Source organism: Mycobacterium sp. IDUB_19 (assembly GCF_055419445.1).
Genome location: NZ_JBVAXR010000006.1, coordinates 11,486 through 69,156, shown reverse-complemented (window position 1 = coordinate 69,156; position 57,671 = coordinate 11,486). Strand labels below are relative to the sequence as shown.

Sequence of the window (57,671 nt, the reverse complement as noted above, 5' to 3'; positions counted from 1 at the left end):
ACGACGGCTGCATCAGTGACTTCGTCAACCCGGCAGTGGTCAACTGCGTGTACGGCGACCTCGCCGCCACGCGCACCATCGCACTGGCCGGCGGGTCACACGCCGAACACTGGCTACCGGCGCTGGATCTGCTCGGCCACGCGCATCACTTCAAAGTTGTGACATATCTCAAAATGGGCTGCCCGTTGTCCACCGAGCAGGTCCCGCTGATCATGGGCAACAACGCGCCCTACCCGCAGTGCCGCGAGTGGGTGCAGCGAACGATGGACAAGCTGGTCGCCGACCGGCCCGATTACGTGTTCACCACAACGACGCGCCCATGGAACATCAAGTCCGGTGACGTGATGCCCGCGACCTACATCGGGATCTGGCAGACGTTGTCCGTGAACAACATTCCGATCCTCGGCATGCGCGACACCCCCTGGTTGGTCAAGGACGGGCAGCCGTTCGATCCCGCGGATTGCTTGGCCAAGAAGGGCCGCAACGCCACGTCGTGCGCGATCAAGCGTTCCGACGTACTGTCCGATCGCAACCAAACCCTGGACTTCGTCGAGCAATTCCCGCTGCTCAAGGTGCTTGATATGTCAGATGCCATCTGCCGCAGCGATGTTTGTCGTCCGGTCGAAGGAAATGTGCTGATCTACCACGGTGCTCATCACCTGACGCCCACTTACATGCGAACCATGGCCCATGAGCTGGGCCGCCAGATCGCGGCTGCCACCGGCTGGTGGTAGCCCGGACAGGAACGTCCGCCGCGGATAAGGTCGAGTGGTGCCGTCAACCAATCCGGCTTCCAACCCGGCCGCAGCTTCGGGTGCTGCAACACCGAACGAAGCCACACCCACGCTGCCCACCGTTTGGCCAGGGGGTGCCTATCCCCTCGGGGCCACCTATGACGGGGCGGGCACTAACTTTTCGCTGTTCTCCGAGATCGCCGAAAAGGTCGACTTGTGCCTGATCGACGAGCGCGGCAACGAATCGCGGATCCCGCTCGACGAGGTCGACGGCTATGTGTGGCACGCCTACCTGCCGAACATCACCCCCGGTCAACGGTATGGGTTTCGGGTGCACGGCCCCTTCGATCCGGCGGCCGGTCACCGGTGCGATCCGAGCAAGCTGCTGCTTGACCCGTACGGGAAGTCGTTCGACGGGGATTTCACCTTCGGCCAGGCGTTGTTCTCCTATGACCTGGACGCCATCGACCCGGACGGCGACACCGCGATCACCGGCACTCCCCCGATGATCGACTCACTGGGCCACACGATGACCAGCGTGGTGATCAACCCGTTCTTCGACTGGGCCTTCGATCGCGCACCGCTGACCCCGTACCACGAGACGGTGATCTACGAAGCCCACGTCAAGGGCCTGACCAAGACCCACCCCGGCATCCCCGAGGGACTGCGGGGCACGTATGCCGCGTTGGCCCATCCGGTGATCATCGATCACCTCAAGTCACTCAACGTCACCGCGCTGGAACTCATGCCGGTACACCAGTTCATGCACGACGAACGACTGCTCGACCTCGGGCTGCGAAACTACTGGGGCTACAACACATTCGGGTTCTTCGCCCCGCATTACCAATACGCAGCGAACCGGCAGGCGGGCGGCGCCGTCGCCGAATTCAAGATGATGGTGCGCAGCCTGCACGAAGCCGGCATCGAGGTCATCCTCGACGTCGTCTACAACCACACCGCCGAAGGCAACCACCTGGGGCCGACCATCAACTTCCGCGGCATCGACAACAGCGCCTACTACCGGCTGGTCGACGAGGACCTGCGGCTGTACAAGGACTACACCGGCACCGGCAACAGCCTGAACCCGCGCCACCCGCACGTCCTGCAGCTGATCATGGACTCGCTGCGCTACTGGGTGACCGAAATGCACGTCGACGGGTTCCGCTTCGATCTGGCCGCCACGCTGGCCCGCGAGCTGCACGACGTGGACCGACTGAGCGCGTTCTTCGATCTGGTCCAACAGGATCCGATCGTCAGCCAGGTCAAATTGATCGCCGAGCCGTGGGATGTCGGTGAGGGTGGTTACCAGGTCGGCAACTTCCCGGGTTTGTGGACCGAGTGGAACGGGAAGTATCGCGATACTGTGCGTGACTACTGGCGGGGTGAGCCCGCAACCCTGGGCGAGTTCGCTTCCCGGCTGACCGGGTCGTCGGACTTGTATGCGGCGAGCAGCCGACGGCCGAGCGCCAGCATCAACTTCGTCACCGCGCACGACGGGTTCACCCTCAACGACTTGGTCTCCTACAACGAGAAACACAACCAGGCCAACGGCGAGGACAACCGCGACGGGGAAAGCCACAACCGGTCGTGGAACTGTGGCGTCGAAGGTCCCACCGACGACCCCGAGATCGTCGAGCTGCGCTCCCGACAGATGCGCAACTTCTGGGCCACCCTGATGGTCAGCCAGGGCACGCCGATGATCACGCACGGCGACGAGGTCGGGCGCACCCAGCAGGGCAACAACAACGCCTACTGCCAGGACTCCGAATTGGCTTGGATCGACTGGTCTTTGGTGGACAAGAATGCCGACCTGCTGGCCTTCGCGCGCAAGGTGACCAAATTGCGCAGGAAACATCCGGTGTTTCGCCGGCGCAGATTCTTCGACGGCGAGCCTATCCGCAGCGGGGACGAAGTCCGCGACATCGCCTGGCTGACGTCGGCCGGCCGGGAGATGACGCACGACGACTGGAACCAGGGGCTGGACAAGTGCGTCGCGGTGTTCCTCAACGGAGAGGCCATCACCGCACCCAATGCCCGGGGCGAACGCGTGGTCGACGACTCGTTTCTGTTGTGCTTCAACGCCCACAAGCGTGCGGTGGAGTTCGTCACGCCGCACGACGACTATGCGCGCGAGTGGACCGTGGAGATCGATTCCAACCATCCCGCCGGGGACGCCGACCTCGTGGTGGCCGCCGAGGAGAAGTTGACCATGCCGGGCTGCTCGGTGCTGATTCTGCGAAAGACCGCCTGACATATGGCTTTTCCGGTGCTCGCCACCTACCGGTTACAAATGCGCGGTGCCTCCAGTGGCAGTGCGTTCACGTTCGCCGATGCGGAAAACCTGCTGGACTACCTCGACGCGCTCGGGGTGTCGCATCTGTACCTGTCCCCCATCCTGTCCGCGGTGCCCGGGTCGACTCATGGATACGACGTCACCGACCCGACGACGGTGTCGCCGGAGCTCGGCGGCGCCGAGGGTCTGGCGCGGTTGTCGGCGGCGGCCACGGCGCGCGGTATGGGGCTGATCGTCGACATCGTGCCCAACCACGTCGGGGTCGACCAGCCTGACCAGAACGCATGGTGGTGGGACGTCTTGCGGCATGGCCGATCATCTTCCTATGCAACGTTTTTCGACATCGACTGGGACCTCGACGAGCAAGGCCGCATCGTGCTGCCGGTGCTGGGTTCCGACGACGATGTCGCCGACCTGAAGGTGGACGGCGACCTGCTGCGGTTGGGTGACCTGGCGCTGCCCATCGCCCCCGGCACCGGCGACGGCACCGGCCCCCAGGTGCACGAACGCCAGCACTACCGGTTGGTGGGCTGGCGCAACGGGATCGTCGGCTATCGGCGGTTCTTCTCGATCACCTCGCTGGCCGGGCTGCGCCAGGAGGATCGCGCGGTATTCGACGCCAACCATGCCGAGATCGCCCGCTGGTTCCGCGAAGGGCTTGTCGACGGCGTGCGCATCGACCACCCCGACGGATTAACCGACCCGAGCGGCTATCTGGCGTGGCTGCGCGACCTGCTGGGGCCCGCGGCGTGGATAGTCATCGAGAAGATCCTGGCCGTCGACGAGGCCCTGGAGCCGACGCTGCCGATCGACGGCACCACCGGCTACGACGTATTGCGGGAAGTGGGCGGAGTTTTCGTCGACCCGGCCGGAGCGCCGGCGCTGACCGAGCTGGTCGAGTCGGCGGGTGTGGACTACCACGGCATCCCCCAGCTCTTGGCGGACCTCAAGGTGCAGGTGGCCACCGGGACCCTCGCCAGCGAGCTGGCCAGGCTGCGGCGAGCCATCGCGGCGACCGCCGGCACCGACCACCCGCTGCTGCCCGACGCGGTGGCCGCCCTGCTCAGCCACATCGATGTCTACCGCAGCGACTACCTCGGCCTGAGCGCTATCCTGCCCACCGCGCTTGCCGAAACCCAAGCCGCACGACCAGAACTCGGCCCGCCGCTGCAGGTGCTCGCCGCGGCGCTGGCCCACGGTGGCGAACCGGCGGCGCGACTGCAACAACTCTGTGGCGCGGTGACGGCCAAGGCCGTAGAGGACTGCCTGTTCTACCGCGACGCCCGGCTCGTCTCGCTCAACGAGGTGGGTGGCGAACCGCACCGGTTCGGCGTCGGCACCGCCGAGTTTCACCACAGCGCCGGCACCCGCGCCCGGCTGTGGCCGCAGGCGATGACCACGCTGTCCACCCACGACACCAAGCGCGGCGAGGATGTGCGCGCCCGCATCGGCGTGCTGTCGCAGGTGCCGTCACTCTGGACCGAGTTCCTCGCCCGCTGGGAACGCGAGGCGCCCTCCCCCGATGCCTCGACCGGACAGTTCCTGTGGCAGAACATCTTCGGGGTGTGGCCGCCTAACGGTGAGGTCACCGGCCAGTTGCGCGACCGGCTGCACGGATACGCCGAGAAGGCCATCCGGGAAGCAGCGGTGCACACCTCGTGGAACGACCCGGACACCGCGTTCGAAGATGCGACCCATCGCTGGCTGGATACCGTGCTGGACGGGCCGGTGGCCGGCCAGCTGACCGAGCTTGTCGCCCAGCTCAATCCGCACGCCGCCGGTGACGCGCTGGGCCAGAAGCTGCTCGCGCTCACCGTGCCCGGCATTCCAGACGTCTACCAGGGCACCGAGCTGTGGGACGACAGCCTGGTCGACCCCGACAACCGCAGGCCCGTCGATTACGCCGCTCGCAGAGCCGCTCTCGCCGACTTACAACACCCGAAGCTGCGGGTCGTCACGACGGCGTTGCGGCTACGCCGCTCCCGCCCGGACAGCTTCCGGCACGGCGACTACGTTCCGGTGCTGGCCGGCGGCGACGCCAGTGATCATGTCGTGGCGTTTCGGCGCGGCGACGACGTCCTGGTCGCGGTCACCCGCTGGACGGTGCGACTGGCCGAAACAGGTTGGGGCAACACCGTACTGCCGCTACCCGAGGGCTCCTGGACCGACACCCTCACCGGCGCGATGGCCAGCGGGCCGACGTCGACCGAAGAATTGTTCGCCAACCTGCCCGTCGTGCTCTTGGAGCGAAACAATGGCTGAATTTCGGGTCTGGGCTCCCACACCCGCGCTGGTACGCCTCGACGTCGACGGAGCGGTGCATGCGATGACCCGCGCGCAAGACGGCTGGTGGCACGCCGTTGTCGACGCACCGGAAGGCGCCCGCTACGGGTTCCTGCTCGACGACGACCCCAAAGTGCTGCCCGACCCGCGATCACCCCGTCAACCCGACGGGGTGCATGCCCGCTCACAGTTGTGGGAGCCCAGCCACACCTGGACGGATGGCGAGTGGGCCGGCCGGACGGTCGAGGGCGCGGTGATCTACGAGCTGCACGTCGGAACCTTCACCACCGCGGGGACTTTCGATGCCGCGATCGAGAAACTGGACTATCTGGTCGATCTCGGGATCGACTTCGTCGAGCTGATGCCGGTCAATTCCTTCGCCGGAACCCATGGCTGGGGATATGACGGCGTGCTGTGGTACAGCGTGCACGAGGCCTACGGCGGCCCGGACGGCCTGGTCCGGTTCGTCGACGCCTGCCACGCGCGTGGGTTGGGCGTCCTGATCGACGCGGTGTTCAACCATTTCGGGCCGTCCGGAAATTACCTGCCGCGGTTCGGCCCGTACCTGTCGTCGGGCAGTAACCCGTGGGGGGAAGGCGTCAACATCGCCGACGCCGACTCCGATGAGGTACGCCGTTACATCATCGGCTGCGCGCTGCGCTGGATGCGCGACTTCCACGCCGACGGGCTGCGACTGGACGCCGTGCATGCGCTGGTGGACACCACGGCCGTGCATATCCTCGAAGAGATGGCGACCGAAACTGATTGGCTGTCACAACAAGTGGGCCGGCCGCTGTCGCTGGTCGCCGAAAGCGACCTCAACGACCCGCGGCTGATCACCCCGCGTGATCACTTCGGCCACGGCATCACCGCGCAGTGGGATGACGATATCCATCACGCCATCCACACCGCGGTGTCCGGCGAACGCCAGGGCTACTACGCGGACTTCGGTTCGCTGGCCACGCTGGCGGAAACGCTTCGCGGTGGCTTCTTCCACGCCGGCACCTATTCGTCGTTCCGCCGGCGCCGGCACGGCCGCCCACTGGACATCAAAGCCATCCCGGCCAGCCGGTTACTCGCCTACACCTGCACACACGACCAGGTCGGCAACCGCGCGCTCGGGGACCGGCCGTCGCAGCGCCTGACCGGCGGACAGCTGGCGATCAAGGCCGCCCTGGTTCTGGGGTCGCCCTACACCGCAATGCTTTTCATGGGCGAGGAGTGGGGGGCGTCGACGCCATTCCAGTTCTTCAGTTCGCACCCCGAACCGGAGCTGGCCCGGGCCACCGCCCAGGGGCGTAAGGCCGAGTTCGCCGAGCACGGCTGGGATGCCGATGACATACCCGACCCGCAGGATCCCCAGACATTTGCGCGCTCCAAGCTGAACTGGGGCGAGGTCGAATCCGGGGAGCATGCGCGGCTGCTTGGTTTCTACCGCGACCTGATCACCTTGCGGCGCAACGACCCCGACATGGCCGACCCCTGGCTCGAACACCTCACCGTCGACTACGACGAGGAACTGCACTGGATCACCTTGTCCCGCGGACAGTTACGCATCGTGTGCAACCTCGGCACCGAACCGGTGACGGTACCGGTCGCGGGAGACCTCGTCCTCGCGTGGGGTGAAGCGACCGGCAGCGGTGACGGCACGGCGCTGGAAGGCCATTCGGTCGCGATACTGCGGCACGGATAGCCGTAAACTCGCCACATGGCCGAGCCACCTGCGCGCTAGCGCTACCATCACCGCACCGACAACTGCGACGGAGCAGAACATGGCGCAACAGGTCCAGATCCCGCTCATCGGGGGCGATGTCGACGAGGGCTACGGCAAGGTCGCCGACGCCTTCCGTCGCAACCTGAGCAGCGGCCAGGAGATCGGCGCCGCGATCGCGGTCTATCGGGACGGCCGCAAGGTTGTCGACTTGTGGGGCGGCTATCGCAACGGGAACACCCGGGCGCCGTGGCAGCAGGACACCCTCGTCAACGTCTTCTCGACCACCAAAGGCATTGCCTCCCTTGCTGTTGCGGTAGCCGCATCCAGGGGTTACCTCTCGTATGACGCCAAAGTCACCGACTACTGGCCGGAATTCGCCCAGGCCGGCAAAGACGCGGTCACCGTGCGGCAGCTGCTGGCGCATCAGGCCGGGTTGCCCGTCGTCAAACCACCACTGACCCTGCAGGAATTGGCCGACCCACCAAAGATGTCGGCGAAGCTCGCCGCGCAGGTGCCGGCATGGACGCCCGGGACGCGACACGGCTACCACGGCATCACGCTTGGCTGGTACGAAGGCGAACTGATCCGCCGAACCGACTCCGCCGGGCGTTCGTTGGGGCGGTTCTTCGCCGAGGAGATCGCCGGACCGCTGGCGCTGGATCTGTACATCGGCCTGCCGGACTCGGTTGACCGCGATCGCGTCGCCCACTTGGATGCCTGGTCCTTTCCGGAACTGCTGCTGCATCTCAACACGATGCCGACGCGTTTTGTGCTGGCGTTGTTCAACCCGTTCGACCTGGCGGCGCCGTCACTGCTTTTCGCCGAGGGAATTAAAACGCCCGAGGCGTTCAACCGCGACGAGCTGCGCGTGGTGGAGATGCCCGCGGTCAACGGCACCGCCACGGCGCGGTCGATCGCCAAGCTGTACGGCAGCGCGGCCACCGGCGGTGCCGAGCTCGGCTTGACCGCCGGCACCCTGGAGGCGCTGCACAAGCCCGCGCTGCCACCGACTAAAGGATTGCGCGACAAGGTGTTACATGTCGACACAACGTTCTCCCTGGGCTTCAACAAGCCCATCCCGCTGTGCATGTTCGGTTCATCGGACAATGCGTTCGGAACGCCGGGAGCGGGTGGCTCGTTCGGATTCGCGGACCCGGACACCGGCATCGGATACGGCTACGTGATGAACAAGCTGGGCTTCCACCTGGTCAGCGATCCCAGAGAACTCGCCCTTCGCACGGCGCTATTCCAGGATGCCCTGGGCACCAGGCCCCAAGCCTGACCTACACGCTGGAACGGCCGGCGGTGCGCATCGCCTCGGCGATCGAATCAGCGAGCGGATCGATCTCGCCGTCGGCCAAATCCGCGATGGTGACCCGGATTCCCGGCGGCGTGCCGATCCGGAACCGGGTCCCGGGCGCCGCGGCCCAACCCGAGTTGATCAGCCGGGTGATCGCGACCGTCTCGTCGGGCACCGGGATCCAGACGTTGAGCCCGGAGCGACCGTAGGCGGTGATACCGCGGTCGGCCAACGCGGCGCGCAGCCGCGTCCGGTTGGCGGTGTAGCGCTGCTCGGCCTCGCGGATCAGACGCGACGCGGCGTCGTCGGACCATAGGCTCACCGCCAGGTCTTGCAGCAGATGGCTCACCCACCCCGGCCCCAGGCGCAGTCGCCCATGCACCCGCTCGACGGTGCGCTGATCGCCGGCGAGCACGGCCACCCGCAGGTCGGGACCGTAGGCCTTCGATGCCGACCGCACGAACGCCCAGTGGGTGGTCGATCCGGCCAGCGAATGCAAGGGCACACCGGAAATGCCGGCGCAGTGATCGTCCTCGACGAGCAGCAGGTCGTCGTCGCGGCTCCCCAACAAGTCCCGCAGCTCGCCGGCGCGTTGCGCGGACAACGCCGCACCGGTCGGGTTCTGCGCGCGGGTGGTGACGATCAGCGCGCGCACCCCGCGGCCCAGCGCCCGCGCGACGTCGGCAACCAGCGGCCCATCGTCGTCCACGCGCACCGGCTCGGCCGAAAGCCCCAGCGCGGCAAGCAGATCCAGTAAGTTGGCCCAGCCCGGATCCTCGACAGCCACCCGGTCGCCGGGACGCAGGTGGGCGGTGAGCGCCCGCTCGATACCGTCCAGCGCCCCGCTCGTCACCGCCAGGTGATCGGCCGGAACACCGTCGGCGCCCAGCGCCGCACGGGCGTAGTCGACCAACTCCGGCGACGTGGCCGGCTCCCCGTACAGCACCGGGCGTCGATTCGGATGATGTTGCGGTACAGCAGCAATGGGAAGTAGCGCGGGATCCGGGTTGCCGGTGGACAGATCGCGGACGCCCGCGGGGATGTCCAGGCCGAGCAGCGAGCGCGGCGTGGTCGCGGGGCGGTGACGCACCCGGGTGCCGCGCCTCCCCGAGGTCTCGACGGCCCCGCGATCGCGCAGTATGCGGTAGGCCGCGGCGGCGGTGTTGGCATTCACCCCGAGTCGCGTCGCCAGCTCCCGCACCGGGGGTAAGGCGTCACCGGGCGCCAGCGCGCCCGCCGAAATTCCTTCTTCGATGTTGGCGGCTATCGACTCCGCGCCCGTTCCCGCTATGCTGTATTGCACTGGCACATTAATCATTATGTACTATTACAAATGTAAGGGCAATCCGATGGAAACCGCGTACCGCCCCACGTCCCGAACGACGCCCACCCGCTACTCCGAACGTGCCCGCTACGACCGCGACACCGTCCATCGGATCCTGGATGAGGCCCTGATCTGCCATTTGGGCTACCTGCGCGATGGCCGGCCGGTGGTCTTGCCGACCACGCACGCGCGCCTCGGTGAAACCCTCTACCTGCACGGTTCCACCGGCAGCCGGCCCATGCGCAGCGCCAAGGAGGACCTGCCGGTCTGTGTCACCGCCACCCTGGTCGACGGGCTGGTGCTGGCCCGCTCGGCGCTGCATCATTCGCTGGTCTATCGATCGGTGGTCGTGGTCGGCGACGCGCGCTTGGTCGACGACCCGGCGGAGAAGTCGCGCGCGCTGGGCGGGCTGCTCGACCACATCGCACCCGGGCGCTCCGCCGACTGCAGGGCGCCGAACGCGCGGGAGCTCGCCGCGACCGCGGTGCTCGCCCTGGACCTGGTCGAGGTTTCGGCCAAAGTCCGCGCCGGCGGGCCCGTCGATGAGCCGGAGGATCACCCGCTGCCGCACTGGGCCGGCGTGGTTCCGCTGAGCCTGACGGCCGGTGCACCGATACCGGCCGACGACCTGGATCCCGCTATTGGGGTGCCGGACTATCTGACGCGCTACGCGCGGTGACGGGCTAGTGCAGCAGATAGCGGTAGGCCGGCGAGCCCGGGTGCAGCGTCTCGAAGTGAATCTCGGTCTCGCGCATCCGGGCCAGTAGCTCGTCCAGGTCCGCCGACGACCCCAGCTGAATACCGACCAGCGCCTCGCCGGTCTCCCGGTTGTTGCGCTTGACGTACTCGAACAGGGTGATGTCGTCGTTCGGCCCGAGCACGTGGTCGAGGAACCGGCGCAACGAACCGGGCTCCTGCGGGAAATCCACCAGGAAGTAGTGCTTGAGGCCGAGGTGGACCAGTGAGCGCTCGAGCACCTCGCCGTAGCGCGACACGTCGTTGTTACCGCCCGAAATGAGGCACACGACGGTGGACCCAGGCTCGACGGCGGCTTCCAGCAGTCCGGCGACGGACAGCGCGCCCGCCGGCTCGGCGATGATGCCCTCGTTCTGGTAGAGGTCCAGCATCGCGGTGCACACCGCGCCCTCGTCGACCGCCGTGATCGACACCATGTCGCCCGCGGCGGCCAGCGCGGCATGCGTCAGCGTTCCCGCCCGCTTCACCGCTGCGCCGTCGACGAACTGGTCGACATGGTCCAGCGTCACCGGCTCGCCGGCGGCCAGCGCGGCCATCATCGCCGCGGCACCGGCCGGCTCGATACCCAGCACCGCCGTGTTCGACGTCCGCTCGGCCAGATAGGTCGTGATCCCCGCGATGCAGCCACCCCCGCCCACCGGGACCACCACCAGGTCGGGCTCCCCGACACCAAGCTTGTCGAGCTGGTCTAGCACCTCGACGGCGATGGTGCCCTGGCCGGCCATCGTGCGCGGGTCGTCGTAGGGCGGGACCAGCGTCGCACCGGTGCGCCCGACGTCCTCGAGCGCCGCCTCGGCGGCCAGGTCATAGGTCGATCCCCCCACGATCAGCTCGATGGAGCTGCCCCCGTGGTAGCGGATCCGGTCACGCTTCTGTTTAGGCGTTTTGGCCGGCACATAGACGCGGCCATGCACACCCAGGGTCCGGCAGGCGTAGGCGAACCCCTGCGCGTGGTTGCCCGCCGACGAGCAGACCACGCCGGCACCGATCTCCTCGTCGGACAGTTGCACGAGCAGGTTGTAGGCGCCGCGCAGCTTGTAGGAACGCACGATCTGCAGGTCTTCGCGCTTGAGGTAGACCTGCGCGCCGGTGATCGCCGAAAGCCGATCGCTGTATTGCAGCGGGGTCGGCGTGACTACCGCGGCGATCCGCTTCGCCGCGGCATCAACGTCGGCCGCGGACAGCGGTGACATGCTCAGGCTCGGGCTCGGTTCAGCGGACACCGACTAATGGTGCCACGCACCCCCCGCCACCTGCCTAATCGGCTCAGCTCACCGGGGTCAGTACGAACACCGGAATCTGGCGTTCGGTCTTCGTCTGGTACTCGGCGTAGTCCGGCCAGGCCGCCACGGCACGCTCCCACCAGACGGCCTTCTCGTCGCCGAACACCTCGCGGGCGTCGTAGTCGCGGGTGACCGAGCCGTCCTGCAGCTCGACCCGCGGGTTCTTTTCGATGTTGTAGTACCAGACCGGGTTCTGCGGAGCGCCACCGAGCGAGGCGACGACGGCGTATTCGCCGTCGTGCTCGACTCGCATCAGCGGCGTCTTGCGGAGCTTGCCGGTCTTGGCTCCGATCGTGGTCAGCAGAATGATGGGCTTGCCCTTCATGTCCGCTGCCTCGGCTCCACCGGATTCGGCGTACTTGTCGGCTTGTTCGCGGGACCAATCCCAGGGGCTGGGTGCGTATTCACCTTCTAGCGGCATGTCCACCACTGTAGGCCCGATTCGCCGGCGACGGCTGGCGCAGCGGCGGCCTCGGCTCGCTGGTTAGCGCACGGCGCGAATCACTGTGCCCGGGCGAGTTCGGCGATCGCGTTGACGCGTCGCGTCGCGGTCGCGATCTCGTCCGCGAACTCCTTCCGGCGCTTGGCGATGTGCTCGGAGTCGGCGCCGTCGACAAGCTCGCGATGGCGCGCCAGCCGCAGCGCGGTCTTGAAGAGCTCCATCGACCTCGACTCGGCGCTGGCGATTCTGCGCTGCAGTTCCCACTGCTTGCCCAACTCGAGACACTCGGCGAGGAACGCGTTTTCGTCGAGCGACTCGTCTTCGAGGGCGGCCAGCCGGTCGGCGACGATGTGGTAGGCGTCCAGGAACGGCCGCAGCACCAGGTGCGCCAACAGCAGATCGGCGGACTTGAGCAGCCCCCGCACGTCGGCGGCGGCAGCGGCCTTGCTGGTGTCCTCCACCGGCCCGATCAGGCGCACCTCGTCGGCCAGCTCCTTTTCGAACTGGGCACGGCCGGAGAACAGGAATTCGAACTTCAGCAACTCACGCAGACTCAGCGCCTCGTCGCGGACCGTCACCGGCGAAACCATGCCGTCCGCGGAATTCTCGGCGCCTTCGACGGCCGCCAGCAACGCCGTTTCGGCGATGGCGCGATCGACCAGGATGTGGATCGCGGTATTGCGGTAGAACGCCGCGACCAGATGCTGGTCCGCGCCGATCCCCCACACCGCCTCGGTGCCGGCTTCGTACACGCTGACCACACCGGAGGCGACGAGCTGGTGCAACGTCCACCGGATCGTGGAGCGATTCGTCAGGTCCGCGGCCCCGGCGACCGCCCAGTTTCGCGCCGTGATGTAGCTGGCCAACGGTCGCACGGTGGCCAGCACCTCACTGATCGACAACGACCGGTCGGCACCCAGCAACGCCAGGCTCACCACCGCGGTGGGCGTGACCGCTGTCGCCCGGTTGATCCGATGTTCGACGTCCAATGCGATGCGCTCGATCTCGGTCCCGGTCCCCGTCTCGTCGCCGCGCATCTCCTCGAGACGTTTGCGCAGCGGCAGCGGTTCGCCGAAGTCGAGGTAGGCGCGTCCGAGCCGCTTGCCCTGCTGACGTGCCAGGCCCACCAGGAAACGAAGGTCTTCGGGCCGTTTCACCGCGCCGTAGGCCTCGGTGGTCATCGCCTCAACCTCGTGCAGCTGGTCGTACACGATCGAGGTCGGCACCAAATACACTTCGGGACCGTCGATTTCGTCGACGGCGTCGGTGAGGTAGCGCAGGATCCCGAACACGGGAGGCCGCAGCTTGCCGGTCCGGGTGCGCCCACCTTCAATCGACCAGGTGAGGTTGGTGTGGTCCTGTACCAGCTGGGCGGTGTAGGCGCGCAGCACGAATCGGTAGACGGGAATGTCCTTGGTCTGGCGCCGGATGAAGATCGTCCCGGTGCGCTTGGCGAAGCCGCCCATCGGGAAGAAATTCAGATTGGCCCCGCCGAACGTAAAGGCCGCCGAGAGCCGGTTGGACACGATCATTTCCGGCAGCAGCATGCCGTCCAAGTACGACCGGTGCGAAAAGGCAAACGCCAACGTCGCTTTGCGATCCAGTGTGCGCAGCTGCGTGATCTGATCCTCGTCGACCAGCACGTCATAGGCCCGCATCAGCCAGCGGCTGAAGCCGCGCCACCCCTGCACCGCCCGCTCGTCCAGCGAGGCCGCCATCTCGCGCAGGTACCCCGCCGCCTCGGCGCGCACATCGCCGGTGTCGCGCCCCAGCTCGTCGGCCAGCTTGGCCAGCCGCTCGTCGTACCACGGTGCGCCCAGCAATTGGGCCACGGCAGCCGGGTCGTTCGATAGCGGTGTCACCGACTCTTCGATAATTCCGCCGCGCTGCAACACCTTTCGCAGCCCAACACCGCCGAGTTCACGCGCTGTCGCGAGCCGCCCCCCGGTCACGCCGCTCGCACCGTTCTCGTCATGCCCGTTCTCCTTCAGGTGTCGCCGGGTGGCGAGAACGGCATGTCACCAGCTGCGCGTTGTCCACACCCCTCGGTGAGCGTACGTCCGTTGTCGGTGGGCACGGAACACAATTCGCGATTTCACGCGCCTCCGAAACTGCCCGGCCCGTCGACGCCGAGTACGTTCGGATCATGCGGCCCGGACCCGGTATCAACGCGAGCGACCTCACGCCGCTGGAACAGACCGCGTTGCTGACGCAATACGCCCGCGCGCTGGACAGCCGATGGCGCCGGCCCATTCTCGGCGACACGCTCGCGGCCGAGATCATCGACAAGATCGACTATGACTTCGCGGGGCTCGGCGTCCCCGCGAGCGTCGTGTGCCAGGCGGCGCTACGCGCCAAGATGCTGGACGAAAGGGTGCGCGCATTCACAACCGAGCATCCGGACGCCGTCGTCGTGGACCTGGGCGCCGGGCTGGACTCCGGCCCATTTCGGGTGTGCCCACCCGACACCGTCGACTGGTACAGCGTCGACCTGCCTGGTGTCAGCGCGCTGCGCCGCCAGCTGATGCCGACCAGTTCACGAGCCCATGTGGTGACCGCATCGCTGGCCGATCAGAGCTGGCCCAACTCCATTCCCGCCAATCGGCCCGTGATGGTGATCGCCGACGGACTGTTCGCGTTCTTGTCCGAGCCGGTGTTGATCGGCGTCTTTCGGCGCATCAGCACGTATTTCACGACCGGGGAGTTGGCCTTCAACGACTACGGTCGCATCGGCTGGTTCAGCCGGCTCACGGTCAAACTGGCCCCGCAGCGGATGTTCAGCAGTGTCGGCGCCCAATGGGGCTATCTGGGGTTCGACGACCCGCGAGTGCCCGAAAAATGGAATCCGCTGTTGAAGCTGGTCGAAGAGGTCAGCCTGGCACATGCTCCCGAGGTCGAGCTGTTTCCGGGCTGGATTCGCGTCGCTACCAAGGTTTCCGGGATGTTCGAGGCGTCCGCCCGCAAAGCCCGGATCTTGCGCTACCAGTTCTAGGCCGGGTGGATGCCGCACGTACAGGCATCGATGGACGGGCAGGTACAGCTCATTCCCCACTCGATGACGGCCCGCGCCCGGGCCAGCGACGCCATCTGGTCGTCGATCTCGGCGAGTTTGGCCTCGGCGAGCGCGCGGCTGGCGGGACGCCCCGGCGCATCGTCGGCGAACAACAGCTGGATTTCCTCCAGCGCGAATCCCGCGGATTTGCACAGCCGGATGACCTCGAGGCGGGCCAGGATCGAGCTGTCGTAGCGGCGCCGACCGCCCAGGCGCGCGGGTGACGGCAGCAGCCCGATCTGCTCGTAGTAGCGCAGGGTGGTCGCGGCCACCCCGGCTTCGCGCGCGACCTCTCCGATCGTGAGCGTCGCTCGCGGGCCGGTGGTTGCCGCGACGGCCATCGGGCCTCCCAGAATTCGGCGCTTGACTTCGAGTCAACTCTAAGTCGTTGACTGTCACCATGCACACCAGCGCTCTCCGTGAGCTCAGCGACGCTCGCTACGCCCTGCTCCGATCCTTCCGCCGCGACGGCACACCCTCCGACACCCCGATCTGGTTCGCGATGGACGGCGACTCGTTGGTGTTCCGGACCAAGGTCGGCCCCAAGACCAAGCGGCTCGCCGCGCGCCCCGACATCGAACTGCGCGCCTGCGACCACCGGGGCCGGGTTCGCCGGGATGCCGCGACGGTGGCCGGGCGCGCCACGCTGCTGTCGGGCGCCGACGCGCAGCGGGCCAATCGGATACTGCACCGGCGGTACGGCTGGCAGTGGAACATCGTGCCGCTGATCAAAGTGCCGGGCGTGACCAACGTTCACCGGAATCTGGGCGTCCGGGAGAAGCTGCGCCGGGCGCGTGACCGCGGGGTGTGGGCCGACAGCGTCATCGTCCGGGTCCAGCTATAGGCGCACCGCCCGATCGAGTGTGCGCTGACGGCGACGACACGCCGCGCGGTGCCGCCCTGGACGCACATCCAAAACCCTCAAGCACGACTCGGCGTCGGCCCACCGAATCGAGCGCTTAGCTGCCGAGGCAGCCCGGGCCGAGGAGTTCCTTGAGGTCACCCATCAACGCCGGCGACGGTGTCACCCGCAGCGACTGATCCAGCTCCAGCGTGGTGATCCGGTCGCCGCTGATCAGCCGCAGGTGCACCTGCGAGGTTCCCGGATGACGCGCCAGCACCTGCTTGAGCGCAGTGACCTTGTCGATGGTGCACTGTCGCGTGGGCAGGCTGACCGCCAGCGGCCGGTTCGGCTGCGCGTTGGAAAAGTCCGGCACCACAAGCTCATTGGCGATCAGCGAGATCCGGTCGTCGCGGATCGCCACCTTGGCGTTGACCAGCACCACCGCGTCGTCGGCGATGTCGGCGCCGTACGCAGAGTACGCGTGCGGGAAGAACATCACCTCGATGCCACCGGTGAGGTCTTCCAATTGGGCTGATGCCCAAGGCATTCCGTTCTTGTTGACCCGCCGGTTCACCGAGGCCAGGATGCCGCCCACCCGTACCTGGGTCTCGTTGGCGACGTCGCCGTCGAGGATCGCGGGTATCTGCGTGTCGACCTGTGTGGACAGCAGGTGTGCGACGCCGTTGAGCGGATGCCCGGACACGTAGAGCCCCAGCATTTCCCGCTCCAGCGCGAGCTTGTGTTTGTCTTCCCATTCGTCCTCGGGCACCCGGATGGTGAAGACGGTGTCGGCACCGGCGTCGCTGCCGCCGAACAGGTCGAACTGGCCCATCGCCTCGGCCTTCTTGGTGCCCAGCACCGAGTCGACCGCATCGGTGTGCACCAGGAACAGACCCTTGCGGGGATGCCCCAGCGAATCGAACGCGCCCGCCTTGATCAGCGATTCAGTGACCTTCTTGTTGCACGCCGAGATGTCGATCTTGTTCAGGTAGTCCGAGAAATCGGTGAATTTGCTTTTCTCGCTGCGGGTTTTGATCAGCGAGCCCACCACGTTGGCGCCGACGTTGCGCACCGCGCCCAGGCCGAAGCGGATGTCCTTTCCGACCGACGCGAAGTTCACCAGAGACTCGTTGACGTCCGGCGGCAACACCGTGATGCCGAGCTTGCGGCAGTCGGCCAGGTAGACCGCGGCCTTGTCCTTGTCGTCGCCTACCGACGTCAACAGCCCCGCCATGTACTCGGCCGGATAGTTGGCCTTCAGATACGCGGTCCAGTAGGAGACCAGGCCGTAGCCGGCCGCGTGCGACTTGTTGAACGCATACCCGGCGAACGGAAGAATGGTGTCCCACAACGCTTTCACCGCGCGCTCGGAGAAACCGTTGGCGGTCATGCCTTCCTGGAAGCCCTTGTACTCCGCCTCCAGCACCTCGAGCTTCTTCTTGCCCATCGCCTTGCGCAGCGCATCGGCCTTACCCATCGTGTAGGAGGCGACCTTCTGGGCGATGAACATGATCTGCTCTTGATAGACGATAAGGCCGTGCGTCTCGGCCAGGATCTCGCGCAGCGGTTCCTCGAGCTCCGGGTGGATCGCCTTGACCGCCTGGCGGCCGTTCTTGCGGTCGGCGTAGTCGTTGTGGGCGTTCATGCCCATCGGCCCCGGCCGGTACAGCGCCAGCACGGCGACGATGTCGTTGAACTCGGTCGGCTGCATCCGGCGCAGCAGGTCGCGCATCGGGCCGCCGTCGAGCTGAAACACACCTAGGGTGTCGCCACGGCCCAGCAGCTCGTAGGTGGGTTTGTCGTCGAGTGGCACCGACTCCAAGTCGAGGTCAATTCCCCTGTTGGCCTTGATGTTGTCCAGCGCGTCGCCGATGATCGTCAGGTTGCGCAGGCCCAGGAAGTCCATCTTCAGCAGGCCGATGGCCTCACACGACGGGTAGTCCCAGCCGGTGATGATGGCGCCGTCCTGCGGCCGCTTCCACAGCGGGATGGCCTCGGTCAACGGCTCGCTGCTCATGACCACCGCACACGCGTGCACACCGGCGTTGCGGATCAGCCCTTCCAGGCCGCGTGCCGTTTGGTAGATGGTGCGCACGTCCGGGTCGGTCTCGATCAGGCCGCGGACCTCGGCGGCCTCCTTGAAACGCTCATGGGCCGGGTCGGTGATGCCGGACAACGGGATGTCCTTGGCCATGATCGCCGGCGGCAGCGCTTTGGTGATCCGGTCCGCGATCGCGAACCCGGGCTGCCCGTAGTGGATCCGCGCCGAATCCTTCAGCGCCGCTTTGGTTTTAATCGTGCCGAAGGTGATGACCTGAGCGACGCGGTCGGAGCCCCACTTCTCGGCGGCATAGCGCACCATCTCGCCGCGGCGACGGTCGTCGAAGTCGATATCGATGTCGGGTGCCGACGGACGCTCGGGGTTGAGGAAGCGCTCGAACAGCAGACCGTGCGGAATGGGATCGATGTTGGTGATGCCCATCGCGTAGGCCACCAGCGAACCCGCCGCCGAACCGCGCCCCGGCCCGACCCGGATGTCGACCGAGCGCGCGTAGTTGATCAGGTCGGCGACGATCAGGAAGTACGCCGGGAAGCCCTTGTCGCAGATGACCTTGATCTCGAACTCGGCCCGGTCGATGTAGTCCTGGCCGACACCGGACGGAAACCGTCGCTGCAACCCCGCCATCACCTCGTGGTGCAACCACGTCCCCTGGTCGTGCCCCTCGGGTACCGGGAAGACCGGCATCCGGTCGCGCGGCGCCCACACCTCGGCGTAGGACTGCACCCGCTCGGCGATCAGCAGAGTGGAATCGCAGGCGCCGGGCACCTCGCCATCCCAGATCCTGCGCATCTCGGCGGCCGACTTCAGGTAGTAGCCGTCGCCGTCGAACTTGAACCGGTTCGGATCCGACAGCGTCTTGCCGGTCTGCACGCACAGCAGCGCCTCGTGGTTGTGGGAGGCGTCGCGGGTGACGTAGTGGCAGTCGTTGGTGGCCAGCGGCGGAATACCGAGCTTGCGGCCAATCTCGAGCAGGCCCTCGCGGACGCGCTGCTCGATGGACAGCCCGTGGTCCATCAGCTCCAGGAAGTAGTTGTCGGCGCCGAAGATCTCGCGCCACTTGGCGGCCGACTCCAGCGCCTCGCGGTCATGCCCCAACCGAAGACGCGTCTGCACCTCACCCGACGGGCACCCGGTGGTGGCGATGATGCCCTCGGCGTGTTCGGCGATGAGCTCGGCGTCCATCCGCGACCACTTGCCGAGCTGGCCCTCGAACGACGCGAACGACGACAGCTTGAACAGGTTGCGCAGTCCGGCGGCGTTTTCGGCGACCATCGTCATGTGCGTGTAGGAGCCACTGCCCGAGACGTCGTCGGACTTCTGGCCGGGGTCACCCCAGAGGATTCGCTTGGTGTCGAAGCGCGAGGCCGGCGCGATGTAGGCCTCGACGCCGATGATGGGCTTGATCCCGACCTTGGTCGCCGCGTTGTAGAACTCGCTGGCGCCGAACATGTTTCCGTGGTCGGTCATCCCGACCGCGGGCATTTCCAGCCGCTGGACCTCGGCGAGCATCGGCGTGATCTTCGCGGCACCGTCCAGCATCGAGTACTCGGTGTGGTTATGCAGGTGCACGAAGGACTGACTCATAGGCACGCCAGTCTATGACCGACGACCGACGCTTCCTCGGCGTGTCGCGCAAGTGTGTCTGGGTTTTGATTGGTGACGACCCGCAGCGCCCGGCTCCGCCGAGCTTGCGATCGCCACCGGTTTTGATTGGTGACGACCCGCCGCGCCCGGCTCCGCCGCGCTTGCGATCGCCACCGGTTTTATCCGTACAGCTCGACGAAGTTCTGCAGCGACTTCTCGACGTCGCCCCTGACGGCGCGCGCCGCCGCCGATCCGACCGGCCCGAACAGCGCCCGACCGCCCAGCTCAAGGCGTAAACCGAGGCTCGACCCGTCCCCGATCGCTCGCACCGTCAGGGTGACGCCGTACTTGGTTCCGCCCTTACCCGAACCCGACATCGCGACCTCATGCGGCGGGTCCCACTTGGTCACCGTCCAGGTCACCCGGTTGCGCATGCCCTTGGCGCGGGCCACGCCGATGATCTGGGTGCCTTCGGCGATCTCGTCGGGCAGTTCGCTGCGCCACCCCTCGTGCATCGTCAGCCACGCACCCAGGTCCGCCAGATCGGCGACGTGTTCCCACATGTCCTGCGGGGTCATCGGGACGTCGGCGTTGAGCTCCACAGCGGCCATCACGCAAACCTAACCCGCGGGTCTGCTCGGCGACGTGCGCTCACGGCTTTGGGTGTGCGCTCACGGCGACGACACGCCGAGCGGGCCCGCCCTGGACGCACACTCGTTGCCCGGGATGCACACGCGCCGCCCCGGGTGGAGGACGCCGTCAGTTGCTGGGTCCGCCGCGGAATCGGTTGCCGATGCGGATCGCCGGCAGCAGCAGGCTACGTGGTGTGTACCTACCGCCGTTGCTGACGACCTTGGGCACGACGCCGGGGACGACGGTGCGCTTGCCGCCCAACATCCCGCCGATGGCGGCCTCGGCGACATCCGCGGGCGAGACTTGCGCCAGCGGCACGCTAAACCGCTTGGCGTTGGCGATCTCGGCCCACTCGGTGGGGACCGGGCCCGGGCATAACACCGTTACCGACACCCCCGTCCCGTGCAGCTCCTCGTGGACGGCTTCGGAGAACGTCTGCACAAAAGCCTTGGTCGCCGAGTAGACCGCCATGAAGGGAAGAGGCTGGAACGCGGCGATCGACGCGATGTTCATCACCGCCCCGGCACCCCGCTCGACCATGCCGGGCAGTGCCGCGTGGGTGAGTTCCATCAACGCGAGCGCATTGAGGATGACCTCTTCACTCTCGCGTTCGACCGGCAACTCGTGAAACACCCCGCTGGTGCCGAAGCCGGCGCTGTTGCACAGGCCGGCGATCGGTTCGCTGCGCAGCCGATCGGCCAATTTCGCGCGCGCCTTGGTGTCGCTCAGGTCCAGGGGCATGACCTCAGCCGCGACCGAGTACTCCTCGCTCACGTGGTTGGCGATCTCGTCGAGCCGCTCGCGCCGCCGCGCCACGAGCAACAGCGGAAACCCGCGCCGGGCCAGGCCGTTAGCCAGCTCGGCTCCGATGCCCGAAGAGGCCCCGGTGATAACAACGGTCGTCCGATTACCGGATTGAGGAAGGCTCATGGCGTCACCAGTGAATTCCGCGGGTTGCTTGCACGAACGTCTCACTTCTTCTGTCGAATTGCGATGTGTCGGTGGATGATTCGTCACCCTTGGCGGCGTGGGAGTCGTCGAACATGCCGAATGCCCGGTTCCGCACCCGATCCATCACATTCGGGTTGACGGCGTCGGCGAGGGCGGCGAATTGCCCGAACGGTGAGCTGGCCCGCCGCGGCCGCTGCACGATCGCGTCGGTGATCACCCCGGCCGCCTGATCCGGCGTCAGCGCGGGGAACTTGTCGTACATCTTGGTGGGGCTGATCATCGGGGTTCGCACCAGCGCCATGTGCACCGTGGTGAAGCGAACGTCGTCGGTCACGACTTCGGCTTGCAGTGCGTCGCACAGACTGTCCAGTGCTGCTTTGCTGGCGATGTAGGCGCCGAAACGCGGTGCGCGGGTCTGCACGCCGACGGACGAGACATTGATGATCTGTCCGAAACCCCGCTCGCGCATCCCCGGGATGAACTTGAGGATCAGCTGGACCGCGCCCAGGTAGTTCAGCTGCATGGTCCGTTGATAGTCGTGGATCCGGTCGTAGGAGAGTTCCAGCGAGCGTCGGATGGACCGACCCGCATTGTTGATCAGGATGTCGACTCCGCCGAGGTCGTCGAGCACTTTGTCCGACATCGCGGCGATGGCGTCCGTGTCCGAGAGGTCGCATGGGTAGACGTGGGCAACGCCACCGTCGCCGCGAATCTCGTCGGCGACCTTCTCGAGGTTTTCCGGGGTGCGGGCCACCAACACCACGATTCCGCCGGCTGCCGCGATTTTCTTCGCCGCGGCCTCCCCGATACCCGACGAGGCCCCGGTGATCAGGACGGTCCTCCCCTCGACGGCATCGGTGAGCGAGTGGCCTTGCACCGCGTCAAGCAGATTCCGCAGATAGAACGGCCGATATCGGCCGGCCGAGTTGGGGGTGTTGATGATGTTGGAGACCACCGCAAATGGCTTTTCCACCAAGTTCGTTAAGTCACCGAGATTCATCGGTTGTCGCTCCTGACGGTGGGTGGTGTGACGTGGGTCATACAGCCAACCTAGGCCATCACGCAACGAGGGCTGCAGATTGCCGTGCCGTGGACGGGGCTTTGCAGCTCACCCAGCAATCGAAGATCCGGCCACACGTCGGCAATCGGCTTGTTACGCCGGGCAATCCGGGCGTGATCGCGGACTAACTGGCGGGCAACGCCGCGGTGTTCGGATAGTTGGATGAAACTTCTGGCAACCTTTCGCAAACCGGAGCCGACAACCATCTACGACCGGATCGGCGGGCACGAGGCGCTCGAAGTCGTCGTCGAGGACTTCTATGTGCGCGTGCTCGCCGACGATCAACTGTCGGGCTTTTTCACCGGAACGAACATGAACCGCCTCAAGGGCAAGCAGGTGGAGTTCTTCGCGGCCGCCCTCGGCGCGCACGAGGCCTATACCGGCGCGCCGATGAAGCAAGTGCATCAGGGCCGCGGCATCACCATGCACCACTTCAACCTGGTGGCCGGGCATTTGGCCGACGCACTGGCCGCCGCGGGAGTCCCGCCGACAACGGTGGTGGAAATCATCAGCGTCGTCGCACCGCTGGCTCCGGACATCACCTCGGGCGAGGCCAGCACCGCCAAGGTCTGAGCCGGCCCGCACGGACGAATTTCTCGGCGCGCTGGCGTGTCGCGCGCGGTGATCGCGGCGCAGCCGGTAGTCAGCAGGTATGAGGCTGATCGCAGTCATCGCCGCCGCATTGCTGGTGGGCGCTTGCAGCTCCACGACCAACCACCCGGTGACCAGTTCGCCGCCCATCACCCAGTCCAGCTCGCAGGCCGCGCCGGTGCCGGCGGCCGTCGACTGCACCAAACCCGCGAACTCCGCGCAACAGCTGATCTGCACCGACTCGCATCTATTCGACCTCGAGCGCCAGCTGGGGGCCGCCTATCGGCAGGCGCAGGCCCGCCCCGGTGCGGACCAATCCGCGCTGACGGCCGCGCAGACCGGCTGGGCAGCGACCCGCGATAACTGTGCGAGCAACGCCGACGTCCACACCTGCGTGCTGGAGGCCTATCAGACCCGCCTGGTCCAGTTGGCGATCGCCGACCCCGCAACTGTGGCCCCACCGGTCATGACCTACCACTGCCCCGCCGATGCCGGCCCGCTGACCGCTCAGTTCTACAACCAGTTCGCCCCGCCGACCGCGGTGCTCAACTGGAAGGGGACGCAGCAGATCCTGTTCCTGCTGCCGTCCGGCAGTGGTGCGAGGTATGGACGGCAGGGCTCCGAATACTGGGAGCACCAGGGCGAAGTCAAACTTGATTTCAACGGCACGAAGTTTGTCTGCTCGACGTCTTGAGGCTGACAATGCCTAGCATGGGCCGTACATTCGAAGATCTGGTCGCAGAGGCCAATTCGGTATCGGTCGACGGCTGGGATTTTTCGTGGCTGGACGACCGCGCCACCGAACAACGCCCGTCATGGGGCTACCAACGGCTGATGAGTCAGCGTTATGCGACCGTGTCGGCCGCACTGGACCTGCACACCGGCGGCGGGGAGGTGCTGGCCGGTGCGGCGCCCTTCCCGCCCACCATGGCGGCCATCGAAACATGGCCCCCGAACGCGGCTTTGGCGACCAAACGTTTGCATCCCCACGGCGTGGTCGTGGTGCAGACTCCGGCCGGGTCGCCGCTGCCGTTCGCCGACGAGGCATTCGATCTGGTGACCAGCCGGCACCCGAACGCCATGGATTGGGCCGAGATCGCCCGGGTGCTGCGCCCCGGCGGTACCTACCTGGCCCAGCACGTCGGGCCGGCCACCGTGGCGGAGTTGACCGAGTACTTCATCGGAGCGCAGCCGGAGGCGTGGGCCCGCCAGCACCCCGACACTCAGCGGGCCGGGGCGCAGGCCGCCGGGCTGCAGGTCGTGGACATGCGGATGGAGCGGCTGCGCCAGGAGTACTTCGACATCGGCGCCGTTGTCTACTTCCTGCGCAAGGTGATTTGGACGGTGCCGGACTTCACGGTGGAGCGCTTCCGCGATCGGCTGCGCGAACTGCACGACCGCATCGAATCCGGCGGGCCGTTCGTCGCGCACGCCACCCGGGTTCTGGTCGAAGCCCGCAAACCCGGCTGATCACTCCTCGTGGCGCAACACACCCAACGCGTGCTCTAGGTCGGCCGGGTACGGGCTGACGAACTCCACCCACCGCCCGTCGGCCGGATGAGCGAACGCCAGTGACCGCGCGTGCAGCCACTGACGTTCCAGCCCAAGTCTTTTCGCGAGCTTCGGGTCGGCCCCGTAGACCAGGTCCCCACAGCACGGATGGTGCAATGCGGCGAAATGCACCCGAATCTGGTGGGTACGACCGGTTTCCAGGTGTACGTCGAGCAGGCTGGCGGCGGCGAACGCTTCCACGGTGTCGTAGTGGGTGACGCTGTGCCGGCCGTTCTGGGTGATCGCGAACTTCCACTCACCCCCGCGATGCCGTCCGATCGGCGCGTCGATCGTCCCGCTGGACGGGTCCGGATGTCCTTGCACCAGAGCGTGATAACGCTTGTCGACGGTGCGCTGCTTGAACGCTCGCTTGAGCTGGGTGTAGGCGCGCTCGGAGATCGCAACCACCATCACCCCGGAGGTGCCGACGTCGAGGCGATGCACGATGCCCTGCCGCTCGTGCACACCCGATGTGGTGATCCGGTAACCCGCGGCGGCCAGGCCGCCGAGCACGGTGGGCCCGCTCCAGCCCACGGAGGCGTGTGCGGCCACCGCCGCAGGCTTGTCGACCACAACGATGTCGTCGTCGGAGTACAGGATCGTCATGCCCTCGATGTCGACCGGGGTGTTCTCCGGCGGCGCCGGCGCCTCGGGCAACCGAACCTCCAGCCAGGCGCCGGGTGTCAGCCGGTCAGACTTCCCGGCCTGCACACCGTCCAGCTCGACGCCACCGTCTTCGGCGATGGCCGCCACGGCGCTGCGGGACAGGCCCAGCAGCCGGGACAACCCGGCATCAACACGCATGCCCGCCAATCCCTCCGGAACGGACATCGAGCGGTCAGTCACTCACACCGCGCTCATCGGCCTTGCCCCGACCCTCGGAGTTCCCGTCGGCCTTGCGGCGACCCACGTTGTCGAAGTCGAAGCCGAAAACCGAGAGCACGACGAGCAGGATCGCGCCGCCGACCACCGACGGATCGGCGACGTTGAACACCGGCCACCAGCCGATCGACAAAAAGTCCACGACATGGCCGCGCAGCGGCCCGGGCGCGCGGAAGAAGCGATCGACCAGGTTGCCCATGGCGCCGCCGAGGATCATGCCGAGGCCCACCGCCCACCAGGGCGATACCAGCCGTCGGCCCATCCAGAAGATGCCGATCACGACACAGGTGGCGATCAGCGTCAACATCCAGGTGTACCCGGTCGCCATCGAGAATGCGGCCCCCGAATTGCGTACCAACGTCCAGGTCACGGTGTCGCCGATGATCGACACCGGCTGCCCCGGCGGCAGCAGTTTGACGGCGAGCACCTTGGTCACGATGTCGAGCGCCAGTACGACGGCCGCCACCGACACCAGCAGGCGGAGCCGCCTCGGAGCTGGCTGCGGCGCAGGGGTTTCGGGTTGTTCCACTTCCCCGGACGTTGCAGCCTCCCCCGCTGACGTCACCGGCTCAGCCGATCCTGTTGGTTCTTCGGGCACCTGCCTATCATCCCCTAGCGCTCGGCTTGGTTGGGTGCGGCCTCGCCGCCACGGCGCGTGCGGAATGATTCGACCATGGGTCGCATCACCGTCATCGCCACCGGCGGCACGATTTCGACCAGCACCGGCGCCGACGGCGTGCGCCGTCCCAGCCGCAGCGGAACCGACCTGACCTCCGGTCTCGACGTCGACGTCGTCGACCTGATGGCGGTGGACAGCTCGGAGTTGACGACGGCCGACTGGGATCGGATCAGCGCCGCCGTGGGGGCCGCGGTCCAGAATGGCGCCGAGGGCGTGGTCGTCGCGCACGGCACCGACACCATGGAGGAAAGCGCCCTGTGGTTCGAGCTCACCTATGCGGGCAACGCCCCGGTCGTCCTGACCGGCGCCATGCGCAGCGCCGATGCCCCTGACGCGGACGGCCCGGTCAATCTGCGCGACGCGGTGGCGGTGGCGGCCAGCCCGGCCGCGCGGGGCCTCGGCGTGCTGGTGTCGTTCGCCGGCCGGGTGCTGCAACCGCTGGGCCTGCACAAGGCGGCTACCCAGGATCTGAGCGGGTTCGCCGGCGACTTGGTCGGCACGACGCCGGGCGGCGTGGCGCTGACCGGCGCCAAGGTCCGCCCCTACCTGGGCGAGTTGCGGGCCGGCGACGCACCCCGGGTCGACATCGTCGCGGCCTATCTGGGCAGTGATTCGGTGGCGCTGGACGCGTGTGTGGCCGCCGGAGCGCGAGCCGTCGTGCTGGAGGCGCTGGGCTCGGGTAACGCCGGGGCCGCGGTGGTCGACGGCGTCCGTCGGCACTGCGCCGACGGCATCGTCGTGGGGGTGTCCACCCGGGTTCCCGGCGGCCGGGTCAGCGCGGGCTACGGTCCCGGCCACGACCTGGTCGAAGCCGGCGCCGTGATGGTGCCGCGGTTGCGGCCGCCGCAGGCCCGGGTGCTGCTGATGGCCGCGCTCGCCGCGCGGTTACCGGTCGGCGACGTCGTCGCTCGCTGGGGCTGACGCGTCGGCGGGCTCCTCGGCGCGCAGCGCGCCCAGGTACTCCCGCCAGTCCAGGGAGTCGATCGGGTTGGCGCCGACGAGGTCGGTGGTGCCGGCGGCGAACGTCCGGGCCTGCCCCGGTCCGCTGCTCCGCGTTTCGAATCGCACGGTCACCACGCCGTGCCCGGCGCCCTGCACCCAGCCGTGCCCGAGTTCGCGGTGCTCTACGTCGTCGCCCACCCGCCACGGCGAGGCTTCCGGTGCCGGCCCGAACATGGCCTCGGTCGCGGTCTCTGTTGCCGTTTGGAAGGAGTGCTGCGCCTCCGATTCCGGCGCCGCCAGCTCCAGATCGGAGAACAGCGACTCCTGGCGTACGTCGCTGAGCCCCGAAAACCCAACGCCGAGTAGACGAATGGGCCCGATCTCGCGCGGATCGAGCAGCAGTCGCCGGGCCACCGCGATCAGCGCGGCGGGCTCGGTCGTCGCGTAGGGCAGGGTTGCCGAGCGGGTCAGCGTGCTCATGTCGGACTTCTTCAGCTTCACCGTGACGGTGCGGGCGCCGCGGCCGTCACGCAGCAGGCGTTGATGCGCATGCTCGGCGATCGGATCGATCGCGTTGTGCAGCTGCTCCAGGCTGGTCAGGTCGACCGCGAAGGTGGATTCGGCGCTGATCTGCTTGGCTTCGGCGCGCTCCGCGACGGGGCGGTCGTCGATGCCGCGAGCCAGCCGGTGCAGCGCCGGCCCGACGGTCACGCCCAGGATGTTGGCCACCTCGGCGTCGGTCAACGCGGCCAGTTGGCCGATCGTCTCGATGCCGAGGCGGTTCAGCTTCTCCTGGGCCACCGGGCCGATTCCCCATAGCCGCCGCACCGGCAACCCGTCGAGCAGCAGCCGTTCCTCGTCGCGCCGGACCACCCGAATGCCGTCGGGTTTGGCCAAACCCGACGCGATCTTGGCGATCTGCTTGCCCGAGCCCGCCCCGACCGAGGCGATCAAACCGGTCTCGTCGCGCACCCGTTGCCGCAACCCCTCGCAGAACTCCTCGACGTCCGCCGCGGACGCCCCGGCGAGCTGCGAGGGCTCCCCGAAAGCCTCGTCGAAGGAAAGCTGCTCGACGACGGGCACCACGCCGCGTACGGCGTCGAACACCCGCCGGCTGGCGATCCCGTACACCACTCCGCGCGGCGGTAACACCACCGCGGTCACGCCGATCATCCGGCGGGCCTGATGCATCGGCATGGCCGACCGCGCCCCGAACACCCGGGCCTCATAGCTCGCCCCGGCCACCACTCCCCGGCCGCCCAGCCCGCCCACCAGCACCGGCCGACCTCTCAGGGTCGGCCGGGTGAGCTGCTCGACGGAGGCGAAAAACGCGTCCATATCCAGGTGCAGCACCCAACGGGACTCCACAGGGTCGATGCTATGGGGCTAACGTTTTCCACATGGCCATGAACCTCGCGCACCGACGGATCTGCAGCTCGGACCGCTGGGCCAAAGCGGTCGAAGACGATCTGCTGCCGTGGGCGCTGGCCGACGTAGACCTGGGCGACAACACGCTGGAAATCGGGCCCGGCTATGGGGCGATCCTGCGGGTGCTGGTCGACAAGACGCCGAAGCTCACCTCGGTCGAGATCGATACCCCGATGGCGCAGCGACTGCAGCGGCTGTACGGCGACCGGGCGCGAATCATCAACGGCGACGCCACCAAAACCGGATTGCCGGCCGACGAGTTCAGCTCGGTGGTGTCGTTCACGATGCTGCACCACGTCCCGACCGTCGAACTGCAGGACCGGTTGTTCGCCGAGGCTTTCCGCGTGCTGCGTGCCGGTGGGGTTTTCGCCGGCAGCGACAGCGTGACGTCGCTGCGCTTCCGGATTCTGCATTTCCGCGACACCTGCAACACCGTCTCGCCGGACACCCTGCCGGATCGCTTGCGCGCGGCGGGATTTGGCGATGTCGAGGTCGAGGTTCGCGGCGGCAGGCTGCGCTGGCGCGCGGTCAAACCTTAGCGATGCCGCGAGAGTGCAACTATCGACGGGTTTGGTCGGGAAATGCATCGGCAGTTGCACTTTCGCGAATAGACGGGTAGCCGGCGGCCAACAGCGCACGACGGACGCGCTCGACGACCACGTCGGGTTGGTGGCGCAGGAGGTCGGCTCCGACCCGGACCAGACGCCACCCCAGGTTCTCCAGATCGGCCGTGCGTTCGATGTCCCTGGCACGAATACGCGGGTCGGTCCAGTGTTGTGGGCCGTCGTATTCCACCCCGACAAGCCAGTCCTTCCATCCCATGTCGATGCGGGCCAGCACGGCGCCCCAAACGTTGCGCACCACGATCTGGGTCTGCGGTCTGGGTAAACCGCCGTTGATCAGCACCAGCCTGGTCCTCGTCTCCTGTGGTGATTCGGCGCCGGCGTCAATAAGAGGCAGTACAAGCCTCAACTGATTCAAACCCCGGACAGCCCGGTGCGAGGCAGCCAAGGCCTCCACGTTGTCGACGGTGAACCCGGTCGCTCGCGCCAGGGCGTCGAGTCGAATGATGGCGGTTTCCAACCCGGGTCGACGAGCCAGGTCGAATGCGGTGCGGGCGGGCGACGTCACCGGCATACCATCGATTTCGGTCGTTTCTCCGGCCAGCAGCCTCTCGTTGCGAGTGATGATCAGCGACGGCGGATGTTTGCGATCAGTGATGAGTTCAGCCGGCGCGTGGGGGTCAACCCAGCCCGCACCGAGCAGCGCCGCCGCGGAGTTGCCTGCCACCACCGCCTTTTTGCCCGACCACAGCCAGGCAGCGAAAGCGCGATCTCTTGCTGTCAGCTCGCCGCCCCGTCGTTGATAGACATTGCGGTAGATCCGGGTGCAGGAGCGTCGCAACTCTCGTTCGGTCCATGCGCCGGCACGGACAGCTTCGGTTCCGAGAAATGGTGTTGCCCCCACGAGCGCAGACTGCCACGACACCCCGACATGCGCGCGAGAGTGCAACTGCCGACGGGGTTACTCGGAGATCACGTCGCTAGTTGCACTTTCGCGGTTCAAGCTTTAGAGATGATCACCCGCACGCCATCGCCGATCTCCGCTGCGTCTGCGGGATCGCCGAATTCGAAACTGGTGGCCAGGATTTCACCCGCGATCAGATCTCGGTGAGTACGCGCCCAGTCGGCACGCTCGGCGGGCACCGCCATCACCACCCTGATGCGATCGGAGACATCCAACCCGGTGTTCTTGCGCAACTCCTGCAGCTCGCGGATCCGGTCCTTGGCCCAACCTTCGGCCTCCAGCTCCGGGGTCACCGTTCCGTCCAGCACCACCAGACCGGCTCCGGCGGGCAGCGCCGCGGTGAACTCCGGATCGGCAGCCACCAGCCGTGAGCTGTACTCCTCGGGTTGCAGCACCGCCGGACCGGCGGTCAGGGTGCCATCCGGGTTGACGACGCCCTCGCCGGCCTTGACCGCCTTGATGGCGGCTTGCACGTCCTTACCCAACCGCGGCCCGGCCACCCGGGCGTTGACAGTGAGCTCGAAGCGACCGTAGGTGTCGATCGCGTCGGTCAGTTCCACACTCTTGACGTTGAGCTCGTCGGCGATCAGGTCGGTGAATGGCACCAGCTGTTGCGGATCATCCACTGCCACAGTCAGTTTCAGCAGCGGAAGGCGCACCCGCAATTTCTTGGCCTTGCGCAGCGACGACGCGGCCGAGCACACCTCGCGAACCTGGTCCATCGCGGCAACCAACTCGGGGTCCGCGGGCAGCTCGCCGGCTTGCGGCCAGTCCGTCAGGTGCACCGACCGCTCACTGGTCAAACCGCGCCAGATGATCTCGGTGATCAACGGAAGCAGCGGCGCGGCGAGCCGCGAAGTGACCTCCAGCACGGTGTGCAAGGTGTCGATGGCATCGCTGTCCTCTTCCCAGAACCGCGAACGCGACCGTCGCACATACCAATTCGTCAGTGCCTCGGTGAACTGGCGCAGCTGTTCGCAGGCGCCCGAGATGTCGCAGACCTCCAGCGATTCGGTGAGCTCGTCACGCAGGACGGCGAGCTTCGCCAGAATATAGCGATCCAGCACGTGTGCCGAATCGGTGCCCCAGGTACCGACTTTCGGCGCGTAGAGGGCCAGGAAGCTGTACGCGTTCCACATCGGCAGCAGTACCTGCCGCACGCCTTCACGGATACCCTGTTCGGTGACGATCAGATTCCCGCCGCGCAGGATCGGCGAGGCCATCAGGAACCACCGCATCGCGTCGGAGCCGTCGCGGTCGAACACCTCGCTGACATCCGGGTAGTTGCGCAGCGACTTGCTCATCTTCTGGCCGTCGGAACCCAGCACAATCCCATGTGCCACACAGGTTTTGAACGCCGGCCGGTCGAACAGCGCGGTGGCCAACACATGCAGGGTGTAGAACCAGCCTCGGGTCTGCCCGATGTATTCCACGATGAAATCGCCTGGGTAGTGGCCGTCGAACCAATCCGCGTTCTCGAACGGAAAATGTACCTGGGCGTACGGCATCGAGCCCGAGTCGAACCACACGTCAAGCACTTCGGGGATGCGCCGCATCGTGCTGTTACCGGTCGGATCGTCGGGGTTGGGCCGGGTGAGCTCGTCGATGTAAGGGCGGTGCAGATTGGTGGGCCGTACGCCGAAGTCGCGCTCGAGTTCGTCGAGGCTGCCGTAGACGTCGATGCGCGGATAGGCCGGGTCGTCGGACTTCCATACCGGAATCGGGGTGCCCCAGTAACGGTTTCGCGAGATCGACCAGTCGCGGGCGCCCTGCAGCCACTTACCGAACTGGCCGTCCTTGACGTGCTCCGGGTACCAGGTGATCTCCTGGTTGAGTTCCACCATGCGATCCCGGAATTCGGTGACCGTGACGAACCACGACGACACCGCCCGGTAGATCAGCGGATTGCGGCATCGCCAGCAGTGCGGATAGGGGTGGTCGTAGGTTTCGTGACGCACCAATACCGGCTGGTTCACCGCGGCCGGCCCGCTCTGGTTCTTCAGGTCGCGGATGATGTGCGGGTTGGCGTCAAAGACATGCTGCCCGTGGTAATCCGGGACCGTGATGTCGAACCGGCCCTTGGAGTCGACGGGGGTGACCGGAACGATGCCCACCTTGTCGGTGGTCGCCATGTCGTCCTCACCGTAGGCCGGCGCCATGTGCACGATCCCGGTGCCGTCCTCGGTGGTCACGAAGTCGCCCGGCAGCACCTGAAATGCGTTGGCCCGCCCCTCTTCTCGGTCCATGAAATACGGGAACGGGGGCAGGTAGCGGGTACCCAGCAGGTCGGCGCCCCGGTACTCACCGAGCACCTCGGGCTCCTCACCGATTTCCCGGGCGTAGGCGCCAAGCCGCGCCTCGGCCAGCACGAACCGCTGCTCCCCCACCCGTACGTGCACGTAGGTCACGTCCGGGTTGACGGCAACGGCCAGGTTGGACGGCAGGGTCCACGGCGTCGTCGTCCACACCAACAGGTAGGCGCCGTCCAGCTCGCCACCGGTCACCTTGAAACCCACGGTGAGGGCCGGGTCCTGGCGGCTCTGATAGACGTCGTCGTCCATCCGCAATTCGTGGTTGGACAACGGGGTTTCGTCTCGCCAGCAGTACGGCAGCACCCGGTAGCCCTCATAAGCCAGGCCCTTGTCCCACAGCTGTCTGAACGCCCAGATCACCGATTCCATGTAGGGCAGATCGAGCGTCTTGTAGTCGTTGTCGAAGTCGACCCACCGGGCCTGACGGGTGACGTAGGCCTGCCATTCGTCGGTGTAGCGCAACACCGATTCCCGGCAGGCCTCGTTGAACGCGGCGATGCCCATGTCGTCGATCTGGGACTTGTCGGTGATGCCGAGTTGGCGTTCGACTTCGAGTTCGGCGGGCAGCCCGTGGGTATCCCAGCCGAAGCGGCGGTCCACCTTGTAGCCGCGCATCGTGCGGTACCGCGGGACAATGTCTTTCACGTAGCCGGTGAGCAGGTGCCCGTAGTGCGGCAGCCCGTTGGCGAACGGCGGCCCGTCATAGAACACGTACTCTTGCGCGCCGTCGCGTCGGGCGATGCTGGCCCCGAAGGTGTCGTCGCGGGCCCAGTAGTCGAGGACGTCGACTTCCAACGATGGGAAGTCGGGTGCCCCACCGGCGAGCTTGGGATAAGCCCTGGCGTCAGCGTTTTCGGTCACGGTGCGCGTCGTCTCCTGCGTGCCTACGGTCAGGCCGGGGACGACGACGCGCTACCTGCGCGAGCACCGCGGTACCACCCCGCTTGCCGCGCTCACGCGCGGCCGCTCGATTGTGGCTGTGACGGGCCTACCCGTTCGGGTCTACTGGGCCTTGCGGGCTGTTCTTCCGAAGGCTCCCCGGTGATGGCCGGATCGGTGCCGTTAGGAAGATTCTACGGACCACTGCAAATCAATCACTGCCGGCTCCAACGGACGCATCCATTCCGATCAAGCCCGGACTTCGAGCAGCCCAACACGCAACAGGGCCGCGTACACGTGCCGCACCGGAACGGTCAGCAGCAGCGCCACCCCGTCCACTACCGGGTCGTGGCCGAGGCCGAACGGCAGGGCGTCGGCGCGCCGCACTGCCTTCTTGGGCGCGGCGGCCTGCGTGGGGGTCGTGTCGCGCACCACGTGCAGGTTGCGGGCGGGCGCTACGGCGACTACTTCGTCGAACAGCACTGCGGTCATGATCGTCTCCTGACGGAATTGCAGGCGGGTACTGACTGGACTGAGGGTCCGTCCCGTAGGAGTTCCGATCCGAGAACGCTTGAGCGGTAAGTCGATCAGCGTTGCGGTGACTCAGCGCAGGGCGTCGAGCCGGAGGCCGGATCGGGACGGAACGGAGCCCGGATTTCGCTCCGGACTGCCACTGGAACTCATGCGTCCCTCACCTCCCCTACGGCCACGACGCGTGCGGTTACCCGCGCCTGCTGCGCGCACCAAAAGGAGTTCAGAATCCGACGACCGCCGGAAATCCGCACCCCTCTCGTCAGAGCTTTGGCACCACACGACGTGTCCGGAACTCCGGAAGCCACTTTGGCTCAACCCTTAAGCCGGGAGAAGCTGTCCTGACCCGGGGCGTCTTTCGACGTTCGGGGTCAGTGGCCTGTGTTCGTGTAGCCGCCTCACCTAACGAGGTGCTGCTGCCATAGTCCACGAGGGGCCCAGCACGGTCAATCCGATGCCGCGCGTGTCGGGCAAGTTGTAGGCGTCTTCACAGCATTCGACCAGCTTCGACGCCGTTGAGCTGCGGGAATGCGATGACCGGGCCGGCGTGTGGCGTGATTCACAACCCCTGATCGCGCCACGCGGGTGCCCCACCGCGGGCGCCTTTTCCGTTGGCTGTGCGCTCAGGGCTTTGGCTGTGCGTCCACGGCGGGATTTCGGCGAATTTCCCGCCCTGAGTGCACACTCAATGCCCGGGTGCTACACGTCGCGCCGCGCGGACAGCCCACCGCGTGATCAGCCGTCGGCCAAGTTCTCCAGCCGCCCGATGGTTTCGGCGAACTCCTCGATCATGTCGAGCATGACCGAACGGGTCGGCCGGACCCGGTCGAGCGAACCGACCACCTGGCCGACGAAATAGGTTGACAGCTCACGAGCCTTGGCGCCCGGATGAGCGGCCGCCTGGCTGATGCGCACCTGGGGTTCGGTGACCAGGGTGGTCTGCAACGGCATACCGAGCGGAGCCGGATTTTCGGGCCGCTCCCATTCCTCGGTCCAGGCCGTCCGCAGCATCCGCGCCGGCTTGCCCGTCATCGACCGCGATCGCACCGTGTCCGAGGAACTGGCGGCCAGGAACTTCTCCTTGACCACCGGGTCCGTCTCGGCTTCCTCGGTGGTCAACCAGACCGAGCCACACCACACGCCCTCGGCGCCCAGAGCCAGGGCCGCCGCGATCTGGCGGCCGCGGGCGATCCCGCCCGCCGCGAGCACCGGGACCGGTGCGACCGCGTCGACGACTTCGGGGACCAGGACCATCGTCGCCACCTCGCCGGTGTGGCCGCCCGCTTCGGTGCCCTGCGCGACGATCAGGTCGACGCCGGCAGCGGCGTGCCGTCGCGCGTGCTCGGTGGTGCCGGCCAGCGCGGCCACCAATACGTCGTGACCGTGCGCGCGTTCGACGAGGTCGGCCGGCGGCGGCCCGAGCGCACTGGCGATCAACCGGATGTCATGCGCAAAGGCCACTTCGAGCAGCGGCTCATAGCCCTTGGGCGAGATGTTGAGGCCGCCGGCGGATGCACGCGGCGGTTCGGCCGGCGCGGTGATGCCGTACCGGGCGAGCAAGTCTTCGACGAACGCGCGGTGCTCCTCAGGGAGCAGCTCCCTGACCTGCTTCGCGTCGATGCCGCCCTGCTCGGCGCCGACATATTTGGGCGGCAGGAGCAGGTCGACGCCGTAGGGCTTACCGCCGGTCTGCTCCTCGATCCAGGCCAGTTCGTTCTGCAGCCGCTGCGGGCTGTGCGCGACCGCACCGAGGACACCGAATCCGCCTGCGTTGGTGACCGCGGCGACGACATCGCGACAGTGGCTGAAGGCGCATATCGGGAACTCCACACCGAGCATCTCGGCGACTCTGGTCCGCATGCCACGACGCTATGAGTTATCGCCCGACATGGCAATCAACTCGCGGGTGCACACCCGTCGGGCGGCCAGCCCACCACGCCGTCCTCCAACGGGACATCGAGGCTCTGCAGGATTGACGAGACCATTCGCCACGCGCTGATCGCGGTGACGAGCTCGACGAGAACCGTTTTGTCGTTTCGTAATTCGCGTTCACAAGCGGCCCAGCTCTCGGCGCTGACCACACCGTCGCGCACCACGTCGTCGGTGGCCGCCAGCACCGCGCGCTCGGTGGGCCCGAATGCGTGGTGCTGTTGCCAATCGCGCACGCCGAGCAGGTCGTCGGCCGTTACGCCCAACCGGGTGGCGACGCGCCAGTGCTGTGTCCATTCGTATTCGCATGCGGTGAGCCAGCCGATCCGCATGATCACCAGCTCCCGTAACCGAGCGTCGAGGGAACCGTGCCACAGCATGGTGGCGAGCAGGTCGTTGACCGCACGTGCCAGCTGCGGATGGTTGAGCAACACCTGGAAGATGCTGAGTTCGGCCATGTAGTCGGGAACGGCAGCCTCATCGGCGGCGGCCTTGGCCTCACCGATCGGCAATCCGGGGACGCGGGCTGATGTCATCGTGTGAACACTCCGGTCTACTTGCGCAACGTCTTCGCGTTCACCGCAATCGTAGTCAGCAACACGCGGGCGTCTGGCGGGCGCGGCGCGTGCCGGGGTTGACTAGAGCAGTCCGACCAACTGCAGGTCGGTGACGTACTTGATGATGACCGGCGCCGAGATGTGCGGGATGTCGTTGTCCGAGCCGATTTTCGCTTCCTGCACCGCGGCGCGGAACCGGTCGGTCGGCGCGAACGACCCGCGGGTCGGCTCGAGCGCGTGGATCTGGTCGGGATTGTGCATCATCAACTGCAGCATCTGCAGCACCGAGTGCTGGCGCTGCCGATCCGGCAGCGCACGCAGGCCGGTCTCGAACTGCCGCACCCACTCCCCGAAGTCGTCGATGCGCTTGATCGGATAGCCGGCCTCGATCAGCCAGTCGACATACGTGTCGATTCCGATGCCGTCGTCGTGCGGGTTCATCACGTGATAGGTCTCGAACCCGTCGACCACCTGGGCGCCCAGGCTCGCGATCGCCTCGGCGACGAATTCGACCGGCAGCCCGTCGAAGTGGGCCCGTTGCCGGTTGCCGTTCTCGTCGAGCTGGTAGAACGAGGCGGGCGCGACACCGGTGGCCACCAGGCTCAGAATCATCCGGGTGACGATATCGGTGACATTGAACTGGCCCGCATAGCTGACATCGGACAGGATCATGTCGCTGCGGAACACCGAAACCGGAAGCCCGAACTGCTCATTGGCCTCCCGCAGCAGTACCTCACCCGCCCATTTGCTGTTGCCGTAGCCGTTGGCGTAGCTGCCGTCGAGGACGCGAGTAGGACTGACGACGCGGATGTCGGCATCCTCGGTGAACAGCGATGGCTCAACTTGGCGACCGAGGTCCGACGTCGATACGTACGCGTAGGGCTTCATCCGCGTGGTCAACGCGAACTTGATCAGCTCGGCGGTTCCAACGACGTTGGGCCCGAACAACTCCCGGTAGGGCAGCACACCGTTGACCACAGCGGCCGAATCGACGATCAGATCGACGGTGTCGGCCAGCCGCTGCCAGGTCTGCTCATCGAGACCCAGGTTGGCCTCGCCCTTGTCGCCGGCGACGACCTCGAGGTGGTCGGCCGCCAGCTGGTGGAAGTGCTCCACCAGTTGCGGGTCCCCGGTGTCGAAGGTCTTCTCCAGCCGATTCCACGCCTCTTGATCAGAGCTGGCTCGCACCAAGCAGATCAGCTTGCCGTCAACGCGTTTCAGTTGCTTGAGCCACTCCAGGGCCAGATAGCGCCCCAAGAAGCCGGTCGCCCCGGTCAACAGCACCGTGCGCGCCTCGGCACTCGGGCCGGGCAGCGTCGGAGCAATGTTCAGTGTCGTGTCGTCGATGAACTTGTCCAGCGTCAAGTCGCTGGCGCGAAGTCCCTCGGTGTCGCGGCCGTGCACCGCAACATAACTCGGACCGTGGGCGTCGGCTTCGTCGGCCGCGTCGACGTTACTGTCCAGACGCTCACTCACGCTTCGGACCGACGGCGCCTCGAAAAGCGCTCGCACCGAAAGGTTGGTATCGAACGCGGTGTTGATCGCGGCAACCACGCGCATCGCCGACAGCGAATCGCCGCCCAGCTCGAAGAAGGAGATCTCGACGCCGACCCGTTCCAGGCCCAGCACCTGGCCGTATATCCCGGCCACGATCTCCTCGGTGGGCGTGGCGGGCGGGGTGTAACGGACGACATTCTGGTATTCGGGTGCGGGGAGCGCGCGTTTGTCGAGCTTGCCGTTGACCGTTCGCGGCAACGTGTCGAGCACGACCACCGACGCGGGGACCATGTAAGCGGGCAACCGCTCGGCCAGCGCGCTGCGCATCTGGGCGGGATCAACGTCCCCGGTGACGGTCACATAGCCGACCAACCGCTTGTCGCCCGGACGGTCCTCGCGAGCGATCACCGCCGCGGCCTGCACCCCATCCAAGGCGGCCAGCGCCGCCTGAACCTCACCGAGTTCGATGCGGTAGCCACGGATCTTGACCTGCTCATCGGCACGCCCCAGGTACTGCAACTGCCCATCGGCACCCCAGCGCACCAGGTCACCGGTGCGATACATCCGCGATCCCGGCCCGCCGAACGGACACGCCACAAACCGCGACGAAGTCAAACCGGCGCGGCGCAGATAGCCAACCGCCACACCACGACCCGCGATGTACAGCTCGCCGACCACTCCCTCGGGAGCCGGCCGCAGCCATTTGTCCAACACGAACAACGCCGCACCCGGCACCGGCACACCAATCGGGGCGCCGCCGCCGGCCGTCATCGGCGCACTGATCGCCGCATAGATCGTGGCCTCGGTCGGGCCGTAAGCGTTGACCATCACCCGCCCCGGCGCCCACCGGTCCACCACTTCATTCGGGCAGGCCTCCCCGGCCATCACCAGCGTCGCGGACTCCAACCCTTCGGACGGCATCATCGCCAACGCCGACGGAGTTTGACCCACCACGGTCACTTGTTCGGCGACCAGCAGGTCGCGCAGTTCGTGGGCGGAAGCCGCTGCCGACTCGGGCACCACCACCAGCCGGGAGCCGTGCAGCAAGGCACTGAAGATCTCCCACACCGAGACGTCGAAGCTGTACGAATGCCATTGCGACCACACCTGATCCGGCCCCGTGGGCGCGCCGGGGTCGGGCGATTCCAGTAGCGATATCGCATTCCCGTGGGTGATCGCCACACCCTTGGGCACCCCGGTCGTTCCCGAGGTGTAAATCGTGTATGCCAGATCCTCAGGCGCTGCCACCGGCAAAGTGAGGTCCGAAAGGATGGGCAGGTCGGGGTCGTCGACGTCGATGACCGGCAGATCGGCCCCGTCCAACCGCGAGCGCAGCGCAGTATTGGTCAGCGCGGCGACTGGTGTCGCATCGCCGAGCATGAACTCCAGCCGCGCGTCGGGCATTACCGGGTCGATCGGTAGATAGGCCGCTCCGGACTTGAGCACCGCCACCATCGCCACAATCGCCTCGGCCGATCGCGAAAACAGCAGCGCCACACATTCACCCGGGCCCGCCCCGTGGCCGACCAGCAACCGCGCCAACCGCTCGGCCGCTTCATCGAGCTCGCGGTAGGTCCATGACCGCGCGCCATCGACCAGCGCTACTCCGTCCGGGGTGCGCGCCACCTGCGCGGCGAACATCTCCGGAATCGTCGTGGCCCCGACCACCGGCTGGGCCAGCACCGCACGGTTGCCCCACTCGTCCAGGCGGGCATGCTCACCGGCATCCAGCACGTCCATCGACGACAACCGCTGCGTCGGGTCGGCGGTCATGGCGACCAGTACCCGCTGGAACCGCTCGACCAGCGTCTCGATGCTGGCCGGGTCGAACACCTCGGTGTCGTATTCGACGCGGATGCCCAATTCGTGGCCCGGCAAGGCCATCACGGACAGCGGGTAGTGGTTGTACTCGCGGTTGGTGACGTCGGTGATGGCCAGCTCGTGGACGCCCACCGGCACGTTGGTGTCGATCGGGTAGTTCTCGTACAGGAAAAGAGTGTCGAACAACTGGTCGTGGCCGGTCGCGCGGTGGATGTCGGTAAGCCCCAGGTGCTCGTGCTCGAGCCTATTGTTGTGAGCGTTCTGCAGCTGCTCGAGCAAGTCGGCGATGGTAGTGGACACGGTGGTGTTCGCCCGCACTGGCACCGTGTTAATCAAAAGGCCCACAATCGATTCCGAGCCCAACACTTCGGGTGGCCGTCCCGAAACCGCGGTACCGAATGCGACGTCACGCTGGCCGGTCAGCCACATCAGCAGCTGTGCCCACGCGGCCTGCAGCACCGTGTTGACGGTGGTGTGGCAGGAGCGGGCCAGCGTGCTCAACTCCCGGGTGGTCTCGACGGACACCCGATACGAATCGACGCGTCGGCGCCCGAGTCCCATCCGGGTTGCGGGGCCTACCAGCGTCGGGTTGTCGAAGCCGTCGAGCATCTGACGCCACGCCGCCTGGGCCGCGCCGCGGTCCTGGGCGGCGAGCCAGGTGAGAATGCTGCGGTACGACGCGGGCGCGGGCAGGCGCTCCCCGTAGTAGCTGGCGAAGATCTCGCGCAGCAGGATCGGCAGCGACCACCCGTCCATCACGATGTGGTGGTTGGTGAGCACAAACCGGTGCTTGTTTTCCGCGATCCGGATCAACGCGGCGCGGAAGGCCGGCCGGGCGGCCAGGTCGCTGACGGCGTCCCGTTCCTCGGCGCACAGCCGGTCGATCTGCTCGTCGTGGCCGAGTTCGTCGCTGTCCAGCTGCACGTACCGCCAGGCCATCACGGGTTCGGCGGGGATGACCTGCACCGGCTCCTCGAACTGGGCGCAGAATCGCGCCGCCAGGTTGGGGTGCCGGTTGACCACGTTTTGCACCGCGTCGCGTAGCCGGTGTGGGTCGATGGCGCCGGCCACGGTGACACCCAGCTGCACCGCATAGACGTCGTCGCCGTTGTCGCCGCCCTGGGCGATGCTGGCGTGAAACAACAGACCCTGCTGCACGGGGGTCAGCGGCAACACGTCGGCGAGATGGTACTGCTGCTCGAGCTGGTCGAGCTGCTGCTGGCTCAGGCGGGCGGGCGCAAGATCGGACGGGGTCAACCCTCCCCCGCCGTTGCGCACGTGTGCGCAGATACCGGTCAGCGCTTCGAACCACAGCCGGCTCAGGCGGCTGATCTGTTCGCCGTCCAGCGCCGACGGCGCCCACGTCCAGCTGGCGTGCAGATGCGGGCCCGCTTCGGTGTCCATGGTGCCGGCGTTGAGGTCGACGGTGTGCATGAGTGGCAGGGGTACCGCGGTCGCCGCACCGGCGACCGACAAGCCTTCTTCGGAGATCCGCCACAAATCCCCGGACAGCTCGGCAGCGGTGCCCGCGCCGAGGCGGCCCAGGTAGTTGAACCCGATCACCGGGTCATTACCGTGCAGGTCCACGTCGTTGTTCAAGTAGCGCAGCAGACCGTAGGTCAACGGATCGGGCAGGCCGCGCAGCTGCTCCTTGGCGTCCTTGATCACCGGACCCAGCGCCGTGTCACCGGCCAACACCTGCGCCCAGTCCAGCCCGCCCACGGCCAGCGACACCGGGTACTTGGTGGTGAACCAGCCGACCGTGCGCGACAAGTCGACGTTGGGGGCCAATTCTTCGTGGCGCCCGTGGCCCTCGACGCCGATGCCGATCGGCGACCCGCCGTTGCCGAGGAACTCCGTCCAAGCCAACCCGAACGCGATCAACAGAATGTCTTGCACCCCAGCGTGAAACGCCGCGGGCACCTCACCCAGCAGCAGCCGGGTCGTCTCGACGTCGAGCTCCGCCGACATCTGCTCGGCGGTGACGTAGGTGTCCACCTCGGGGCGCACCGCCGGCAATGCGGCCGGGACAGCTGCCACTCGCCGCCACGCCTCGGCCTGCTCGGTCACCGCGGGGCGCTGCGCGTGCTCTTCGAGCAGCGACGACCACCGGGCAAACGACGTCCCGCCCGGGGGCAATGCCACCGGCTGTCCGCTGTGGTGCTCGGCCCACGCAATGTTGAGATCTTCCAACAGGATTCGCCACGACACGCCGTCGACCGCCAGGTGATGAATGATCAACACCAACTGTGACGTGGAGCCGACCCACAACGCGCTCAGCATCACTCCGGCGGCCGGGTCCAACCGCGACCGCGCCTCGACGAGAGCCTCGTCGGACAACATGTCGACCGACTGCAGCAGACCGGCGGCATCCACGCTCCCGACTTCGGGTACCTCAAGCGACCACTCGCCCGCGTCGTCGTCCTCGACACGTAACCGTAAGGTGGCATGCCGATCGACCAACGCCTGCAGTAGGGGTGCCACGTCGGCTTCGGTCGCCCCGGTCGGCGCCTGCACCACCATCGTCTGGTTGAACTGCTCGACCGGGCCCACCACGCCTTGCAGCCAGCGGATGATCGGGGTGGCCACCACCTCCCCGATGCCCTCATCGACCACGCCGTCGGCGCCGTCGGTCATCGTGGCGACCCGCGCGACTCGTGCCACGGTCTGCTCGACGAAAATGTCACGGGGACGGCACAACACGCCGGCGGCCCGGGCCCGGGCCGCCACCTGCATCGACAGGATGCTGTCGCCACCGAGGTCGAAGAAGGAGTCGTCCACACCGACCCGCTCGACCCCGAGCACCTGGGCGTAAATATCGGCGAGGATCTCTTCGACCGCGTCGGCTGGGGCGCGATATTCGCCGCCGCCGGCGTATTCGGGTGCCGGCAGGGCGCGTTTGTCGAGCTTGCCGCTCACGTTCAGCGGCAGCGTGTCGAGCACGACAATCGCCGACGGGACCATGTAGGCCGGCAACCGCTCGGCCAGCGCGCTGCGCATCTGCGCGGTGTCGACATCCGCGGTGACGGTCACATAGCCGACCAACCGCTTGTCGCCCGGACGATCCTCGCGAGCGATGACGGCCGCGGCCTGCACCCCGTCGAGAGCTGCCAACGCGGCCTGAACCTCACCCAATTCGATGCGGTAGCCACGGATCTTGACCTGCTCGTCGGCACGCCCCAGGTATTGCAACTGACCGTCGGTACCCCAGCGCACCAGGTCGCCGGTGCGATACATCCGCGATCCGGGCTCACCGAACGGGCACGCGACAAACCGCGACGCCGTCAAACCGGCCCGACGCAGATAGCCGCACGCCACACCACGACCGGCGATGTACAGTTCGCCGGTCACGCCTTCGAGCGCGGGCCGCAACCACTTGTCCAACACGAACAGCGCCGCGCCCGGCACCGGCACCCCGATCGGCGCCGGCGCACCCGGCGTCAACGAGGTACTCATCGCCGCATAGACCGTGCCCTCGGTCGGACCGTAGGCGTTGATCAACACCCGCCCCGGCGCCCACCGATCCACCACCTCGGACGGGAGCGCCTCCCCGGCCACGAACACCGCCGTGGATTCCAGGCTCTCCGACGACAACATCGCTGCCGCAGAAGGGGTTTGGCAGAGGACGTTCACCTTCTCGGCGACCAGCAGCGAATGCAGGTCCTCCGGTGAGCTGGCCACGGTTTCGGGGACGATCACCAACCGGCCGCCATGCAGCAGCGCGCCGAAGATCTCCCACACCGAGACGTCGAAGCTATACGAATGCCATTGCGACCACACGTGTCCCGGGCCCGACGGCACGCCCGAGTGCAGCTTCTCCAGTAGCGACGTCGCGTTCTGGTGGGTGATCGCCACACCCTTGGGCACCCCGGTCGTACCCGAGGTGTAAATCATGTACGCCAGATCCTCCGGCGCCGGCGCCGACAATTCGGTGCCGGGATCGGCGCCCGGGTCGTCGAAGTCGACGACGACCAGATCGGTACCGTCCAATCGCGACCGCAGTGCCGCGGTCGTGACGGCGGCCACCGGTGTGGCATCGCCGAGCATAAACTCCACTCGCGCGTCAGGCAGTGCCGGGTCGATCGGCAAGTAGGCCGCTCCGGCCTTGAGCACCGCCACCATCGACACGATCGCCTCAGCCGACCGCGAAAACAGCAGTGCCACAGTCTGACCCGGGCCCGCGCCGTGACCGGTCAGCACCCGCGCCAACCGCTCAGCGGTCTCATCGACCTCGCCGTAGGTCCACGACCGGTCGCCGCACACCAGCGCGACCGCCTCCGGGGCCTGCGCGACCTGCGCGGCAAACAACTCCGCAATCGTCACGCCCGCCACCGGCCGGGTCAGCACCGCGCGGTTGCCCCACTCGTCCAACCGCGCGACCTCACCCCCGTCCAGGAGGTCAATCGATAACAGCCGCCGTTTTCCGTCGGCCATTACTCGTCCCCTGCATCGTCGGTCATGGCCACCAATACTCGCCGTAACCGCTCGAGCAGCGTTTCGATGCTGGCCTTGTCGAAGACGTCGGTGTCGTACTCGACACGCAGGCCCAGCTCGTGGCCCGGTACGGCTTGCACTGAGAGCGGGTAGTGGTTGTACTCGCGGTTGGTGAACCTGGTGATCGTCAGATCCTGGACACCCGACAGCGCAGCGGTGTCGATCGGGTAGTTCTCGTAGACGAACATGGTGTCGAACAGCTGCTCGTGCCCGGTGATTCGGTGAATTTCGTTCAACCCTAAGTACTGGTGCTCAAGTGTGTCGGTGTAGGAGGTCTGCAGTTGTTCGAGCAAGTCGCCGATGGTGGTCGCCGAGTTGATGTTGGCGCGGATCGGCACCGTGTTGATCATCAGGCCGACAATGGATTCCGCGCCGGGCAGGTCCGTCGGCCGTCCCGAAACCGCGGTGCCGAACGCGACGTCCGGCTGACCGGTCATCCGCATCAACAGCTGCGCCCACGCCGCCTGCAGCACCGTGCTGACGGTGGTGTGGCAGGAACGGGCCAGCTCGCCCAGCGCGCGGGTGGTGTCCGCGGACACCTGGAACTCTTCGACACCTCGCGGCCCAAGCGCCATCCGTTGCGGCGGGCCGACCAGGGTCGGGGTGTCAAAGCCATCGAACACCTCGCGCCACGCCGCCCGGGCCGCACTGCGATCCTGATCGGCCAGCCAGGTGACAAACCTGCGGTACGACACGGCCGCGGGGAGCCGGTGGCCGTAGTAACTGGCGAAAATCTCTTGTAGCAGAAGCGGTTTCGACCAGCCATCCAGCACGATGTGGTGATTGGTCAGCACAAACCGGTATTGGTCTGCTGCGGTGCGCAGCAATGCCGCCCGGAAGGCCGGCTTGTCGACGAGATCGCAGACGGCGGCACGCTCGGCCGCGGCCACTTGCTCAACCTGCTCTTCGACATCACTGTCGTCCAATTCGAGGTACTGCCAAGTCAATTCGGGTTCAGCAGGCAGAACCTGCAGCGGCTCGTCGAAGTCGCCGCTGAAGCGCGCCACCAGGTGTGGGTGCCGGGTGACGACAGCGTGCACCGCATCGCGCAGCCGATCCTGGTCGACGTCACCACTGATGCTGATGTCCAGCTGCACCGCATACAAATCGTCGCCGCGCACGCCCAGGTCTTCGGCGGTACTGGCGTGGAAGAACAGGCCCTGCTGCAACGGGGTCAGCGGCAGCACATCGGCGATCTGGTCACGCTGCTGCAGTTCGTCGATCTGCTGCTGGCTCATCCGCGCGGGCGCAAGGTCGGAGGGCGTCAAGCCGCCGCCGCCGGCACGCACGTGCTCGCAGATGCCCGACAGCGCGTCAAACCACAACTGGCTCAACCGATTGACCTGAGCCTCATCAAACGCCGACGACGCCCAGGTCCAGTTGGCTTGCAGCTGCGGGCCATCCTCGGTGTCCATGGTTCCGGCGTTGAGCTCGACGGTGTGCGCCAGCGGCATGGCGACGGCCGTCGCCGAGGCGGCGGTCCGCAGGTCGTCCTGGGAGACCTGCCACAGGTCACCCGACAGGTCGGACGCGCCCGCGCCCAGACGGCCCAGGTAGTTGAACCCGATCGCCGGGTCGGATCCGTCCAAGTCGACGTCGGGGTTCAAGTAGCGCAGCAGACCGTAGGTCAGCGCATCGGGCAGACCGCGCAGCTGCTCCTTGGCATCCTTGATCACCGGGCCCAGCGCGGCCTCGCCGGCCGCCACCTGCGCCCAGCCCAGCTCACCAACGGCCAGCGACACCGGGTACTTGGTGGTGAACCACCCGACCGTGCGCGACAGGTCCACCTCGGCGGCCAATTCCTCATGCCGGCCGTGACCCTCGACATCGATGCCGATCGGCGACCCGCCGTTGCCCAGGAACTCCGCCCAGGCCAACCCGAACGCGATCAACAGAATGTCTTGCACCCCAGCGTGAAACGCCGCGGGCACCTCACCCAGCAGCAGCCGGGTCGTCTCGACGTCCAGCCCGACCGACAGTTGTCCGGCCGTGGCAAACGTGTCCGCCCCGGGCTGCACCGCCGGGATCGCGGCGGGTACGGCGGCCACCTGCCGCCACGCCTCTGCCTGGGCTACCACTTCGGGAACGCGCGCATGTTCATTGAGCAGCGACGACCAGCGGGCGAACGACGTCCCCGGCGCCGGCAACGCCACCTCTTGTCCGCTGTGGTGCTGGGCCCAGCCAATGTTGAGGTCTTCCAACAGGATTCGCCACGACACACCATCCACGGCCAGGTGGTGAACGATCAGCACCAACTGGGACGTCGAGTTGGCCCACACCGCACTGAGCATCACACCGGCGCCCGGGTTCAACCGCGACCGCGCCTCGACGAGCACGTCATCGGAGAACGCGTCGACCGACTGCAGCAGCGACCCCGCGTCCACCGACCCGACCTCGGGGACCCACAGCGACCAACCACCGGCGCCGTCGTCGTCGACGCGCAGCCGCAACATGGCGTGCCGATCCACCAACGCCTGCAGCACGACTCGCGCGTCGGCCTCGGTCACTCCGTCGGGAGCCTGCACCACCATCGTCTGGTTGAACTGGTCGACCGGACCGTCGGTGTCACGCAGCCAGCGAATGATCGGGGTGGCCAGCACCTCGCCGAGACCCTCGTCGACCGCGCCGCCGCCTTCGCCGGCCAGGCGGGCCACCCGGGCCAGCTTGGCGACGGTCTGCTCGACGAAAACGTCACGGGGACGGCACATCACACCGGCCGCTCGGGCACGGGCCACCACCTGCATCGACAAAATGCTGTCGCCGCCGAGGTCGAAGAAGGAGTCGTCCACACCGACCCGCTCCACCCCGAGCACCTGGGCGTAGATCCCGGCCAAGATCTCCTCGACCGCGTCGGCCGGTGCGCGATAGCTATCGACATCGGAGTATTCCGGCGCGGGCAGGGCGCGGGTGTCGAGCTTGCCGTTGACCGTCAACGGCAGCGAGTCCAGCACCACCACCGCGACCGGCACCATGTACGTCGGGAGCCGCTCGGCCAGCTGGCTGCGGATCTCGTTCGGGTCCGCGGTTCCGGTGATATAGCCGACCAGGCGCTTGTCGCCGGGGCGGTCCTCGCGGGCGATTACCGCCGCCTGTGCTACCCCGCCCAAACCGGCCAGCGCTGCCTGAATCTCACCGAGTTCGATGCGGTAGCCGCGGATCTTGACCTGCTTGTCGGCGCGTCCCATATACCGCAGCTGTCCATCGGTACCCCAGGACACCAGGTCGCCGGTGCGATACATCCGCGATCCGGGACCACCGAACGGGCAGGCGACGAACCGCGTCGTCGTCAAGTCCGCCCGGCCGATATAGCCGCTCGCCACACCGGCGCCGGCCACATACAACTCGCCGACCACGCCGGGCGCGACGGGCCGCAGCCAGCCGTCCAGCACGAAGAAGGCCAGATGCGCCAACGGCACCCCGATGGGGCTGTTATTGCTGTCGACGTCGGCGTCGACGATCTCCCGGAACGACGCGTGCACGGTGGTCTCGGTGATGCCGTACATGTTGATCATGCGCGGCAGTCCCGGGTGGTTGTGCAACCACGTCTGAAGACGTTGTGGCTCAAGCGCTTCGCCACCGAAGACGACGGTCTGAAGCTTCAGCTGTTGGCCCAGCTCGGGCGCCAGCGCGTCGGCGGCTTGCAGCGCATAGAACGCCGACGGTGTCTGGCTCAAGACGCTGACTTGTTCGCTGACCAGCAAGGCGTGCAGGTCTTCCGGCGAGCGGACTATCGAGTCGGGCACCACGACCACCCGGCCGCCGTGCAGCAGGGCACCCCAGATCTCCCACACCGAGTAGTCGAAGGCCAGCGAATGGCACTGTGTCCAAACCTGTCCCAGTTCCATTTCGGCGTCGAGGGATTCCAGCAGCTGGGTCACGTTGCGATGCGTGACGGCCACGCCCTTGGGCTTACCGGTGGTTCCCGAGGTGTAGATGATGTAGGCAACGTGGTCGGCCGCGGGTGTCGGCAATGCCGTGTTGGGTGCGGCGCCGACGGCCGGGTCGTCGATATCGATGACCTGCAGGTCGGCCGCCTCGAGCCGTGGGCGTAGGTCCGCGGTGGTGACGGCGGCGACCGGCGCGGCGTCGGACAGCATGAACTCCATCCGCGCCGTCGGGTGCGCGGGGTCCATCGGCAGATACGCCGCCCCGGTCTTCAACACCGCCAGCAGCGACACGATCGCCTCGGCGGATCGGTTGTGCAGCACCGCCACTCGCTCGCCCGGGCCTGCCCCGCGATCGGACAGCAAGTGCGCCAACCGGTTTGCCGCCTCGTCGAGCTCGCGGTAGGTCCAGGACCGGTCCCCGCAGTTGACCGCCACGGCCTCGGGGGCGCGGGCGACCTGCGCGGCGAACAGCTCGGGAATCGACACCGGAGTGCTCGCGGGCTGCGTCAGTACGGCGCGGTTGCCCCACTCCTCGAGTCGCGAATGCTCGTCGCTGTCAAGCAGATCGATCGCCGATAGGCGTCGCGTGGGATCGGTGGTCATGGTGACCAACACCCGCCGCAACCGCTCGATCAGCGTGTCGATGGTGGCCACGTCGAAGACCTGGGTGTCGAATTCGACGCGCAGGCTCAGTTCGTGGCCCGGCGTCACCACCACCGACAGTGGGTAGTGGTTGAATTCGCGACTGCTGAAGTCGGTGATGGCCAACTCGTGGACGCCCAACAGGGCGCCGGTGTCGACCGGGTAGTTCTCGTAGAGGAACAGCGTGTCGAACAACTGGTCGTGACCGGTCACGCGGTGGATGTCCCGCAGCGCCAGGTGGTCGTACTCGAGGGTGTCATTGCGGGCGCGCTGCAGCTGGCCCATCAGGTCGGCGATGGTCGTCGTCGCGGTGGCGTTGGCCCGTACCGGAATCGTGTTGATCAACAGACCCACCAGCGCTTCGGCACCGGGCAACTCGGTGGGCCGGCCGGAAACCGCGGTGCCGAAGGCGACATCCTGGTGACCGGTCAGCCACATCAGTACCTGCGCCCACGCCGCCTGCAGCACGTTGCTCACGGTGGTTTGGTGCGAGCGGGCCAGCTCGGTGAGGGCCTGGGTCGTGTCGGCAGCCACCCGATACGATTCGACGCCGCGCTCCGCTGCCTGCCCGGGCGGGCTCACCAGCGTGGGCGTGTCGAAGCCGGCCAGCACTTCGCCCCACGCTGCTTGGGCGGCATCGCGATCCTGCTCGGCCAGCCAGGTGACGAAGCTTCGGTACGACGGCGCCGCGGGCAACCGCTGCCCGTAGTAGAGCGTGAAGATCTCCTGCAGCAGGATCGGCAGCGACCAGCCATCGATGACGATGTGGTGGATGGTCAGCATCAACCGGTGCCGGTTGTCTCCGGTACGGATCAACGCCACCCGGAACGCCGGCTGCTCGGCGATGTCGCAGACGGCGGCACGTTCGTCAGCGCACAGCCGCTGCACACGCTGATCGATTTCGGCGTCGGCACCGCTCATTTCGACGTAATGCCAGCCGATGACGGGTTCGGCCGGGATGATCTGGATCGGCTCGTCGAACTGTTCGCAGAACCGCGCCGCCAGGTTGGGGTGCCGGTTGACCACCGACTGCACGGCCTCGCGCAGCCGCTTCTCGTCGAGCGGTCCGGTGACGGTGATGCCGAGTTGCACCGCATACAGGTCGTCGCCGGAGCCCTCCGCGATCGCGGTGTGGAACAACAGTCCCTGCTGCACGGGGGTCAGCGGGAGCACGTCGGCGATGTGGAGCTGCCGGGACAGGTCGTCGATTTGCTCCTGGCTCAGCCGCGCCGGGGCCACATCGGACGGCGTCAGCCCGCCACCACCGCTGCGAACATGCGCGCAGATGCCGAGAAGGGCGTCGAACCACAGTTGGCTGAGCCTGTTGATCTGGGTGTCGTCGAGAGCGGAAGGGGCCCAGGTCCAATTGGCGTGCAGGTGCGGACCGGCTTCGCTGTCGATCGTGCCGGCGTTGAGCTCCACGGTGTGTGCCAGCGGCATGGGTATCGCCGCGGCTGCATCGGCCAGGGCGAGGCTCTCCTGGCTGACCCGCCAAAGGTCTTCGGAGAGTTCGGCCGCCGAGGCACCCATCCGGCCCAGGTAGTTGAAGCCGATCGCCGGGTCGGTTCCGGCCAGGTCTACCTCGGGGTTCAAGTAGCGCAGCAGACCGTAGGTCAGCCCATCGGGCAGGGCGCGCAGCTGTTCCTTGGCGTCCTTGATGATCGCGCCGAGCGCCGGGTCGCCGGCGGTGACCCGCGCCCAGTCCAGCCCGCCGACGGTCAACGACACGGGGTACTTGGTGGTGAACCACCCGACCGTGCGCGACAGGTCGACGTAGGGATTCAGCTCTTCGTTGCGGCCGTGGCCCTCGACGTCGATGCCGAGCGGCTTGCCCGTCGAGCCCAGGAATTCCGCCCAGGCCAACCCGAACGCAATCAACAGAATGTCTTGCACCCCAGCGTGAAACGCGGCCGGGACCTCGCCGAGGATCTGACGGGTGGTGTCGACGTCCAGGTCTACCGCCAACCGCCCGGCGCTGGCGTGCGTATCGACGGCGGGCTGTACCGCCGGCAACGCGGCCGGGGTCGATGCCACCTGCCGCCAGGCGTCCGCCTGCTGTACGACGGCCGCGGTGCGGGCGTGCTCTTCGAGCAGTGCCGACCACCGGGCGAACGACGTGCCCGGCGCCGGCAGCTCCACCTCTTGCCCGCTGTGATGCTGGGCCCAGGCGATGTTGAGGTCCTCCAACAGGATTCGCCACGACACACCATCGACGGCCAGGTGATGAATGATCAACGCCAGCTGCGACGTCGAGGTGACCCACAGCGCGCTGAGCATCGCCCCGGTGGCCGGGTTCAGCCGCGCCCGCGCTTCGACGAGCGCCTCGTCGGACAAGACGTCGACCGAGTGCACCAGACCAGCGGCTTCCAGCGACTCGACCTCGGGCACCCACAGCGACCAGCCGCCGGCACCGTCGTCGTCGGCCCGCATCCGCAGGGTGGCATGCCGATCCACCAACGCCTGCAGCACCACCGCCACGTCGGCTTCGGTTACTCCGGCGGGGGCCTGCACCACCATCGACTGGTTGAACTGCTCGACCGGGCCATCGATGTCTTGCAGCCAGCGGATGATCGGCGTGGCCACCACCTCGCCGAGACCCTCGTCGACCGCACCGATCTCACCGGTGGCGACATTGGCAACGAGGGCCAGCCGGGCGACGCTCTGCTCAACGAAAACGTCGCGCGGACGCAGCAGCACCCCGGCCGCCCGGGCGCGGGCCACCACCTGCATCGACAGAATGCTGTCGCCGCCCATGTCGAAGAAGGAGTCATCGATGCCGACTCGCTCGAGACCCAGGATTTCGGAGTAGATACCGGCCAGGACCTCTTCGACCGCGGTCGTCGGAGCACGGTAGGCGCCGCCGATGTTGTGGTATTCGGGCGCCGGCAGGGCGCGAGTGTCGAGCTTGCCGTTAGGGGTCAGCGGCAGTGCCTGCAGGACGACCACCGCGGCCGGGACCATATACGCCGGCAGCCGCTCGGCCAGCCTCGTCCGCGCCGCGGCGGGGTCGATGGTGCCGGTGACGTAGCCGACCAGGCGCTTGTCGCCGGGACGGTCCTCGCGCGCGATGACGGCCGCTTGCTTGACGTCGTCCAGCGCGGCCAGGGCGGCTTGCACCTCACCCAGCTCGATGCGGTACCCGCGGATCTTGACCTGCTCGTCGGCGCGCCCGAGGTAAAGCAGTTGTCCATCCTCGCCCCACGAGACCAGGTCTCCGGTGCGATACATCCGCTCCCCCGGCTGCCCGAACGGGCACGCCACGAAGCGCGACGACGTCAGACCGGCCCGGCGCACATAGCCGCACGCCACTCCGGCGCCGGCCACATACAACTCACCGACCACGCCCGGCGGCACCGGCTTCAGCCAGCGGTCCAGCACGAACAACGCCGCTCCGGGAACCGGCGAACCGATCGGCACCACACCGGATCCGGGTACCAGTGGGGCGCTGATCGCCACACACACCGTGGTCTCGGTGGGGCCGTAGCCGTTGACCATCACGCGACCGGGCGCCCACTGATCCATGACCTCGGGCGGGCAGGCCTCGCCCGCGACCACCAGCGCCGCCGTCTCCAGCCCCTCGGGTGAGAGCATCCCGACTGCCGACGGTGTCTGGGTGAGCACGCTGACGTGTTCACCGACCAGCAGGGCATGGAAGTCGTCCGGTGAACGGGTCACCGTCTCGGGCACTACGACCAGGCGCCTGCCCCCGAGCAGGGCGGCCCAGATTTCCCAGACCGAGAAGTCAAAGGACAGGGAGTGACACTGTGACCACACCCCGGTCCGCGGCAGGCCGGCATCGAAGCTGGCGAACAGCTGCGTGACGTTGTGATGAGTGACGGCAACACCTTTGGGAGTACCGGTGGTGCCCGACGTGTAGATGATGTGGGCGATGTTGCCGGGGTCCGGCATCGGCAATGCGGTGCTGGGCTGCGCAGCGACCCGCGGATCGGCGACGTCGATGACCACCAGATCCTGTCCGTCCAACCGTGACAGCAGGTCGGCGGTGGTGACGGCGGCCGTCGGCGCGGCGTCGGCGAGCATGAACTCCGTTCGCGCCTTGGGCAGTGCCGGGTCGATCGGCAGATATGCCGCACCCGTCTTCAAAACCGCCAGGATCGCGACGATCGCGTCGGCCGATCGGGAAAACTGAAGGGCCACACAGTGTCCGGGGCCCACGCCCTCGCTGCTGAGCAAGTGCGCCAATCGGTTAGCGGCCTCGTCGAGTTCCCGATAGGTCGTGGATCGGCCCTCGAAAGTGACCGCCACTGCCTCGGGGGTGTGCTCGACGTGTTCGTTGAACACCTCCGGAATCGACAGCTTCGCCGGGGCCGGCTCGGTCAGCACCGCTCGGTTGCCGATCTCGTCGATGCGGGCCGCGTCAGCGGCGTCCAGCGCCTCGATCGACGACAGCGGTGCCGTCGGGTCCTCGACCATCGCCAACAACACCTGCTGCAACCGCGCGGCCAGATCCGGGACAGCGAAATTCGCGAACGGCTGCCCAGGGCCGGCCGTGCTCAGGAAGAGTTGATCGCCGGCGCCGAGGAAGAAAAACCCGAAGTGACCCACCGGGCCGTGGTTCGTATATGTCGCACTTGCCGGAGCGCCGGCCAGGTTCAGGGTCAGCCGGGACGGGATGAAATTGACGCCCACGCGATTTGCGCCCTGCCTGGCGCCGCCCTCACCCTCGAGGGCATGCACCGGGAAACGCTGATGTTGCAACAGTTCCCGAATTCGCGTGTCGACATGCGCAACGAAATCGGCAACCGTCGACTCCGGTGATGTCGCCAACACCAATGGGACGACTCCAGCGAGCATTGCGGGCAGCTGTTTCGACTCTTGGGTGACCCGGCGGCTGACCGGGAAGTCGAGCACCACCTCGGAAGCGTTGCCAGACCATCCGCGCACCAGCAGCGCGCACGCGGCGGTAATGGCCGAATACCGGCGGACCCGCAACTGTTTCGTCAACTGTTGCATTCGGCTCACGACTGCCGGGTCCACCTGAACCGACGCGGAAGTCAGATACGGGTCACGCTCGGCGGTGGCCTGGGGCAGCCGATAGTGGAATCCACTTTCGGAGGGCAGGTGTTCCTGCCAATAGGCCTCGTCGTCCTGATATTCGGCGGACGCCTCATAGCCTGACTCGCAGTCGATCAGGTCCTGCAAGGAGCCGAAATATGCGTCAGGCACGGGTGCACCGGCAACGAGGGCTGTGTAGATGGTGGCAACCCGGCGACTGACCAGCGCCATGCCCATGCCGTCCACCGCGATGTGGTGACAGACAGCGAACAAATAGAATTCACTATCTTGTGTCTGGAATAACACAAATGTGAAAAGCGGACCGGAGAATGGCATTGGCGTGCGCTGAATTGATGAAGCCAATTCGCGTGCCTTTTGCACCGAATCATCAGCGTCTCTTAAATCGTAGAAGCCGAGCTCCGTATCGGGATAATCCACAGCCTTTTGTAAAACGTGGCCATCCGATTCGAAGAACGCGACCCTGCCCGGCTCGGTCTCCGCAACCACTTGCCGGATGGCCTGCTGCAGCAAGTCGCGATCGACGGTGCCCTCGATCCGCACCAAAAGGCCAAGCTGCCACTCGGTCCCCGCGAAACCGGTTTCCTGCGAGAGCCAAATGTCCAACTGCCCACGCGTTAGCGGGTGTGCCTGCTCACCACGTTCCATGTGAGTCCCCCAGAGCTCCACCCGAGTCCCCATACCCAGGCGGTTTAGTTATCAAAACTCCGACCCGCTGCCAGCCGATCACGCAGACTCTTCGGCCGGATATCGGGCCAGTTCTGCTCGATGTAGTCCAAGCAAGCCGCCCGATCGGCTTCGCCGTATACCACCCGCCACCCCGCGGGAACGTCGGCGAAGGTAGGCCACAGGCTGTGTTGCTCCTCGTCATTGACCAAGACGAAAAAACTGCCATTATCGTCGTCGAACGGATTGGTGCTCACAGTTCTCCAGGCGTTCTCTCGATATACGTGGGGTCGTTCCAAACCATACTGGAGGCCTACAGGCTCGGTCGGTCGTTTCGACAAAGTTCCTGATGTGATCTGTTAAGCACTCGTGACACCCTCTTGGCAATTCAGGTGCGCGGCGCAACGCTCGGGCGCTGGCGCCGTCGAGTGCAGTGACCTGCAGTGACGGCATTGGCTGTCTGTCGACTGCCCAGAGTACGGTACCGACGGCGAAGAGACGACCGAGTAACGTTCTCGTTGCTCATTGGTTGCGGCGTGCGGAACCCGCCGGATCGGCCACCGCCGGGGCCCGCTGAACAGCCCGGAGACCGCGGAGCCAAGCCACCGCAGACGGCGGCACGACGCGGTAGCTATCAGGCCCGCGAACGCCGACGTCGTCGGGCGAATCGGTGGGCCTTGCGTTGCGGCGAGGCGAGATCGCCAGAGCCGATCTGAAGACCACAATTCGCACGCCCACGAACCACTTGCACTTCGTTAGCTGGCCATGGCCGAGCGTTCCGCGGATGATCTCTTCTGCGCGGGATCGCGCGGGAATGTAATATGTATCACCATTGCTGGGGACAATGACACATACAACACCTGCCGGTCGGGGAGATTCGGCAGATTTGATACCGTGCCCTGACGCCGGCGGTTCCAGTAACGATCACATACCGGGTGACGAAAGATCTGATGTCGGAGCCAATGGCATGGTTTACTCATCAAGATCTGATCGCACTCGCCGAACGCCACTCGTATGAGTTGACCGCCGCAGGTCTGGCGTGGTGCGACCGAGGTGTGGGTACATGTTCAAGCGGTTGAGACAGCGAGTCCAGGAACGGGTTGAAGGGGGTGCGGTGGTCGAGCACGACGTTCGAGCCCGGTCCGACGTCGCCAGCGAGGGTAGCCAGGACGCTAGTCAGCCCTCCGGTCGCTTCCGGCGGTTTGGTCGCCAGTCTTCGCCCGGATCTCAACCACCCGACGGCCCGCGAAAGGGCGGTCGGAATGCCGGAGCAGGAGCATTCAAGCTGCTGGGCCGGATCTGGATCCCGCTGCTGATCGTGGCGGTACTGACTGCCGGCGGATTCACGGTGTCGCGGCTGCACGGCATCTTCGGCTCCGACAAGCACCAGTCGTATGCCGACACCAGAGTCAAAGACAGCAAGCCGTTCAACCCCAAGCACCTCAAGTACGAGGTGTTCGGAGCGCCGGGTACCGTGGCCGACATCAGCTATTTCGACGTGAACGCCGACCCGCAGCACATCAACGGAGTCACCCTGCCGTGGTCGATGGATCTCTCGACGACACTGCCGTCAATTGTGGGAAATGTTGTGGCACAAGGTGATACCGACACCATCGGCTGCCGCATCATCGTCGACGGCACCGTCAAGTCCGAGAAGGTCTCACATGAGGTGAACGCCTTCACGTACTGCGTCCTGACGGCTGCATGAGCGACGAAAACATGGGCACGGAGCGGCCCGCGCGACCATTCGTAGCGCGGACGATCCACCGGTTTTCGATACTTATCATCCTTGGGTGGCTGGGGCTCACCGTCTTCTTGACTATCGGCGTCCCCCCGCTGGAGGTAGTCGAGCAACAGCATTCGGTGTCGCTGAATCCCGCGGACGCGCCCTCGTTCAAGGCGATGGGACGCCTGGGTCAGGATTTCAAGGAATCCAATTCCGGCGCGCTCGCGATGATCGTCTTGGAGGGTGACCGGCCGCTCGGCCAGGGAGCTCACCAGTACTACGACGAGCTGGTTCGTCGGCTGGAAGCCGATACGAAGCACGTCCAGCACGTCCAGAACTTCTGGGGGGACCCGGTCACGGCGGCCGCCGCGCAAAGTATCGACGGTAAGGCCGCCTATGTGCAGTTGAACCTTGGCGGTAGCCAAGGTGCGACCGCGGGGGACGAATCGGTACAGGCCATCCGGAATATCGTGGCGGAATTGCGTGCGCCGGAGGGGCTGCACGTCTACGTCACCGGCCCAGCCGCAACCGTCGCCGATATGAACAAAGCGGGTCAGCAGACGGTCACAACGGTCACTTTGGCCAGCCTTTCAGTGATCTTCATTATGTTGCTGCTCGTCTACCGCTCGATCTTCACCGTCATTCTTTTGTTGGTGATGGTCGGGCTGCAACTGACAGTCTCCCGCGGCATGGTCGCGTTCCTCGGCTATCACGGCCTCCTCGGTCTCACCACGTTTGCCGTGAACCTGCTGGTGGCCGCAGTCATCGCCACAGGAACGGACTATGGGATATTCTTCGTAGGGCGATATCAGGAAGCTCGACAGGCCGGCGAAGATCGCGAAAGCGCTTTCTACACCACGTTCAGCAGTGTCGCCAAGGTTGTGCTGGCATCCGGTTTGACGATCGCCGGAGCGGTTCTCTGCCTGAGCTTTACCCGGCTTCCCTATTTCCAGCCGCTGGGCCTGCCGAACGCGGTGGGCATCGCCGTTGCGGTGCTGGTAGCCCTGACGCTCGCGCCGGCACTTCTGGCTGTCGGAGGCCGTTTCGGCCTATTCGAACCGAAACGGAAGCTCCAGGTTCGCGGCTGGCGACGCATTGGTACGGCGATCGTTCGCTGGCCCACGCCGATTCTCATCGCCACGGTGGCGATCGCCCTCATCGGTCTGCTGACTCTGCCGGGATACAACCCCAGCTACGACGACCAGAAATTCATCCCCGAGGATATTCCCGCCAGCGTAGGAAATGCGGCCGCTGCGCGACATTTTCCCGAGTCACGAATGATGATGCCGGAAATCCTTTTGGTCGAAGCCGATCATGACCTACGCAATCCCACCGACATGCTGGTATTGAATCAATTGGCCAAGGGCATTCTCGCGGTACCCGGAGTTTCTACGGTTCAGAGTGTTACTCGGCCCGAGGGAACACCGCTCGCGCACACCAGCATTCCTTACATCATGAGCATGTCGCAGTCATCTCAGCTGACAAACATGGCGTTCCAAAAAGACCGCATGAATGACATGCTGAAACAGGCCGACGAAATGGCCAAAATGATCGCTCTGATGCAACACATGGTGAGCCTGATGAGAGAGCTCACCGCCACCACCCATGACATGGTCGGCAAAACGCATGAAGTCCAGAAAGCCACCGCGGAGTTGCGAGACCGTGTTTCGGACTTCGAGGATTTCTACAGACCGGTTCGCAGTTATTTTTACTGGGAAAAGCATTGCTACGATATTCCCGCCTGTTTCGCGATACGATCCGTGTTCGACGCAATCGATGGT

The 57,671-nt window shown here is 66.6% G+C and carries 35 protein-coding genes and 1 riboswitch (1 of these 36 cut by a window edge); of the genes, 15 read left to right on the top strand and 20 right to left on the bottom strand.

What is annotated here, in order from left to right; translation table 11 throughout:
• The 5 genes from ACZY0B_RS07545 to ACZY0B_RS07525 form a co-directional block, all read left to right on the top strand.
• Window positions 1-734: the final stretch of an acyltransferase family protein gene (locus ACZY0B_RS07545; protein WP_463763435.1), read on the top strand. Its footprint begins 1,438 nt before the window's first position; 734 of the gene's 2,172 nt are visible here — the last part of the coding sequence; its start codon lies off the left edge, out of view; its stop codon occupies window positions 732-734.
• A 112-nt stretch (window positions 735-846) separates the two neighbouring features.
• Window positions 847-2,985 (top strand): glycogen debranching protein GlgX, encoded by a 2,139-nt coding sequence (gene glgX / locus ACZY0B_RS07540; RefSeq protein ID WP_463763551.1) that lies wholly within the window; start codon window positions 847-849, stop codon window positions 2,983-2,985.
• 3 nt (window positions 2,986-2,988) lie between these two features.
• Window positions 2,989-5,289 (top strand): malto-oligosyltrehalose synthase, encoded by a 2,301-nt coding sequence (gene treY / locus ACZY0B_RS07535; RefSeq protein WP_463763434.1) that lies wholly within the window; start codon window positions 2,989-2,991, stop codon window positions 5,287-5,289.
• Window positions 5,282-7,003: a malto-oligosyltrehalose trehalohydrolase gene (treZ, locus tag ACZY0B_RS07530; protein WP_463763433.1), complete on the top strand. Its 1,722-nt coding sequence runs from the start codon at window positions 5,282-5,284 to the stop codon at window positions 7,001-7,003. The genes treY and treZ overlap by 8 nt, the downstream gene beginning before the upstream one ends.
• 79 nt (window positions 7,004-7,082) lie before the next feature.
• Window positions 7,083-8,306 (top strand): serine hydrolase domain-containing protein, encoded by a 1,224-nt coding sequence (locus ACZY0B_RS07525; protein WP_463763432.1) that lies wholly within the window; start codon window positions 7,083-7,085, stop codon window positions 8,304-8,306.
• Between the two features lies 1 nt (window position 8,307).
• On the opposite strand, the gene ACZY0B_RS07520 is transcribed toward ACZY0B_RS07525, so the two are convergent.
• On the bottom strand, window positions 8,308-9,633 hold the full coding sequence (locus ACZY0B_RS07520; protein WP_463763549.1) for an aminotransferase class I/II-fold pyridoxal phosphate-dependent enzyme: 1,326 nt from the start codon (window positions 9,631-9,633) through the stop codon (window positions 8,308-8,310).
• A 40-nt stretch (window positions 9,634-9,673) separates the two neighbouring features.
• Here ACZY0B_RS07520 and ACZY0B_RS07515 point away from each other — a divergent pair, with 40 nt between their 5' ends.
• Complete coding sequence (locus ACZY0B_RS07515) at window positions 9,674-10,327, top strand: pyridoxamine 5'-phosphate oxidase family protein (RefSeq protein ID WP_463763431.1); 654 nt, start codon at window positions 9,674-9,676, stop codon at window positions 10,325-10,327.
• A 4-nt stretch (window positions 10,328-10,331) separates the two neighbouring features.
• Here the strand turns inward: ACZY0B_RS07515 and ilvA are convergent, their stop codons facing one another.
• From ilvA to ACZY0B_RS07500, 3 genes are all read right to left on the bottom strand, one after another.
• The gene (gene ilvA / locus ACZY0B_RS07510; RefSeq protein WP_463763430.1) at window positions 10,332-11,627 is read right to left on the bottom strand and encodes a threonine ammonia-lyase; all 1,296 of its coding nucleotides are present in this window, start codon (window positions 11,625-11,627) and stop codon (window positions 10,332-10,334) included.
• Between the two features lie 43 nt (window positions 11,628-11,670).
• Window positions 11,671-12,108, bottom strand: coding sequence for a nitroreductase family deazaflavin-dependent oxidoreductase (locus tag ACZY0B_RS07505; RefSeq protein ID WP_463763429.1), 438 nt, complete (start codon window positions 12,106-12,108; stop codon window positions 11,671-11,673).
• Window positions 12,109-12,188: 80 nt separating this feature from the next.
• Window positions 12,189-14,081, bottom strand: a complete 1,893-nt coding sequence (locus ACZY0B_RS07500) for a lysophospholipid acyltransferase (RefSeq protein ID WP_463763428.1) — start codon at window positions 14,079-14,081, stop codon at window positions 12,189-12,191.
• A 194-nt stretch (window positions 14,082-14,275) separates the two neighbouring features.
• Between ACZY0B_RS07500 and ACZY0B_RS07495 the strand changes: the two genes are divergently transcribed.
• Window positions 14,276-15,121, top strand: a complete 846-nt coding sequence (locus ACZY0B_RS07495) for a class I SAM-dependent methyltransferase (protein WP_463763427.1) — start codon at window positions 14,276-14,278, stop codon at window positions 15,119-15,121.
• Here the strand turns inward: ACZY0B_RS07495 and ACZY0B_RS07490 are convergent.
• Entirely contained in the window at window positions 15,118-15,522 is a 405-nt protein-coding gene (locus ACZY0B_RS07490) for a MerR family transcriptional regulator (protein WP_463763426.1), read from the bottom strand. The two genes, ACZY0B_RS07495 and ACZY0B_RS07490, sit on opposite strands and share 4 nt — an antisense overlap.
• Window positions 15,523-15,581: 59 nt before the next feature.
• Here ACZY0B_RS07490 and ACZY0B_RS07485 point away from each other — a divergent pair, with 59 nt between their 5' ends.
• Entirely contained in the window at window positions 15,582-16,025 is a 444-nt protein-coding gene (locus tag ACZY0B_RS07485; RefSeq protein ID WP_463763547.1) for a PPOX class F420-dependent oxidoreductase, read from the top strand.
• A 115-nt stretch (window positions 16,026-16,140) separates the two neighbouring features.
• On the opposite strand, the gene dnaE is transcribed toward ACZY0B_RS07485, so the two are convergent.
• From dnaE to ACZY0B_RS07465, 4 genes are all read right to left on the bottom strand, one after another.
• Window positions 16,141-19,671: a DNA polymerase III subunit alpha gene (dnaE, locus tag ACZY0B_RS07480; RefSeq protein ID WP_463763425.1), complete on the bottom strand. Its 3,531-nt coding sequence runs from the start codon at window positions 19,669-19,671 to the stop codon at window positions 16,141-16,143.
• Window positions 19,672-19,850: 179 nt separating this feature from the next.
• Window positions 19,851-20,282, bottom strand: a complete 432-nt coding sequence (locus ACZY0B_RS07475; protein ID WP_463763424.1) for a type II toxin-antitoxin system Rv0910 family toxin — start codon at window positions 20,280-20,282, stop codon at window positions 19,851-19,853.
• Between the two features lie 148 nt (window positions 20,283-20,430).
• Entirely contained in the window at window positions 20,431-21,234 is an 804-nt protein-coding gene (locus ACZY0B_RS07470) for an SDR family NAD(P)-dependent oxidoreductase (protein ID WP_463763423.1), read from the bottom strand.
• Between the two features lie 4 nt (window positions 21,235-21,238).
• On the bottom strand, window positions 21,239-22,255 hold the full coding sequence (locus tag ACZY0B_RS07465; RefSeq protein ID WP_463763422.1) for an SDR family NAD(P)-dependent oxidoreductase: 1,017 nt from the start codon (window positions 22,253-22,255) through the stop codon (window positions 21,239-21,241).
• Between the two features lie 222 nt (window positions 22,256-22,477).
• Here ACZY0B_RS07465 and ACZY0B_RS07460 point away from each other — a divergent pair, with 222 nt between their 5' ends.
• From ACZY0B_RS07460 to ACZY0B_RS07450, 3 genes are all read left to right on the top strand, one after another.
• Window positions 22,478-22,888 (top strand): group I truncated hemoglobin, encoded by a 411-nt coding sequence (locus ACZY0B_RS07460; RefSeq protein WP_463763421.1) that lies wholly within the window; start codon window positions 22,478-22,480, stop codon window positions 22,886-22,888.
• 79 nt (window positions 22,889-22,967) lie between these two features.
• The gene (locus ACZY0B_RS07455; RefSeq protein WP_463763420.1) at window positions 22,968-23,600 is read left to right on the top strand and encodes an MliC family protein; all 633 of its coding nucleotides are present in this window, start codon (window positions 22,968-22,970) and stop codon (window positions 23,598-23,600) included.
• Window positions 23,601-23,617: 17 nt separating this feature from the next.
• The gene (locus ACZY0B_RS07450) at window positions 23,618-24,376 is read left to right on the top strand and encodes a class I SAM-dependent methyltransferase (RefSeq protein ID WP_463763419.1); all 759 of its coding nucleotides are present in this window, start codon (window positions 23,618-23,620) and stop codon (window positions 24,374-24,376) included.
• Here ACZY0B_RS07450 and ACZY0B_RS07445 read toward each other — a convergent pair whose 3' ends face one another.
• Window positions 24,377-25,303 carry an RluA family pseudouridine synthase gene (locus ACZY0B_RS07445; RefSeq protein ID WP_463763418.1) on the bottom strand — a complete coding sequence of 309 codons (927 nt, stop codon included), beginning with the start codon at window positions 25,301-25,303 and terminating at the stop codon, window positions 24,377-24,379.
• Window positions 25,296-25,937, bottom strand: coding sequence for a signal peptidase II (gene lspA, locus ACZY0B_RS07440; protein ID WP_463763416.1), 642 nt, complete (start codon window positions 25,935-25,937; stop codon window positions 25,296-25,298). Before lspA ends, ACZY0B_RS07445 begins: the two co-directional genes overlap by 8 nt.
• Before the next feature lie 75 nt (window positions 25,938-26,012).
• Between lspA and ACZY0B_RS07435 the strand changes: the two genes are divergently transcribed.
• Window positions 26,013-26,939: an asparaginase gene (locus ACZY0B_RS07435; RefSeq protein ID WP_463763414.1), complete on the top strand. Its 927-nt coding sequence runs from the start codon at window positions 26,013-26,015 to the stop codon at window positions 26,937-26,939.
• Here ACZY0B_RS07435 and ACZY0B_RS07430 read toward each other — a convergent pair.
• Window positions 26,904-28,328, bottom strand: coding sequence for a DNA polymerase IV (locus ACZY0B_RS07430; RefSeq protein WP_463763413.1), 1,425 nt, complete (start codon window positions 28,326-28,328; stop codon window positions 26,904-26,906). The genes ACZY0B_RS07435 and ACZY0B_RS07430 overlap by 36 nt on opposite strands.
• A 32-nt stretch (window positions 28,329-28,360) precedes the next feature.
• Between ACZY0B_RS07430 and ACZY0B_RS07425 the strand changes: the two genes are divergently transcribed.
• Complete coding sequence (locus ACZY0B_RS07425) at window positions 28,361-28,927, top strand: class I SAM-dependent methyltransferase (protein ID WP_463763411.1); 567 nt, start codon at window positions 28,361-28,363, stop codon at window positions 28,925-28,927.
• Window positions 28,928-28,946: 19 nt separating this feature from the next.
• Here the strand turns inward: ACZY0B_RS07425 and ACZY0B_RS07420 are convergent, their stop codons facing one another.
• The 8 genes from ACZY0B_RS07420 to ACZY0B_RS07385 all read right to left on the bottom strand — a co-directional run bounded on the left by ACZY0B_RS07420 (window position 28,947) and on the right by ACZY0B_RS07385 (window position 54,421).
• The gene (locus ACZY0B_RS07420; protein ID WP_463763410.1) at window positions 28,947-29,855 is read right to left on the bottom strand and encodes a DUF559 domain-containing protein; all 909 of its coding nucleotides are present in this window, start codon (window positions 29,853-29,855) and stop codon (window positions 28,947-28,949) included.
• Window positions 29,856-29,950: 95 nt separating this feature from the next.
• Window positions 29,951-33,088, bottom strand: coding sequence for an isoleucine--tRNA ligase (ileS, locus tag ACZY0B_RS07415; protein WP_463763409.1), 3,138 nt, complete (start codon window positions 33,086-33,088; stop codon window positions 29,951-29,953).
• A gap of 267 nt (window positions 33,089-33,355) precedes the next feature.
• Complete coding sequence (locus tag ACZY0B_RS07410) at window positions 33,356-33,598, bottom strand: Rv1535 family protein (protein WP_463763407.1); 243 nt, start codon at window positions 33,596-33,598, stop codon at window positions 33,356-33,358.
• 286 nt (window positions 33,599-33,884) lie between these two features.
• A riboswitch (M-box (ykoK) riboswitch) is annotated at window positions 33,885-34,054 on the bottom strand.
• 318 nt (window positions 34,055-34,372) lie between these two features.
• Window positions 34,373-35,497 (bottom strand): NAD(P)H-dependent flavin oxidoreductase, encoded by a 1,125-nt coding sequence (locus tag ACZY0B_RS07405; RefSeq protein ID WP_463763406.1) that lies wholly within the window; start codon window positions 35,495-35,497, stop codon window positions 34,373-34,375.
• Between the two features lie 35 nt (window positions 35,498-35,532).
• Window positions 35,533-36,102 carry a carboxymuconolactone decarboxylase family protein gene (locus ACZY0B_RS07400; RefSeq protein WP_463763405.1) on the bottom strand — a complete coding sequence of 190 codons (570 nt, stop codon included), beginning with the start codon at window positions 36,100-36,102 and terminating at the stop codon, window positions 35,533-35,535.
• A gap of 102 nt (window positions 36,103-36,204) precedes the next feature.
• Window positions 36,205-43,875, bottom strand: a complete 7,671-nt coding sequence (locus ACZY0B_RS07395) for an amino acid adenylation domain-containing protein (protein WP_463763404.1) — start codon at window positions 43,873-43,875, stop codon at window positions 36,205-36,207.
• Window positions 43,875-54,146: an amino acid adenylation domain-containing protein gene (locus tag ACZY0B_RS07390; protein WP_463763402.1), complete on the bottom strand. Its 10,272-nt coding sequence runs from the start codon at window positions 54,144-54,146 to the stop codon at window positions 43,875-43,877. The genes ACZY0B_RS07395 and ACZY0B_RS07390 overlap by 1 nt, the downstream gene beginning before the upstream one ends.
• A gap of 44 nt (window positions 54,147-54,190) precedes the next feature.
• Window positions 54,191-54,421, bottom strand: coding sequence for an MbtH family protein (locus ACZY0B_RS07385; RefSeq protein WP_463763401.1), 231 nt, complete (start codon window positions 54,419-54,421; stop codon window positions 54,191-54,193).
• 1,031 nt (window positions 54,422-55,452) lie between these two features.
• Between ACZY0B_RS07385 and ACZY0B_RS07380 the strand changes: the two genes are divergently transcribed.
• Both ACZY0B_RS07380 and ACZY0B_RS07375 read left to right on the top strand, forming a co-directional pair.
• A complete protein-coding gene (locus ACZY0B_RS07380) occupies window positions 55,453-55,872 on the top strand; it encodes an MmpS family transport accessory protein (RefSeq protein ID WP_463763545.1) in 420 nt (139 codons plus the stop codon).
• The coding region (locus tag ACZY0B_RS07375) for an MMPL family transporter (RefSeq protein ID WP_463763400.1) at window positions 55,869-57,671 on the top strand (1,803 nt) is incomplete at its 3' end. The genes ACZY0B_RS07380 and ACZY0B_RS07375, both read left to right, overlap by 4 nt.

Excerpts from the sequence above, each read along its gene's own strand:
- ACZY0B_RS07425 (WP_463763411.1), top strand. The coding sequence starts at position 28,361 with ATGGCCATGAACCTCGCGCACCGACGGATCTGCAGCTCGGACCGCTGG.
- treY (WP_463763434.1), top strand. The coding sequence starts at position 2,989 with ATGGCTTTTCCGGTGCTCGCCACCTACCGGTTACAAATGCGCGGTGCC.
- ACZY0B_RS07505 (WP_463763429.1), bottom strand. The coding sequence starts at position 12,108 with ATGCCGCTAGAAGGTGAATACGCACCCAGCCCCTGGGATTGGTCCCGC.
- ACZY0B_RS07525 (WP_463763432.1), top strand. The coding sequence starts at position 7,083 with ATGGCGCAACAGGTCCAGATCCCGCTCATCGGGGGCGATGTCGACGAG.
- ACZY0B_RS07515 (WP_463763431.1), top strand. The coding sequence starts at position 9,674 with ATGGAAACCGCGTACCGCCCCACGTCCCGAACGACGCCCACCCGCTAC.
- ACZY0B_RS07495 (WP_463763427.1), top strand. The coding sequence starts at position 14,276 with ATGCGGCCCGGACCCGGTATCAACGCGAGCGACCTCACGCCGCTGGAA.
- treZ (WP_463763433.1), top strand. The coding sequence starts at position 5,282 with ATGGCTGAATTTCGGGTCTGGGCTCCCACACCCGCGCTGGTACGCCTC.
- ACZY0B_RS07435 (WP_463763414.1), top strand. The coding sequence starts at position 26,013 with ATGGGTCGCATCACCGTCATCGCCACCGGCGGCACGATTTCGACCAGC.
- ACZY0B_RS07410 (WP_463763407.1), bottom strand. The coding sequence starts at position 33,598 with ATGACCGCAGTGCTGTTCGACGAAGTAGTCGCCGTAGCGCCCGCCCGC.
- ACZY0B_RS07400 (WP_463763405.1), bottom strand. The coding sequence starts at position 36,102 with ATGACATCAGCCCGCGTCCCCGGATTGCCGATCGGTGAGGCCAAGGCC.
- ACZY0B_RS07470 (WP_463763423.1), bottom strand. The coding sequence starts at position 21,234 with ATGAGCCTTCCTCAATCCGGTAATCGGACGACCGTTGTTATCACCGGG.
- ACZY0B_RS07395 (WP_463763404.1), bottom strand. The coding sequence starts at position 43,875 with ATGGCCGACGGAAAACGGCGGCTGTTATCGATTGACCTCCTGGACGGG.
- ACZY0B_RS07405 (WP_463763406.1), bottom strand. The coding sequence starts at position 35,497 with ATGCGGACCAGAGTCGCCGAGATGCTCGGTGTGGAGTTCCCGATATGC.
- dnaE (WP_463763425.1), bottom strand. The coding sequence starts at position 19,671 with ATGAGTCAGTCCTTCGTGCACCTGCATAACCACACCGAGTACTCGATG.
- ACZY0B_RS07475 (WP_463763424.1), bottom strand. The coding sequence starts at position 20,282 with ATGGCCGCTGTGGAGCTCAACGCCGACGTCCCGATGACCCCGCAGGAC.
- ACZY0B_RS07450 (WP_463763419.1), top strand. The coding sequence starts at position 23,618 with ATGGGCCGTACATTCGAAGATCTGGTCGCAGAGGCCAATTCGGTATCG.
- ACZY0B_RS07455 (WP_463763420.1), top strand. The coding sequence starts at position 22,968 with ATGAGGCTGATCGCAGTCATCGCCGCCGCATTGCTGGTGGGCGCTTGC.
- ACZY0B_RS07490 (WP_463763426.1), bottom strand. The coding sequence starts at position 15,522 with ATGGCCGTCGCGGCAACCACCGGCCCGCGAGCGACGCTCACGATCGGA.
- ACZY0B_RS07485 (WP_463763547.1), top strand. The coding sequence starts at position 15,582 with ATGCACACCAGCGCTCTCCGTGAGCTCAGCGACGCTCGCTACGCCCTG.
- ACZY0B_RS07390 (WP_463763402.1), bottom strand. The coding sequence starts at position 54,146 with ATGGAACGTGGTGAGCAGGCACACCCGCTAACGCGTGGGCAGTTGGAC.
- ACZY0B_RS07460 (WP_463763421.1), top strand. The coding sequence starts at position 22,478 with ATGAAACTTCTGGCAACCTTTCGCAAACCGGAGCCGACAACCATCTAC.
- ACZY0B_RS07465 (WP_463763422.1), bottom strand. The coding sequence starts at position 22,255 with ATGAATCTCGGTGACTTAACGAACTTGGTGGAAAAGCCATTTGCGGTG.